A 57671-nucleotide genomic window follows, 5' to 3' on the forward strand; every position below is an offset into this window, starting at 1 on the left:
AGACCGCCGGCGGCGCCATGCGGTTGGTGAGCAGCCAGAAGAAGAGATGCTTATCGCCCAGGAATCGATAGCGCGAGAAGGCATAGGCGGCAGGCAAGGCGACCGCCACCGACAGGATGGTGTTGGCGACGACATAGGTGAGTGAATTGATATAGCCCGAATACCACGTCGAATCGGTGAAGATCTTCATGTAGTTGTCGAGCGTGAAGGCTTGCGGGAACAGCGAGAAGCCGCCCAGGATCTCGTTCGTGGTCTTGAACGACATCGTCACCAGCCAATAGATCGGCAGCATCAGGAAGAGGATGTAGACGATCGGAATGAGTGAGCGCTTGCGCATGTTACTGGGCCTCGTTCCGCATCATGAGGGTATAGAACAGCCAGCTCAAAAGCAGGATGATCAGGAAGTAGATGAGCGACATGGCGGCAGCCGGGCCGAGATCGAACTGGCCCAGCGCCATCTTGTCGAGATCGATCGAGAGGAAGGTAGTGGCGTTGCCGGGGCCACCGCCGGTCAGCACCTTCACTTCGGTATAGATCATGAAGCTGTCCATGAAGCGGAGCAGCACGGCGATGGTGAGAACGCGCTTCAGCTTCGGGAGCTGGATGTAGCGGAAGACCGCCCAGGCTGAGGCGCCGTCGATCTTGGCGGCACGGTAGTAATCGTCCGGGATCGAGACGAGGCCGGCATAACAGAGCAGCACCACCAGCGAGGTCCAGTGCCAGACATCCATCAGCACCGTGGTGAACCAGGCGGTTACCGGCTGGCGCGTGTAATTGTAATCGAAGCCGAGATTGTTGAGCCCCTTCCCAAGCAACCCGATTTCGGGGAGCGCGAAGATGTTCCACATGGCGCCCACGACGTTCCAGGGAATGAGCAGCGGCAGCGCCATCAAGACGAGGCAGACCGAAACCCAGAAGCCCTTCCGCGGCATCGCCAGGGCGATGATGAGGCCCAAGGGCACTTCAATGGCGAGGATGATGGCGCTGAAGAGCAATTGGCGCAGCAGTGCCTCGTGGAAGCGCGGCGAATTGAGGACCTGCTCGAACCACTGCACCCCGGCCCAGAAGAAGACGTTGTCGCCGAAGGTTTCCTGGACTGAGTAATTGACCACGGTCATCAGCGGGATGACCGCGTTGAAGGCGACCAGGATCACCACGGGGAGGACCAGGAACCAGGCCTTCTGATTGACTTGCTTGTACATGCCTTGGCTCCTTACGCTACCAGCCAGCCGTCGCGGTAGAGATGCGTGTGCTGCCGATCGAAGCGCAGATGCGCCCCGCCGGCGGGCACGGCCATGCCTTCGGGCACCAGCACGCGGATGAGATGGCCCTGATGGCGCGCTTCGACGATGCGGAAGCGGCCGGCATCGGTGACCTTGCCGATATCGACAGCGAGGCCGCCGTGACCCGCGAAGCTGACGAATTCGGGGCGGATGCCCACCTCGACGCGACCGCCGACGGCGGCTTCGGCGCGGTCCTGCTCGATCACCTCGATGCGCGAGCCCATGAAGCTGACGCCGCCATTCTCGAGGGCCGCCGGCAGCACGTTCATGCCAGGCGAGCCGATGAAATGGCCGACGAAGGTATGGGCCGGGCGCTCGAACAACTCGATCGGCGTCCCCACCTGCACCACTTCGCCATTGTTCATGACGACGACGCGGTCGGCAAAGGTGAGCGCCTCGGTCTGGTCATGGGTGACGTAGATCATGGTGCGCTTGACGCGGTGGTGGAGCTCCTTCAATTTCGAGCGCAGCACCCATTTGAGATGCGGGTCGATCACGGTGAGCGGCTCGTCGAACATGATCACGTTGACGTCGGAGCGCACCAGGCCGCGGCCCAGCGAAATCTTCTGCTTGCCGTCGGCGGTAAGGCCCGAGGCGCGGTTCATCAGCGAGGCTTCGAGATCCAGCATGCCCGCGATCTCGCGCACGCGGCGGTCGATCTCGTCCGGCGCCACCTTGCGGTTGCGCAAGGGGAAGGCGAGGTTGTCGTAGACCGTCATGGTGTCGTAGATGACCGGGAACTGGAACACCTGGGCGATATTGCGGTCTTCCGGCGACGCGTTGGAGACATCGCGGTCGTCGAAGAGGATGCGGCCCTCAGTCGGGTGCAGCAGGCCCGAGATGAGGTTGAGAAGCGTGGTCTTGCCGCAGCCTGAGGGGCCGAGCAGCGCATAGGCGCCGCCGTCTTCCCATTCCAGGCTCATTTCTTTGAGCGCCCAATCCTCGGGCTTCTGCGGGGCGGCGCCATACGCATGGCGCAGGCGGTCGATGGTGATGCGCGCCATTATTCGGATCCTCCCACAAGCTGGCCGTCGGCGCCGAACAGGAACGAGCGCGCGACATCGACATGGAGCTTCGCCTCGGCGCCGACATCGAAGGGATGCACGCCGTGGGATTGCGAGATCCAGGTGGCGCCGTCGAGATGGAAATGGATGACGCTGTCCGAGCCGGTAAGTTCGGCCAGCAACACGCGGCCATTGAGCTCGGCCAGGCCCGGCTGCACTTCCGGCGAAATGTGATGGGCGCGGATCGCCCAGGTATAGGGGCCGTCGGGCAGGCCCGCGGTCGGCCCCTCAAGTGCAAAGCCGATTCCGTTCGCGAGCTCGATGCGGTTGCCCTGCTTACGGACCTGCGCCACGTTGAGCGGCGGGTCGGAGAAGACCTGGGCGGAGAGAAGATCCTTGGGCTTCCGGTAGATGGCGCCGGTGGGGCCGAATTGAGTGACTCGCCCTTCATGCAGGGTCGCGGTATTGCCGCCGAAGAGCAAGGCCTCGGTGGGCTCGGTCGTGGCGTAGACGACGATGCAGCGACGACCGGCGAAAAGGCGCGGCAGCTCGTCGCGAAGTTCCTCGCGCAATTTGTAATCGAGATTGGCGAGCGGCTCGTCGAGGAGGACGAGGTCGCTGTCCTTCACCAGCGCGCGGGCGATGGCGGTCCGCTGCTGCTGGCCGCCGGAGAGTTCCGCCGGGCGGCGCTGCAGCATGGGTTTCAAACGCAGAAGCTCGGAGACCGCGCCGACGCGGCGTTCGATCTCTCCCCGGTCCATGCCGGCCACCTTCAGCGGCGAAGCGATGTTCTCGTAGACCGAGAGATGGGGATAGTTGATGAATTGCTGATAGACCATCGAGACGTTGCGCTTCTGCACCGCCATGCCGGTCACGTTCTGGCCGCGGAACCAGATCTCGCCACTCGACGGACGGTCGAGGCCCGCCATCAATTGGAGGAGCGTGGTCTTGCCGGAGAGCGTGGTGCCGAGGAGGACGTTGAAGCTCCCCTCTTCGAGGACGAGATTCGTCTCGAGGATATGGGTTTCGGCGCCGACCGCCTTGGTCACATGTCGAAGTTCGAGGGTCATTCAGCTCACGTTTCGTTTCAATGCGTCGACTGCCACCGGGGGTGGGACCCGCCCCCGGTGGCTCCGTCGTCCGTTAGGTCAAGCTTACTGGTTTTCGGTCCAGCGCTTGATCAGCTCGTCATAGGCGATGGTCTCGCCCTGCGGCTTCTCGTTATCGAGCTTGGCATGCGGGCCATTCTCCTTGCCGAGCCATTCCGAGGGATCCTTTTCCTCGTTCAAGCGCGGGCCGCAGCCGCCATAGGTGTTGTTGGCTTCATCGGCCTGCTGCATGCGGGCCATGACCTGGTCCATCTCGCCGGCGAGACGGTCCATGGCTTCCTGCGGCGTGAACGCACCCGAGTTCACGTCACCGATGTTCTGCCACCAGAGCTGAGCCAGCTTCGGATAGTCAGGCACGTTGACGCCGGTCGGCGTCCAGTTGACGCGGTCGGGCGAGCGGTAGAACTCGACCAGGCCGCCGAGCTTGCCAGCGCGTTCCGTGAAGCTCTCATGCCGCACGGTGCTGTCGCGGATGAAGGTGAGACCGACATGGCTCTTCTTCACATCGACCGTCTTCGAGGTGACGAACTGGGCATAGAGCCAGGCCGCCTTCTGGTTCTCGACCGGGGTCGATTTGAACAGCGTCCAGGAACCGGTGTCCTGATAGCCGAGCTTCTGGCCTTCCTTCCAGTACGGGCCATGCGGCGAGGGCGCCATCCGCCAGAGCGGTGTGCCTTCGTCATCGACGGTATTGTTGCCGTCGGCCTTCGGCGCCACCATCGAGGCGGTGAAGGCGGTGTACCAGAAGATCTGCTGCGCGACATTGCCCTGGGAGAGCGCCGGGAGCGACTGGTAGAAGTCGTAATCGGCGGCACCCGGAGGGGCGTATTTGCGCAGCCATTCATCCCATTTGGCGATCGCGTAGACCGAGGCCGGGCCGTTGGTCTCGCCACCGCGGCTGACCGATGCACCCGACGGGTTGCAGGAACCCTCTTCCATGCGGATGCCCCATTCGTCGATCGGGCGGCCGTTGGGAAGACCCTTGGAACCGGCGCCGGCCATCGAGAGCCAGGCATCGGTCATGCGCCAGCCGAGATCGGGCGCACGCTTGCCGTAATCCATGTGGCCGTAGATCTGGACGCCGTCGATTTCCTTCACGTCATTCGAGAAGAATTCGGCGATGTCCTCATAAGCCGACCAGTTGACCGGCACGCCGAGCTCGTAGCCGTATTTGGCCTTGAACTTTTCCTTGAGGTCTTCGCGGTCGAACCAATCCTTGCGGAACCAGTAGAGGTTGGCGAATTGCTGGTCAGGGAGCTGCCACAATTTGCCGTCCGGACCGGTGGTGAAGGACTTGCCCATGAAATCCTCGAGATCGAGGGTCGGGCTGGTCACGTCCTTGCCGTCGCCGGCCATGAAGTCGCTGAGATTGACCGCCGATTGCAGACGCGAATGCGTGCCGACGAGATCGGAATCGTTGACATAGGCGTCATAGAGCGAGCGGTTGGTCTGCATCTGGGTTTGCACCGCCTGGACGACTTCGCCTTCGCCGAGGAGCTGGTGGTTGACCTTGATGCCGGTGATTTCTTCGAACGCCTTGGTCAGGACCTTCGATTCATATTCATGCGTCGGAATGGTTTCCGAGAGCACGTTGACTTCCATGCCCTTGAACGGCTCGGCGGCCTTGATGAACCATTCCATTTCCGCGAGCTGCTCATCGGCCGACAGGGCCGAGGGCTGGAATTCCTCGTTGATCCACTTCTTGGCGGCTTCGGCATCTGCAAACGCGGGGACAGATCCCATTGCCAGCATCAGAGCGGCCAACGACACGGTACGACGGATCGCCATGATCGTTTCCTCCTCATGTGCGCTTTGACGATTTAGCGCCCGGCCAGTGCGCACGTTCTCCAGCCGGACGGTCCGAGATCGCGGAATGACGGATGGCGCGTCGAGAGACGGCCTAGCGGCCGCCGCTCACCAGCGCGCGCGTGCCGTTCAATTCCGCGATGTAATCCTGCAGGGCGACCTGATCGCCCTCACGCATATGGAGACCAAGTTTCGAGCGGCGCCAGATGATGTCATCGGCGCTCGTGGCCCATTCCTGATCCATCAAATAGTTGACTTCGGCGGCGGTCAAGCTGGGACCGAAACGCCGGCCGAGATCGGCGGCGGATTTCGCATTCCCCAAGACACGTTCCGCCCGTGTGCCATAGGCGCGCACCAGGCGCCGGGCTTCCTTGAGCTCCAGGAAGGTGTACTTCTTGGCGATGCTGCCGACCTGTGCCGCGAAAGCGTTCACCGGAAAATCGCCGCCCGGCAGCGTCGCCTTGTCGGTCCAGGGCTTGCCCATGGCGGGAAAGCTCGGCTGCAATTTTTCAAGGGCTGCCTCGGCGAGGCGCCGGTAGGTGGTGATCTTGCCGCCGAAGACCGAGAGCAAGGGCGCGCCATCCGCCGGCTGATCGAGGCGCAAAACGTAATCGCGGGTCGCATCCTGGGCCTTGCTGGCGCCGTCGTCATAAAGCGGCCGGATCCCGGCATAGGTCCAGCGGATATTGGCACGGGTTACCGAGGCCTGGAAATATTCGTTGGCGGCCGAGAGCAGGTAATCGGTCTCGGCCTCCGAAATGGCGACCTTGCCGGGTTCGCCCTGGTAATCGGCATCGGTGGTGCCGATGAGCGTGAAATCATGCTCGTAGGGGATGGCAAAACAGATGCGGCCATCGGCGTTCTGGAAGATATAGGCGCGGTCATGGTCGAACAATTTCTCGACCACGATATGGCTGCCCTTCACGGTGCGAATTTTATCGGGCGCGTTCATGCCAACGGCACCGCCGAGGAAGCTGGAAACCCAGGGGCCGGTCGCATTCACCAGCGCCCGCGCGGTGACATTGCGCTGCTGGCCACCCGGCCCTTCAAGGCGCAGATGCCAGAGTCCGGCCTCGCGGCGCGCCTCGACGCAGCGCGTGCGCACCAGGATCTCGGCGCCGCGATCGGCGGCATCGCGCGCATTCAGCGAGACGAGCCGCGCATCCTCGACCCAGCAATCCGAATATTCGAAGGCATGGGTGAAACCGGGCTTCAGCGGCAGACCGGCCGCGTCATGCCGCAGATCGAGGCTGCGCGTCGGGGGCAGCAACTTGCGGCCGCCGAGATGGTCGTAGAGAAAGAGGCCGAGCCGGACGAGCCAGCGCGGCCGGAGGCCCTTGTGATGGGGGAGGACGAACCGCAAGGGCCAGATGATATGGGGGGCGGCGCGCAGGAGCACTTCGCGCTCGATCAGCGCCTCGCGCACCAGGCGAAACTCCTTGTGCTCGAGATAGCGGAGACCGCCATGGATGAGCTTGGTCGAGGCCGAGGATGTGCCGCTGGCGAGATCGTTCTGCTCGGCAAGCAGCACTTTGAGGCCGCGCCCCACCGCGTCGCGGGCGATACCGCACCCGTTGACGCCGCCGCCGATGACGGCGATGTCGAAGATTTCCGCGACCAAAGACATTGAGACCTGACCCATTCCTCCGCGCCACCGATCCCGTCGACCCCGCCAGAGCACCGGATTTCGGGCACTCAAGCAGGCTTTGGCTTATTCGGCGGCATTTCCCGCCGGACAGCGTCGTTGCCGGAGATCGGCTTTCGTAATTTTCGTTATGGAAGGTGAAACGAAATTAAACGAAAGACAAGAGAAAACTTGCGCGCGATTGGCGTTCGAAATGGATATTAATCGACATTAAAACGCATAATTCGAATGTAGTCAGTTGCGCTTTTCGCACATGCGAAAGGGGACTAACGACTTAAACGGGTTCGGATTCTTCGCCGGTTTCGCCGCCCATCTCTCCCCCGGGTGCCACCGCGACCGTGGTGCCGCCATGGCGGCAGATCTCGGCGATGTTCTCAGGCAAAGCACGATCCGTGACGAAGACGTTCACTTCGGAAAGATGCCCAATGCGCACCGGCGCGGTGCGGGTGAACTTCATCGAATCGGCCACCAGGATGACGTTGCGTGCATTCTTGATGATGGCCTGGGCCACGCGCACCTCGCGGTAATCGAAATCGAGCAGCGAGCCGTCGTCGTCGATCGCCGAGACGCCGATCACCGCGTGATCGACCTTGAACTGCGACATGAAATCGACCGCCTGCTCGCCGACGATACCGCCATCCGAGCGGCGCAGCATGCCGCCCGCCACGATGACGTCGATCCGCGGCGACGGCAGCAGGATGCCGGCCACATGGATGTTGTTGGTGATGACCAGCAGGCCTTCATGGGAGCTCAACGCCCGGGCCACTTCCTCGGTTGTGGTGCCGATATTGATGAAGAGCGAGGAGCCGTTCGAGATGAGGGCTGCCGCATGTTCGCCGATGCGGCGCTTTTCATTGTCGGCCAGATGCCGCCGCGCCTCATAGGCCACGTTCTCGACGCCGGAAGCGAGGATCGCCCCGCCATGGGTGCGGGTGAGCAGACGCTGTCCGCAGAGATCATTGAGATCCTTGCGGATGGTCTGCGGCGTCACGTCGAACTTGGCGGCAAGATCGTCCACGTTCACGCGCCCGTTCAAACGGGCCATGGCGAGGATGTCGTTCTGGCGGGGCGTCGGCGTGAACATGCAGATGATCCAGGCTGGTGATGGGGCGGAGATTACGGTGCCCCTCGCCCGCTGCCAATCGCCAATTCTACCGGGTGCGGCGCAGCATGCGGAGATCGCCCAAGCTGGTCGCACGCAGCAACAATGCCAGAGCGGCGAAGGTAACGGCACCGGCACCGATGATGATCACGGTCGCGATGACGCGCTGCGTGGTGGCCGCCTCGCCGCCCGGCCAAAGCAAGTGACTGACCAGCCAGGTGACGAGGCCGAGGCCGATGCAGGCCAGAAACTGGCGGGGCAAGAAGCGGCGGAAGCGCTGATCGAAGATCAGGAAGCCGCGGCGCCACAAGGTCCAGGTGAGAAGGGCCGCATTGACCCAGGCCGCCACCATCATGCCCGTAGCAACGCCGATGAAACCGTAACTGGGCGTAAGCGCCGCGCTGATCGCAATGTTGACGGCGACCGAGATCACTGCGAAGCGGAAAGGCGTGCCGGTATCTTCACGGGCAAGGAAGCCCACGGTGAGCCCCTTCAAGCCGATATAGGCCGGGAGTCCCGCCGACATGATGACGAGCGCCAATGAGACAGCGGCTGAATCGGCCGCGGTGAAGGCGCCACGCTGATAGAGCGTGGTGACGATGGGGGCGCTGGCGACCATCAGCCCGACCATGGAGGGGAGCGAGAACAGCAGGCCCAGTTCGAGGGCACGGTTATGCATGCGCATTGCAACCGCAGGCTCTTCGCCGCGCAGCGCCTTGGTCAGCGAGGGCAGCAGCACGACGCCGATCGCCGTACCGATGAGAGCAAGCGGCAGCTGATAGAGACGGTCGGCATAATAGATGTAGGAGACGGCGCCGGGATGGAGTGAAGCCAGGATCGTCGAGACCACGAGATTGATCTGGGTGACACTGGCACCGAAGAGGCCAGGCAGCATCAGGCGGCCGAGGCGCTTTACCTCCGGCGTCAGGCGCGGCCAGGTGAGGCGCAGCACGATCCCCGCCTTGTGGCAGGCGCCGGTCAGAAAGAGGAATTGCGCGAGACCCGCGCCGGCGACCGCCCAGGACAGGGTCCGCGCCACAAAGAAATCGTCGCCCTCGACGAACCAGAGTGTCGCCACCAGAACCAGGTTGAGAATGATCGGCGCGGCCGCGGTAAGAGCGAATTTTTGCAGACCGTTGAGCATGCCGCCCTGCAGCGAACAGAGCGACATGAAGAGGATGTAAGGGAAGGTGATGCTGGTGAAGAGCACCGTGGCGTTGAACTTTTCCGGCGAGACGTCGAAGCCCGGCGCAAAGAGCTGAATGAGCCAGGGCATGGCGATTTCCGCCGCCAGCGTCAGGACCAGCAGCAACAGCAACATGATCGACAGCACCTGCTCGGCAAAATGCCGCGCCCCCCGCTCGCCTTCCTCGGTGAGGTGCCGCGTGAAGATCGGAATGAAGGCGGCACTGAAGGCGCCCTCGGCGAACATCTGGCGCAACAGATTGGGAAGCCGCATGGCGACGATGAAGGCCTCGGCCATCGGACCGGTGCCGAGAATGCCGGCAATGAGGATTTCACGGACGAAGCCGAGCAGGCGGCTGATCAGGGTCATGCCGCCGACAGTGGCGACCGCGCGGAGGGAGAACATCGTGGTCCGTGATCTCTTTCGACGGCCACGCGACGCGGCCGATGACAAGGGGTTTTGGTATTGCGAGGTGTCTAGCATGGAGATGGAGTCCGGTCCCAGCGCCGAGCGCAGCGACACAGTGGAGGCATAGCGGAAGATGACCATGGCAGGCCCCAGGCCAAATCACGGCAGCTTTGTGTATTTTAAGACTACTAGACCGATAGAGATTATCGTGTTTAAGATCGATTCACCGACCCACCTACCCGGCGGGGGTGGGTCGGCCGCCGGAGATACGACGTCGCAACGTTTTTCAGGAGGCTAACTTGTTGAAAGTGATTGGCTATCGGAATGCTCTCAGCGCGCTTTTCCTGCTCGCTTTGGGCCCCCTAGTAGCGACTCTGGGCGCGGCCCCAGCCAGCGCCCAGACCGAATTGCTGAACGTGTCCTATGATCCGACGCGGGAATTCTATCAGGCCTATAACGCCGCCTTTGCCAAACATTGGCAGGCGGAGACCGGCGAGGATGTTTCGGTCAACACCTCCCATGGCGGGTCCGGGAAACAGGCCCGCGCCGTGATCGAGGGATTGCCGGCCGATGTGGTGACCCTGGCGCTGGCTTACGACATCGACGAAATCCATGCCAAGGCGGATCTGCTGCCGGAAGATTGGCAAAAGCGCCTGCCCAACAATGCCTCGCCCTATACCTCGACCATCGTCTTCCTGGTGCGGAAGGGCAATCCGAAGGGCCTCAAGGATTGGGGCGATCTCGTTAAAGACGACGTCCAGGTAATCACGCCCAATCCGAAGACCTCGGGCGGGGCGCGCTGGAATTATCTGGCGGCCTGGGGCTGGGCGCTCAAGCAGCCGGGCGGCTCGCCGGAAACGGCCAAGGCCTTCCTCAAGGAAGTGTTCCAGCACGTGCCGGTGCTCGATACCGGCGCGCGCGGTGCCACCCTCACCTTCACCCAGCGCGGCATTGGCGACGTCCTGCTCGCCTGGGAGAACGAGGCGCTGCTGGCGCAGAAGGAGCTGGGCGCCGATCAGGTCGAGATCGTTGTGCCCAGCGTCTCGATCCTCGCCGAGCCGCCGGTTGCCGTGCTCGACCGCAATGTGGATGCACGCGGCACCCGCAAAATCGCGGAAGCCTATCTCCAATATCTCTATGCGCCGGAGAGCCAGGAACTGGCGGCGCAGCATTTCTATCGGCCGCGCGATCCGGCCATCGCCGAGAAATACGCGGCGAGCTTTCCCGAGGCGAGCCTCTTTACCATCGACGAATTGTTCGGCGGCTGGGCCAAGGCGCAAAGCGAACATTTCGCCAATGGCGGGACGTTCGACCAGATCTATCAGCCGGCAAACTGACGCAGGCTGACAGGATGACGGGCGGCGGCTCCCCGTGTCGCCGCCCGTCATACATCCATCCCGCCCGTTCAGGCGACCAGCACCTCCGTCATCATGCCGGTCGCCATGTGGAGAAGGTTATGGCAATGGAGCGGCCAGCGTCCTGGATTGTCGGCATCGAAGGCGATGCGGACACGCCCGTCGATCGGCACCAGCACGGTGTCGCGTAGGGCGCCGGCCAGGGCCTGTCCGTTGATGCCGATGACCTGGAAATGATGGCCGTGAAGATGCATGGGATGCGCCATGCCGGTCTGGTTGACGAAATCGATCTCGATGCGGTGGCCCAGTTCCGCCTGCAGGGGCGTATGCTGGCCGAAGACCTGGTCGTTGATCGACCAGACATAGGGCGACATCGATCCGGTGAGCGCAACTTCGAGACGTTGATCCGGGTCACGCGCCGGCAAGGGCTGGGCGGCACGGAATTGTGCCTCCCAGGCGAGATCGATCGGGCCTGCCATCTGGTCACCGGCTTCGGCAATCTTGGATATGGCCGCATCTGGGGTGGCGAGGATGATACCGGTGCGTGCCACATCTCCTTCCCGCTCGGCGAGGATCGGGAAGGCGCCGCCCGCCTCCGGCATGTCGACAAGGAGGTCGAGACGCTGGCCCATGCTGAGTGAAAAGCGGCTGCCGGTCACGGGCTGGATATCGTTGCCGTCGACGGCGACCGCCGTGCCGGTCAGGCGCCCGAGATTGATATGGAAGGCGGTGCTGGTGGCCCCATTGATGAGGCGGAGTCGCACGCGGCCTTTTCTTTCCGTGCGCACGACTAACGGGTCGGCCAGCGTGCGATCATTGGCGAGATAGGCGTCGTAGGTGACGTCGTTGAGATCCATGCCGCCTGCGCCGTGAGTCATGGAACCGTGATCCATGGTGCTGTGATCCATGCCGGCCATATCCATCGCCGGCGCGGGAGCACCACCGTGGCCGCTATGGTCAAGCTCGAGACCACCGGTGAGCTCGGCCAGGATTTCGACCGGATCGCGGAAGGTGAAATCGTGCAGCAGCACCACGACTTCCTGAACATCGGCACGAAGATCGGCGGCGGTGTGGACGATGAGCGGTGCCGCCATCAGGCGTTGCTCCTGAAGGCCGTGATGGGAATGCATCCAATGCGTACCCGGACGCGGGGAGAAATCATAAGCCGCACTGGCGCCCGGTTCGATCAGCGGCCTTTCCTTGTCTGCAACACCATCCTGCAGGAAGGGCGGCGTCTGGCCGTGCCAATGGATGATCGCGGGCTCGCCGCATTGATTGGCAAGTTCGACCCGGAAACGTTCGTCGGGCGAGAGGGTGAGGCCATGACTGCCATCCGGTTGCTGGATGCCGAACATGGTGGCGGCGCGGCCCGTCACCTCGATCTGGCGCGTGGTGATGGCGAGGGGGCGCGCGGTAGCGGCACGGCCGAGACGCGGCAGGATGGGGAGAGATGCAAGCGAAGATGCGCCGACCAGGAGCCGGCGGCGGCTGAGAAGAAACGGTGACATGAAGAATGTCCTTCCACGGAACGATGGGATGCCGGCAAAAGCCGGATGGATCGGTTCAGAGGAAGAAGGTTGCCGGTGGCCGCCAGGCGGGATCGGGTTCGCTGAGCGCGGCTTGTTCCGCACCGGCTGGGCGGTCGAAACGGGTGACGAAGATGCGGCGCTCCGGCAGCGGATCGGGCGGCAGGGCCTGGACCATCATGCCGCAGGCGAATGTGGCGCAGCAGGCGAAGGGATCGGCATCGGGCTTGGCTGGTTTGGGGGCTGACTGGTCCGCCATGTCATGGCAAGGCGCCGCCGCTTCCGACACGGGCGTTACCATCTCGGCCTTAACCAGCGGCACGCCCTGGAACGAAAGGACGAGCGCCACCAGGAATGCGAGGCAAAAGCGGGAAAGGATCGGGCGGTGCCGGGTCATGGGATTAGACTTAGGCACCGCCCGCATTTCGTCAATGGGCTTTTCGTCAACCCTCGATCACCGCCGGATGTTGCGCATGATGCGGATCGGCCTCGCCCGGTTTCGCCTTGGCATGGTTCGAGGCGATGAAAGTATAGAAGACCGGCAGCACGAAGAGAGTGAAGAGCGTGCCGATCGACATGCCGGCGACGATCACGATGGCGATCGACATGCGGCTGGCGGCACCGGCGCCGCTGGCAAACATCAGCGGAATGAGGCCGGCCACCATGGCGGCGGTGGTCATCAGCACGGGGCGAAGACGGAGGCCAGCGGCCATTTCGACCGCCTCCAGCTTGGAGAGGCCGTATTTCTCCTGCTGTTCCTTCGCCACTTCGCAGATGAGGATGCCGTGCTTGGTGATGAGACCCACCAGGGTCACCAGGCCCACCTGACTGTAGATGTTGATGGTGGAATAGCCGAGCGCCAGCGGGATGAAGGCGCCGCAGACCGAGAGCGGCACCGAGATCAGGATCACGAAGGGATCGCGTAGGCTTTCGAACTGTGCTGCCAGCACCAAATAGATGATGGCGACGGCGAAAGCGAGCGTCACCCAGAAGGCGGCACCTTCCTGGATGTATTGCCGCGACTGGCCGGCGTAATCGATGCTGAAGCCTTCCGGCAGAACCTCGTCGGCGATCTCGGCCATCTTTTCGAGGGCCGTGCCCAGAGGAGCCGCTATCACCGCCGAGATGATCACGGCGTTCTGCTGGTTGAACTGGTTGAGAGCGATCGGCTGCACTTCCTTGCGCAAGGTCACGAGGCTGCCCAGCGGTACCGAATCGCCACTCGCCGTCCGGACATAGAAATCGCCCAGCTTGTTGGGATCCAGGCGGTCGACACGCGCCACCTGCGGGATCACCTTGTAGCTCTTGTTGTAGAGGTTCATCAGGTTGACGTAATTTCCGCCGGTCATAGTGGCTAGCGTCGAGGCGATCTCCTCCATGGTGACGCCGTAAGCCGCCGCCTTGTCGCGGTCGATCTCGACGATGGTCTGCGGTTTCTCGAATTTCAGATCGACATCGTAATAGAAGATCTGGAAGCCGGCCTGGTAGAGGCGTTCCTTGAAGCGTTCGACCACGTCGTTGAGCGTCACGTAATCGGCGATGGTGCTGATCACGAACTGGATGGGGACGCCATCGGCGCCCGGCAGCGAGGGCACCGGAAAGACCGCGGCGTTGATGCCGGAGATGGCGCTGAGATGACCGGTCAGATCCTGCAGCACCGGCGCCTGGCCGCGCTCGCGCTCGGTCCAGGTTTTCAAGACGGCGACGCCGAAGCCGGAATTGGTGCCGTCGATGCCGTTGATGGTGAAGAAGCCGTTGATCTCCGGGATGCTCTGCACGCTCTGCTTCATGGCGTCGCCATAGCGATCCATGTAGTCGAGATTGGCATCGGTCGGGCCCTGATAGGCCATGAAGCCGGCGCCCTGATCTTCGACCGGCGCCAGTTCCTTGCTCATCATGACAACGAAGCCGAGAGCGCCCAGGGCTGCCAGCACGATGAAGCCGAAGACGACGGTCGCCGCGCGGTCGCGGAGCGAGGCGCCGAGCATGCGCAGATAGATGTTGCGCAGGCCGTCGAAGACCGCGTCGATGCGGTAGGCAAGCCCGCGCTTGTCGGGATTGTGCTTCAGCAGCTTGGAACACATCATCGGCGAGAGTGTGAGCGCGACGATGCCGGAGACGATGACCGCACCCGCCAGCGTGAGGGCGAATTCCTTGAAGAGCGCCCCCGTCAATCCGGTCATGAAGGCGATCGGGGCGTAGACGGCGGCCAAGGTAATCGTCATCGAGATGACCGGCCCGGCGATCTCGCGCGTCCCGACCAGGGCCGCCTGGAATGGAGAGAGCCCCTCTTCTATATGCCGGTGCACATTCTCGACCACCACGATGGCGTCGTCGACCACCAGACCGATCGCCAGCACCATGGCCAGCAGGGTCAGCAGATTGATCGAGAAACCGAGGATCATCAGGAACAGGCAGACGCCGATCAGCGACAGGGGCATGGTGACCAGCGGGATGACGACCGAGCGCATCGACCCCATGAACAGGAAGATCACCACCATGACGATGAGGGCCGCTTCGCCGATCGTCTTCAGCACCTCTTCGATCGAGGCGCGGATGAAGATGGTGGAATCGTAGGCGACCTGCATCTTCATGCCGGCAGGCAGATTGGATTCGATATCCGGCAGAATCTCGTAGACGTCGTCGATGACGGTGAGCGGATTGGCATCGGGTGTCGTCTGGATGCCGATGAAGACCGCCTTGTCGCCGTTCACGAAGACCGAGGAATCGGTGCTTTCCGGCCCCAGTTCGACATTGGCGATGTCGGACATGCGCACCAGCTGCGCGCCTTCATTTCGGATGACGAGGTCGCGGAATTCCTGCACGCTCCGGAGATCGGTGCGTGCCGTGGTACCGACCACGTCGAAATAGCCCTTGGCGCTGCCGGCGGCGGCGAGATAGTTGTTGGTTTCGATCGCCGCCTGCACTTCGGAGGCCGAGATATTGTATTGCGCCATCCGAATGGGATCGAGCCACAGGCGCATGGCGAATTTCTGGCCACCGATCAGTTCCGGATCGGCGACACCGGGAACGGTCGAGAGCTTCGGCTGGATGACGCGGCTCACATAATCGGTGATCTGGCCGGGATTCATCACCGCGCTGGAGAAAGCCAGATACATCGAGGCGAACTGATCGCCGGTCGATTTCACGATGGTGGGATCGTTGATGCCGCGCGGCAGCAGCGAGCGGGTCTGGTTGACCTTGGCCGTCACCGCCGTCATGGCGGCGTCGGGATCCTCGTTGAGGCGCACGTTGACGGTGACCACGCTGGTCCCGGCATAGGATTTCGACGTGAGGTAATCAATGCCGTCGGCCGTCGCCACCGCCTTCTGGATCGGATCGGTGATGAAGCCCTGCATCAAATCGGCGTCGGCGCCCGGAAAGGTCGTCGTCACCGTAATGGTGGTGTTGAAGAGTTCCGGATACTGGCGGACCTGCAGCGAAAAGATCGATTGCAGTCCGAGGAGCAGGATCAGGAGCGAGATGACGGTCGACAGAACCGGCCGCTTGATGAAGATATCAAACATGATCGATCCTTACTCCACCGGGACTTGCTCGGGCAGCGACAGCGTGTCGTCCTTGACCACGGCCACACGGGTGCCGTTATCAAGCTTCAACTGGCCGGAGGTGACGATCATGTCGCCCGCCGCGACGCCGCTTTCGATGATGATGCTGCCGGCGCGACGCTCGCCGGTTTCGATGATGCGCTTTTCGACGGTGTTGATATCCGCGCCCGCGTCATCCTTGCCGGATTTCACCACATAGACGAAATCGCCGTAGAGGCTGTAGCTGATGGCGGTCTGGGGAACCGTCACCACCTGCATGCGCGAGGGTAGCTGGATCGCGAGCTTGGCGAACATGCCGGGGCGCAGCAGGCCATCGGCATTGTCGAAACGACCCTGCACCTCGACCATGCCGGTCTGCTGGTTGATGAGCGGCTCGATGGCCGAAATCTCGCCCTCGAATTCCTGCACCGGATAGGCATCGGTCGTCATCTTGATCGTGTGCCCGACCTTGAGATCCGAGAGCTCCCTCTGCGAGACGCTGAAATTCACGAACATCACCGAGAGATCCTGGATGTTCACGATGGCGACACCCGCCTCGAGATACTGGCCGACATTGACCTTGCGGATGCCGAGCACACCGTCAAAGGGCGCGAAGATGGTCTTCTTCTCGATCTGGGCCGCGAGCGAGGCGACATCGGCCACGGCCACGTCATATTCCGACTGGCGCTGATCGAGGGTGGCCTTCGAGATGTTGTTGGTGGCGAGCAGGGATTCACCGCGGTCGAGATCGGCCCGGGCGAGTTTCAGCGAGGCCTGGGCCTTGGCGAGGTTGCTGCGCTCGACATCGGCGTCGAGTTGCACCAGCGCCTGGCCCGCGGTGACCTTGTCACCGGATTCGAACAGGATCTGCTGGATGAGGCCGGGCATGGAGGTGCTGACATCGACACCGCGGCGCGCTTCGAGGACGCCGATCGCCGGCACCTCGACACCCCAATCCTGGGTTTCGGCGGGTGCCGCGGTCACGTTGACCACCGGCACCGGCATGTTCGCCATCTGCTCCTGCATGGCGGCGAAGCCGGAGAATATCTTGAAGAACACGCCGCCGAAAATGACGGCGCTGCCGATCAGCATGAACAACATCTTCCAGCTGAAAATGCTGCGCAGAACATTGCGGGCAACCGAACCTGCGGACATGATCTTCTCCTCGTACCTTCTCGTCTTTTAGCGCGCGCGCAGTTTGGTTGCCGGCGCCGCCGCTTCATTCGCGGCAGGGGGCGTCAGCAGGGCCAGAGCGCGCTCGCGCACGGTGTTGCGTGTCTCGTCATCCAATACGGGCGATCCCACCAAACGGTGCAGCCACATGCCGTCCATGGCGAGGGCCACCAGCAAGGCCATGGCGGGATCGTCGGAATCCTCGGTGAGGCGGCGGAAGCCGGCGCTGATCGTCTCCTCCAGGGGTTCCAGCAGGCTGGGATTGGTGGCGATCGCAGCCAGGAGCGCACAGCCGGCGGGATCCGTGGTCGGCGCCTCGGGATCGAAGGAGGTCGCGACCAGCGCCCGCGCCCAGCGATTGGCCCCGACCGGCAGAGCATCATAATGCTCCTGCTGCAGCCGGTCGCATTTATCGGCCAGCCGCGCCACCATGCCCTGGATCAGCGCTTCCTTGGTCTTGAAATGGTAGAGCACCCCGCCCTTGCTGATGCCGGCGAGGCGCGCGGCCTCGTCGAGAGTCAGGCTGCCCACGCCCTGCGTGCGCACGACGCTCAACGCGGCATCGATGATGTGGTCCCGGGTGCTCATGAAGTTTGATATGAACCCAATAGGAGAATTGGTCTGCTGCAGCGCGGGAAACTATACCGTCCGGACGGTATAGTCTAGTCACATTCATTAGGAATATTTACTCAGCGACTGAACGTGTTTCGGCCGCCGCCTGATCGCCTGCCGACCGCGCCACAGGCACCCGGTCCGCGGGGATGATGAGTGTCGCGGTGGTGCCCACCTCGATCCGGCTCGCCAGTTCGAGGCGGAAGCGGAGGCGGTCGCAGAGCATTTTGGTGATGGGGAGGCCGAGGCCGACACCGCTATTGGCGGCGACATAGGGGTTGCGGACGGAGCGCGAGAAGGGAACGAAAGCGTTCCGGAGATCATCGCTGCTCATGCCGATGCCGCTATCCTCTATCGCGACATGCAGGCTGCCATCCTCGGCGCGGGTGGCGCGGAGCGAGACCCGCCCACCAGGCCGCGTGTATTTCACCGCATTGGTCAGCAGGTTGGTGAGTATCTGCTTCAAGGGCGTTTCGTCGGTCAGGATCTGGAGGTCGGGCGGAAGATCGCTGGTCCAGACAATTTGTTTTTCGGCGTATTGGCGTTCCAGCATGCGGCGGATGCCATCAACGATCTCGGCCAAAGGCTGGGGATCGCGCCCGCCGCTGTCGAGGCCGTGATCGAAGCGCGAGAATTCCAGCACCTGTTCGATCATCTGCTGCAAGTGCCGGCCGAGGCCGATGATGTCGGCCAGATAAGAGCGTTCCCGTTCGCCCAGCTTGTCGGCGCTGGTCATTTCGAGAAGTTCCGAGAAGCCGATGATGCCGTTCAAGGGCGTGCGCAATTCGTGGCTCATATGCGCGAGAAACTCGGACTTGATCTGGCCGGCGCGGATCGCCTCGTCGAGCGCCAGTTGCGTGGCCTGGATCTGCGAGGAGAGGTTATGGGCCATGTCGAGCATGGCTTCCTCGGTCTGGCGGATTTCCTTGAAGCCGCCTTTGGCCGGCACCAATTCGTCGAATTGATGGCTGCGCACCCGGAGCGCATTCTTTTCCAGGCGCCGCAGACCGGCAACGATTGGCTGCGAGAGGGCAATGGCCGCCAGCACCGTGACGAGCGCGATGCCCGCGACCAGCCAGAAGACGGAATCGCGTACCGAGGCGAACCATCCCAGAGGGCCCGCGCGCGGCACGGCGACCCCGACCAGCCAGGAGAGGCCATGGAAGTCGAACGGACTGAGTTCGGCGAGATAGGACGTGCCGTTCCAGTCGAGGGTACGATAGCCGATCGGCTGCAAGCTGCCCGGCGACATGCCGGCCGCCCAGACGGCGGCAAGGAGCGAGTCCTTGAGATCGGTTACGGCAGCGAGGTTCTGGCCGACACGGTGAGCAGCGCCCCGCGTGGTCAAGGGGGCCGACAATTCGGAGGCGGCGACGATACCGGCATCGCCGGTCACCAGAAAGGCGCGGCCACCGATTTCCGTCTCGAGCTGGCCGAAGAAATTCGAGAGATCACCCAGGGTAATATCGACGCCGATGACACAGGCCATGACGCCCGCCTCGCAATGCGCGGAGCGCGCCATGGTGACGCCGGGCCGCTGGTTGGTCCAGAACATGTAGGGTTCGGTCCAGCCGCTGTTGAGGCCTCGCGTCGCCGCCGCGTACCAGGGCCGCAGGCGCGGGTCGTAGCCATCGATCATGGATTCGTCCGGCACGATCTCCTCATAGAAGGCATTGCGCCAGGTGACGGTCACCTGGCGGGCGCGGCGGCCCTCGCGGATCGTCTTGAACATGAAGTGATCGCCGGCCACCGTCTGGACACGCATGACATAGGTGAAGCCGCCATCCTCGTAGCCGACATACATGCCGGCGAGATAGGGATTCGACATCAATTGCTGCCACAGATAACGCATCAGGCGCGGCCGGTCGGTGGCATCGAGCGAACGCTCGTCGATCATGCGCGCGGTGAGTTCGGCCATGCGTTCGGCCTGGGTCAAGAACGCCGTCGAGCGCGACATGATGTGGCTGCCGGCGCTGCGCATCAGGGATTGCGCGGCATGATCGGCGCCACGCTGGGCAATGATCAGGCCGCCGCCGATGATGGCAAGCGCCGAGAGGCCAACCAGCAACGGCAGAGCAACCAGCAATACCGTGCGAACCGACCAGGATGCCGCCATGCGTCGCAAGAATGCTCCTAAAAATTGGTAAAACCGGCGCCAGTGTGAGGTTTCAGACCTTACAATACCCGACCCATTGCGCAAGAAGTGTTAACATGACGCGACGCGACGGCGCCCAGAATCAGCCCATGCGGGGGTTTTTCGGCATCTTGATCGAGATCATCCGGGGCGGGTGCCAAGTCGAATGCGGGCAATTCAGTCGCTGGAGGGGGCAGAAGTGATCCGCCGCGACATCCCATCTGACAGCCTCGCCGATTTGCTCGGTTCGGAGCGTGGCCTGACCGATGCCGAAATCGTCCTGCGGCGGGACCGCTTTGGTTTCAATGACATCCTCGCCTCCGGTCCCTCGCCCTGGCGCCTGCTGCTCCAGGACACGGCACGCGACCCGATGATCTGGTTCCTAATTACGATGAGCGTGCTCTATGCCGTCATCGGCGCCTATCGGGACGCCGCCATCCTGATGGCGGCGCTGGTCCCGCTTCTCGGCATGGACGCCTATCTGCACCGACGCACGATGGCATCGACGCAAGGGCTGGCGAAGCGCCTTGCCGCCACCTGCACGGCGATTCGCGATGGAGCGCCGCGGATCATCGCGGCGCGCGATCTGGTGCCGGGCGATTTCGTGCATCTCAATCCGGGGGATCTCGTGCCCGCGGATGGGATCGTCTTTTCCGGCGCCGATATCCAGGTGGATGAATCGAGCCTCACAGGCGAATCCTATCCGGCGCGGAAGATGCCGCGCGGCGCGGCGGTGGAGGGCGATCATTGGGTCCTGGCCGGCACGCGCCTGCTGGCCGGCACGGCCAAGATCCGCATTGCCTATACCGGGGCTGCGACTCTCTATGGCGAGATTGCGCGCTCGGCTGAAATCGGCGGCCATGCACACACGCCCCTGCAGGCGGCGATCGGCAGATTGGTCGGCATCCTGCTGGTGATCGCCGTTGCGATCTGCCTCGCTTTGGCGGCGATCCGGTACTGGCAGGGTTATGGCCTGCTCGACGCGGTGATGAGCGCTCTCACTTTGGCGGTCGCCGCTTTGCCGGAAGAATTTCCGGTGGTCTTCACCTTCTATCTGGGCGTCGGGGTCTATCGCCTGGCACAGCGGCAGGCCCTGGTCCGCCGCGCCGTCGCCGTGGAAAATATCGGCCGCGTCACCTGTATCTGCTCGGACAAGACCGGAACGCTCACCGAAGGGCGCCTGGAGCTCGCCCATGCCGAGCCCATCGCCGGCCTTGCGCCCGAGAAACTGGTCGGCCTGGCCTTGAGTGTGGCCGATCCGGCGAGCACCGACCCGCTGGACGTCGCGCTGGCGAACTGGCAGCGGCGGGAGAATGCGGCCGCCATGTCAGCGCCACGCATCGCGAGCTATCCCTTCACCGAGGCACGGCGGCGCGAGACGACACTGCTGCGCGCGGCAGACGGCGCCTTGTCGGCGATCATGAAGGGGGCGCCGGAGAATGTGCTGGCCATGTGCAGCGACAGCGAGACAGTAAAGGTTGCCTGGGCAGAGAAAGTCACCGCTTACGCCACGGGCGGCCACAAGGTGATCGCCTGCGCCACGCAGCGCATCGCCGCCGAAAGCTGGGACGGGCAGGAACCGGAATCCGGTTTCGTCTTCGCCGGTCTCATGGCCTTCGAGGACCGCCTGCGTGACGGGGTCCGCGAGGCGGTCGATGCCTGCCGCGCCGGCGGCATCCGTGTCGTCATCATCACCGGCGACCATCCCGTGACGGCAGAGGCCATCGGCAGAGAGATCGGCCTCAGAGACGGCCGGCCCGTCGTGGCGCTGGCGGATGAGGTGATCGGTCCGGCGGCCGATCCCGCCTTGCTGCGCGAGGTCGACGTGATCGCCCGCGCGGCCCCCACGCAGAAGCTCGATCTGGTAAAGTCCTTGCGGCGTGGCGGGGAGATCGTGGCGGTAACCGGCGACGGCATCAACGATGTGCCTGCCCTGCAGGCCGCCGATATCGGCATCGCCATGGGCGAGCGAGGCACGCAGAGCGCCCGCGAAATCGCCGCCATCGTGCTGCTCGACGACAATTTCCGCACCATCGTGCGCGCGATCGCGGAAGGACGGCAGCTCTTTGCCAATCTCGCCGCGAGCTTTGCCTATCTCCTCATGGTGCACATCGCCTTCGTGGGGACGGCGGCGGCCATTCCATTCTTCGGCTATCCCCTGCTCTATCTGCCGCTCCATATCATCTGGCTGGAGCTGATCATCCATCCCACCGCGATGCTGGTTTTCCAGGATGCGGCCAGGTCGGACGGCCGCGTGCCGACACGATCCCAGCGCGGCGCGCACTTCTTCAGCACGCGGGATTGGTGGGTGATCGGCATCACGGGCAGCCTGCTCGCCCTCATCGTCGCCGGGTTGTTTATCGCCGCACTCGAGCTTCAGGCCGATATTGCCACGGCGCGCAGCCTCGCTCTGCTGGCCCTCGTCACCGCCAGCGCCACGATAACCGCCGCCCTCAGCTATCCCGGCAACAAAACGGGCTGGATGGTGATCGGCGGCAGCGTCGCCAGCGTCATCGCTTTCGTCGAGCTGCCGGCGCTCGCCGAATGGGCGCATCTCTCCCCGCTTCCCGCCGCGCAAGGCCTCGCGGCAATGCTTGCTGGCATGGGTGGCGGCAGCCTCGCCTGGCTGCTGCGGCGGCGCGCGCTCAGCCGGTGATGTTGACCACAGTCGGACCGATCACCTCGGCGCGCGGCGTCACGCCGAGGCCGGGCGCGGTGCTGGCTGCCATGCGACCGTGATTCCGCGTGGGGCCGCCCTCGGCGATCGAGCGTGTCACATAGGAGTTGAAATCGGTCGCCGAGAAGAGGAGTTCCGGCGGCGTCGAATGAGCGAGATGGGCGATGGCGGAAGTCGCGATGTCGCCACCCCAGGTATCCTCGATGGTCATGGCGATTCCCAATGCCTGGCAGAGATCGCGGATCTGCTTGGCCTTGGTGAGGCCGCCCACCTTGCTGATCTTCAAGTTGATCACGTCCATGGCGAGATCGGCCTGACCCTTCAGGACGGCCGCGAGTGAATCGATCACTTCGTCGAGGATGAAGGGCCGCGCGGTGCGGCGGCGGATGGCGAGGCATTCCTCATAGGACATGCAGGGCTGTTCGATATAGACGTCGATGTCGCGGACCGCGTCGACCACGCGCGCCGCTTCGTGCATCAGCCAGCCGGTATTGGCATCGGCGATCAGCACGTCGCCCCGTTGCAATTCGGCGGCGCAGGCCTTGATGCGGTCGATGTCGGTATCGGGATCGCTGCCGACCTTGAGCTGAAACTTGGTATAGCCTTCGGCACGGTATTGATGCACGCGCTTGGCCATCTCGGCCGGGCTTTCTTGGCTGATGGCGCGGTAGAGCTTGAAATCAGCGCCGAAGCGGCCGCCGAGCAGGGTGACGACCGGAAGCCCCGTGGCCTTGCCCAGGATGTCCCAGCAGGCGACGTCGATGCCCGATTTCACGTAAGGATGCCCGCGCATCGCCTGGTCCATGCGCTGGTTGAGCACGGCGAGATCGCGCGGATCGAGACCGAGGAGCTTGGGGCCGATCTCCTTCAAGCCCGTGCGCACACCCTCGGCATAAGAGGGAAGATAGGCCGAGCCCAGCGGGCAGACCTCGCCATAGCCGGTGATCCCGGCATCGGTCTCGACCGCGATCACGGTCGAATCGAAGATGGTGACGGCATTGCCGCCGGACCACTTGTAGGTGCCCTCATGCAGCGGCAATTCGACACGATGGGCGCGGATGGCGGTGATTTTCATGGATGGTCACTCGTTCTGTCGCCTCCTCCCCCCTTCAGGGGGGAGGTCGGGAGGGGGGCACGGGTTGGCACCTTATCGCGCAAGAGTCTTCGCTGTCATGCCCCCACCCTGCCCTCCCCCTGAAGGGGGAGGGGAAAACAAAGGATCTCGCCGCTACTCCTCCACCTCAACCTCGATCTCGCTTTGCAGCACCCGTTTGGTGAGGGCGAAAGAAAAGCCGGCGCGGGCCATGGCGGCGAGGTCACGTTTTTCCTGGGCGAGGCGCTGTTCGCCGGCGATGTGGCGCGCGCGATAGGGACCGAGGCGCCGGCGCTTGGCATAGGTGATGGCAGCGGCGAGCTCGGTGTCGCCGAATTCCTCGGTGAGGGCGGCCATTGCCTCGCCGCGGGTGGCGGCATCGACACCGAACCCGGCCAGCTTGGCACTGACCTGGCGGCGCGAGGTGCCGCGGCGGGTGAGGCTGGCCGCCTTCATCCCGGCAAAGGCGCCGTCATCGAGAAGCTTCTTCGCCACCAGGGACTGGATCACAGCCGGCACCTTTTCCAGCAGGCTTTCCGGATCGTCGCCATGGAAATGCGCGGCGCGGCGGATGCGACGGATCAGCATCTCCGCGACACGCTTTTCGGTCGTGGCGAAGCGAGCCAGGTAATCCATGGCGATCGTTTCAAGATCGCCCGGCCCGATGCGGCGTGGCTTCTTTTCGCGCTTGTTCTGCATGGTTTGCGTTTCCTCGCAGCCAGCATTGCAGATTCTGTTGGGCCATGCACTGGAAAGAAGACCCCGGATTGTCTATCAATGCGGGCCGCATCGTGGGGGGATGATCGATGACCGAGTCCGTGTTCGCCGCCGCTTACAAGAATGAGAGCTTCTGGTGGGAAGACGCGCCGCGCCCAGAGCGCCGCGCCACCACCCTGCCCAGCCGCGTCGATGTGCTGGTGATCGGGTCTGGCTATACCGGTCTGATGGCGGCGCGGGAAACCGCCAAGGCCGGCCGCTCGACCCTGGTGCTGGATGCCGAGGCCGCCGGTTTCGGCTGCTCCAGCCGCAATGGCGGACAGGTTTCGACCAGCATCAAGCCGAGTGTGGGCGAGATGTCCGGCCGCATGGGCGAGGAAGTCGCCCGCGGTGTGCGCCAGGAAGGCATCAACGCGCTTTCCTATATCAGCGATTTCGTGCGCTCGGAGAACCTCGCCTGCGATTGGGCGCAGGTTGGGCGCTATCACGCCGCCCATAACACCAAGCAATACGATGCCCTCGCCAAGGCCGCGGCGGCACAGCCGCAGGGCCTCGCCGTGCCCTATGAGATGGTGAGCAAGACCGATCAGGCGAAAGAGATCGATACCGCCTTCTATCATGGCGGCGTCGTCTATCCGCAGCATGCCTCGCTGCATCCGGGGAAGTTCCACAACGAGATGCTGCGCGTCACCGAAGCGGCCGGCGCCCAGGTGGTGGCTTATTGCCCGGTGACGGCGATCGAAAAGGACGGCGCCGGCTTCATCGTCACGACGCCTCTCGGCAAGGTCTCGGCGCGCGACGTGGTGGTGGCGACCAACGGCTATACCGGGCCGCTCAATCCGTGGCAGCGGCGGCGCGTGATTCCGATCGGGTCCTATATCATCGCCACCGAGGAATTGCCGCTCGACCTCACCAGCCGGTTGCTGCCCACCAACCGCGTCATCTCGGACACCCGGAAGCTGGTTTTCTATTACCGCCTGTCGCCGGACAAGAAGCGCGTGATCTTCGGCGGCCGCGTCGCCTTCATGGAGAACGACCCCAAAGTGAGCGCGCCCCGGCTCCATTACTGGATGTCGCTGGTGTTTCCGGAATTGAAATCCACCAAGGTCACCCATAGCTGGATGGGCTATGTTGCCTATACCTTCGACACGCTGCCGCATCTCGGAAAGCAGGACGGGCTTTATTACGCCATGGGCTATTGCGGCTCGGGGATTTCGCTCGCCACCTATTTCGGCGCGAAGATCGGCCAGCAGGTGCTGGGCAAGAAGGACGGCGACAGCCCGCTCACCAACGTGCCCTTCCAGACCCGCCCGCTCTATTCCGGCGCGCCCTGGTTCCTGGCGCCCTCGATCCTCTATTATCGCATCCGGGATTCGCTGCCGATTTGATCGCTCACCTGCGCGCCCTAAAGAAGCAGCGCAGCAACTCGGCGCTGCGGGATTCGGCATCGGCGGGACCGGCGATCACTTCCGGGCGGTGGTGGCAGGTGGGAAGGGTGTAGAATTTGGGGCCATGGGCGATGCCGCCGCCCTTGGGATCAGGGGCGGCGTAATGGACCTTGCGCAGGCGCGCGAAGGAGATGGCGGCCGCGCACATGGCGCAGGGTTCGAGCGTCACATAGAGATCGGCATAGGGCAGCCGCTTCTGCTGGCGGCCGGTCGCCACGGCGCGGATCACCAGCATCTCGGCATGGGCCGTGGGGTCGTGCCATTCCTCGACCCGGTTATGATCGGCGGCCAGCACCTCGCCGGTCGCGGGATCGACGAGGACGGCGCCGATCGGCACTTCGCCGCGGGCATAGGCGGCCTCGGCCTGGCGGAAGGCGAGATCCATGAAATCGACGGGGGGATGGGCGGCAAGCTCGGTCATGGACGCCAATTTCGGCCGGGATCGGCGCCCGGTCAAGCCTCGGCCCTTGTACCCAACCCGCTGATATGAAATAGCTTCGGGCAGAGAGCCACCCTGCCCCACCCGGAGCCAAGCTGCCATGACCACCCCCCTCATCGGCCTCACCTTGGATGTCGATGCCCCGCGCGGCATTCAGAAGGCGCCGCATTATTCCCTGCGCGCCACCTATACCGGCGCCGTCGCGGCGGCCGGCGGATTGCCGCTCTGCCTGCCCCATGAACCCAATATGGTCGAGGCCTATGCCGACACGATCGCCGGCCTGGTCGTGACCGGGGGCGGCTTCGACATCGACCCGGCGCATTTCGGCGACAACACCAAGCATGCGACCGTGCGCACCAAGGACGGCCGCACCCATTTCGAACTCGGCATCGTCAAGGCAATGCTGAAGCGCAACAAGCCGGTCCTGGGCATCTGCGGCGGCGAGCAATTGATCAACGTCATTCTCGGCGGGACGCTGATCCAGCATATCGAGGACGAGGTGAAGGATTCGGTGCTGCACGAACAGCCGAATCCGCGGACCGAGCCCGGCCACAAGGTGAAGCTCACCGAAGGCTCGCTGCTGCAGCGGATCGTGGGCGGCAGCGAGTTGCCGGTGAATTCCGCACATCACCAGGCGGTGAAAGCGGTGGGTGACGGTGTCGTCGTCAACGCGACGGCACCCGACGGCGTCATCGAGGGGATCGAGGACCCGCGCTATCGCTTCTGCCTTGGGGTGCAATGGCATCCGGAACTCAATGTCAGTGCCGGCGACGGCAAAATCTTCACCGCCTTCATTGAGGCCGCGAAAGCAGCATGAACAGCAAGACAAAAACGACGCATCCCGGCGAGCGTATCGCCAAGGTGATGGCGCGCGCCGGCCTCTGCTCGCGGCGCGATGCGGAAGGCTGGATCACGGCCGGGCGCGTCAGCGTCAACGGCCAGAAGCTGAGCTCGGCCGCCGTCAACGTTCAGGCCAATGACATCGTGCTGGTCGACGGCAAGCCGCTTCCCGACAAGGAAGGGGCGCGGGTCTGGCTCTATTACAAGCCCAAGGGCTTGATGACGACGGCGCGCGATCCGGAAGGGCGCCCGACCGTGTTCGAGCGCCTGCCGCCCGAGATGCCGCGCGTCATCTCGATCGGACGCCTCGATCTCAACTCCGAAGGCCTGCTGCTGCTCACCAATGACGGCGAGTTGGCGCGGCGACTGGAACTTCCCTCGACCGCCTGGGTGCGGCGCTACCGGGTGCGCGTCAATGGCCGCATCGATCCGACCATTCTGGATCAGGTGAGGGGCGGCATCACCATCGAGGGCGTGCGCTATGGCCCGATCGAGGCGGCGGTCGACCGCCAGCAGGGCGCCAATGCCTGGATCACGATGGGCCTCACCGAGGGCAAGAACCGCGAGATCCGCCGCATCTGCCAGCATTTCGGCTGGCCGGTGAGCCGCCTCATCCGCATTTCCTACGGCCCCTTCCAACTGGGCGAGATGGAGCCGGGCCAGGTCACGGAAGTGAAAGGCAAGCTGCTGAAGGACCAGTTGAAGTTCGGCAATGAGTGGAAGCCGGAACTTTCGAAGGCCGTCTCGCAGGTGCCGGCACAGATGGTACGGGAAGAGAAAAAGGCGCAGGACGAGCGGAAATACCCGGAAGCACGCAAGCGCTGGAGCGACAAGCCGGCGGCCAAGGCGCGTGAAGCGGAGTCGCGCGAAAGCAGCCCGGCGAAGACCGGCCGGCAAAAGGCGCCGGATAGCAAACCTCGTCGCTTCGAGAAACCCAGCAAGCCGTCAACAAAATCGGACAAGGCAGGCAAGTTCGACGCGGAAGCGCGCAAGCTTGCCGCCAGGATCGACGGCACGCTGAAGCTCGGCCGCATCATCGACAAGAAGCCGGAAAATGCGGAAGACGCGACCTCTTCCGCTAAAGCGAAGCGGCGCGGGCCGCGCAATGCCGGCCAGCAGAAGCCGAAGCAAAAGTCGAAACGCGATGCGAATCGATTCCGGTAGCCATCGCGGCACGCGCCTCGTCGTGCCGGAGGGAAAGGATATCCGCCCCACCTCCGACCGCGCACGGCAGGCGATCTTCAATATTCTGGTTCACGGCCATGACGCTGTGGCGGATTCAAAAGTGCTCGATGTCTTCGCTGGCTCGGGGGCACTCGGCCTCGAGGCTTTGTCGCGCGGAGCCGCGTCCCTCGTCGCCATGGAGCGCGAGCGTATCGCCGCCGATTGTATCAAGCAGAATGCCGCTGCCTGCCATGAAACAGAGCGCACGACGATCCTGCTGGGCGACGCGACGCAGCCGCCGGCCGCGCATCGCTACGGCAAATTCGCCCCCTGCGATCTCGTTTTCCTAGACCCGCCCTATAATCAGGATCTCGTCACGCCCACCCTCGCCGCTTTGGCGCGACAGGGCTGGATCGCCGGCAAGGCGCTCATCGTCGCGGAGATGGGTGGGCGCGATGCGTTTGCGCCGCCCGAAGGTTTCACGCCGGTCGATGAGCGCCGCTACGGCAAGGCGCGGGTCGTGCTGCTGCGGTATGAAGTGGCTTAGTTCACTTGTCATCCTCCGCGAAGGCGGAGGATCCACGAGTTGCTTTCTTCAGCTGCAAACGAACTCGTGGATGGTCCGCCTTCGCGGACCATGACAATTGAGTAAGCGTTTTCGTAGTTACCTTCGCCCGAACAGGCGTTCGATGTCGCTGAGCTTCAGTTCCACATAGGTGGGGCGGCCGTGATTGCATTGGCCGGAATGGGGTGTCGCTTCCATCTGGCGGAGAAGCGCGTCCATTTCGGGACCGGTCAATTGGCGCCCGGCGCGCACCGAACCGTGGCAGGCCATGGTGCCGCAGATGTCTTCGAGCCGTTCCTTCAATTTGAAGGCGGCACCCAATTCCAGAATCTCCTCGGCGAGGTCGCGCGCCAGACTCTTCACATCGCTCTGGCCGAGGAGCGCCGGCACTTCGCGGACCGCGACGGCGTCGTTGCCGAAGGCTTCGATGACGAGACCAAGTTCCTCGAGCTCCGCCGCGCGCGACAGAAGTGCGTTGGTGAGTTTGGAGGGCATCTCGACGATTTCGGGAATGAGCAGCGCCTGGCGCCGGACCCCCTGCCCTGCCAGAGCCGCCTTCATCCGTTCCAGCACCAGGCGTTCATGGGCCGCGTGCTGATCGACGATGACGATACCGTCTTTGGTTTGCGCCACGACATAGGTGCCGAAAAGCTGGGCGCGGGCGGTGCCCAGCGGATAATCGTTGGGTGCTGCTTCCGGCGCCGGGGCGACCGGCATGGAAGGCCGTGCCATCTCGGAGGAGAGCGGCGCACAGGCCGACATCGCTGCTTGCGCGGCCCCGGCGCTGAAACCGCCGCCGCTGCGCGGCATCGCGGCATAAGAGGCGGGCGGCGCGGAGACACCCGACATGGGTGCCAAAGCCGCGAGGGTCTGGCCCGCCACCGTGGTCGAGGCGCGGTGGCCGGCGGCATCGAGGGCGCGGCGGATGCCGCCGACCAACAGGCCACGCACCAACGCCGCGTCCTGGAAGCGCACCTCGGCCTTGGCGGGATGTACGTTGACGTCGACCAGTTCCGGCGGGCAATCGATGAAGAGCGCCACCAGCGGATGCCGGTCCCGCGCCAGGAAATCCTGATAGGCGCCGCGGATCGCCCCTTGCAGCAGCCGGTCGCGCACCGGGCGGCCGTTGACGAAGAGATATTGCATCGAGGACGTGGCGCGGTTGAGCGTCGGCAATCCGGCAAAGCCGGAGAGGCGGAAGCCTTCGCGTTCGACATCGAGCGCCACCGCGTTGTCCGAGAAATCGCGCCCCATGACATCGCCAAGACGCTTCAGTTGCGCAGCACCCGGCTGGTCGACGAGATCGGCTTTGGCGGCATCGAGGCGCAAGACATTGCGGCCATCATCGGTGAGGGCGAAGGCGACATCGGGATGCGCCATGGCGAGGCGTTCCAGGATCTCGACCACCGCATTCTGTTCCGAGCGCGCGGTTTTCAGGAATTTGAGGCGCGCTGGCACGGCGTAGAAGAGATCGCGGAGTTCCACCCGCGTGCCGGCGGAAAGAGCGGTCGGCTCAGGGCCGGTCTTCATGCCACCTTCGACACGGATGATCCAGGCCTCCTCCGCCCCGCGCGCGCGGCTGGCGATGGAGAGGCGCCCGACCGCGCCGATCGAAGGCAGAGCCTCGCCGCGAAAGCCGAAGAAACCGATATGGACCAGATCGTCATCAGGGAGTTTCGAGGTGGCGTGGCGTTCGATGGCGAGTTCCAATTCCGGCGGGCGCATGCCATGGCCGTCATCGGTGACGCTGATGAAGCTCTTGCCGCCCTCGCGCAATTCGACGACGACGCGGGACGCCCCGGCATCGATGCTGTTTTCGACCAGTTCCTTCACCACCGAAGCGGGTCGTTCGATGACCTCGCCGGCGGCGATCTGGTTGACGAGATTGGCGGGCAGGAGACGAATCGGCATGGGCTGAAGTCTAGACCGGTTTCAAGCGCAGTTGTACCGCCACAAGGTCATGCTTGCCCTCCCATCCGCGGGATGGCTGAATGGCGCCCGCGCAAGCCAGGGGGAGCCAGCGGAACATGAGCAGCGACACGGGTGAATTTCCGAGCGGTGAGGATTATGGCCGTTCCCTCAAGGGGTTCGGCATCAATCTGCTGGTCCGCGACGTGGCGAAGACCGTGGCTTTTTCCCGCGACATCCTGCAGGCGGAAATCGCCATTGCGGATAGGGACTTTGCCGTGCTGCGGCACCGGGTGGCCGGCCGGGTGCTGGCCGAATGGATGCTGCATGCGGATGCGACCTATCACAGCAATCCACTCCTCGGCCTCGTTCCCGCCGACGGGCCACGTGGGACCGGGGCGGAACTCCGGCTCTATCACCTCGACCCGGATCAGGCGGTCGCGCGAGCGAAGGCCGGCGATTATGTCGTCCTCGCGGAACCCGCCGACAAGCCACATGGCATGCGCGAGGCCTATATCCTCGATCCCGACGGCTATTGCTGGGTGGTGAGCCTGCCGCTGGCGAAGAAGCCCGACTAGTTCCGCTTCGCGTAATCCCGGTACCAGGCGACGAAATTGCGGATGGCGAGATCGAGCGGTGTTTGGGGTTCGTAGCCGAGATCCTGGCGGCTCAGGGTAAGATCGGCCCAGGTCGCCGGCACGTCGCCCGCCGCCGGCGGATGGACGTTGCGCTCGGCCTTGGCGCCGCAGGCGTCTTCGATGAGGCCGATCAAATGGTTGAGCGTCACCGGCCGGTCGCTGCCGAGATTATAGAGGCGGTGCGGCTGGGATTCGTCACGCGCCGGCGGGCGGTCGAGGGCGGCGATCACGCCGGCGACGATGTCGTCGATATAGGTGAAGTCGCGCGAGACGCTGCCATCACCGAAGACCTCGATCTTGCGGCCTTCGAGGATCGCCTGGGTGAAGCGGAAATAGGCCATGTCGGGGCGGCCCCAGGGACCGATCACAGTGAAGAAGCGCAAGCCCGTCAGCGGCAGGCGGTAGAGCTGGGCATAGGAGATGCTCATCAGCTCGTCGGCGCGTTTGGTGGCGGCATAGAGCGAGGCCGGCTGGTCCACCGGATCGTCGATGGCGAAGGGCACCCGCTTGCTGTTGCCATAGACCGAGCTGGAACTCGCATAGACGGTATGGGCGACGTTGGGGAGATGCCGCGCCAGTTCGAGGATGTTGAGATGGCCCGAGATATTGGGGCCGACATATTCGGTCGGGTGATCGATAGAATGGCGCACGCCGGCCTGGGCCGCCAGATGCACGATGCCGGTGATCTGATCGCGGTGATGATGGATCGCGGCACCCAAAGCCGGGGCGCGGCCGATATCGGCAAAGACGTAGCGGAAATTGGGGTGGCGCTCCAGGCGATGCAAGCGCGCCTGTTTGATATGCGTGTCGTAATAGGCGTTCATGTTGTCAACGCCGAGCACGCGCTGGCCACGAGCGAGCAGCGCCTCGGCGACATGGAAGCCGATGAAACCGGCGACACCGGTTACGAGGATGGTCATGGGATGGATCAGGCCTTGATGACGTTGCGGCCGCGCCAGCCGGCGCGGGCCATGCGGTTGCGGGTGTCGAGGATCAATCGGGCGCCCTGGCCGATGGCGCGATAATCGATGCTGTCGTGATCGGTGACGATGAGCACGGCGTCGGCGCGTTTGAGATTGGCGGGGCTGAGCGCCACCGAGCGGCGGCCGGCGAGATGCGGATGCTCGCGCGAGGGTTTCACCGAAGTGATGATGGGATCGTGGTAATCGACCTTGGCGCCCAGCTCTTCCAGCAGATCGATCAGGGTCAGCGCCGGGCTTTCGCGCATGTCGTCGACATTCTTCTTGTAGGCAAGGCCGACGATGAGGATGCGGGCACCTTTCACCGCCTTGCCGGCGCGATCGCTCAGAGCCTCGGTCAACCGGCCGATGACATAGCGTGGCATCGCCGTATTGATCTCGCCCGCCAATTCGATGAAGCGGGTGGCGATGCCGAATTCCCGCGCCTTCCAGGTAAGGTAGAAGGGATCGATCGGGATGCAATGGCCGCCGAGGCCGGGGCCGGGATAAAAGGGCATGAAGCCGAAGGGCTTGGTCTTGGCGGCGTCGATCACCTCCCAGACGTCGATGCCCATGGCATCGAAGATCACCTTCAACTCGTTGACCAGGGCGATGTTGACGGAGCGGAAGATGTTTTCGGTGAGTTTCACCGCCTCGGCGGTGGCGGGGCTGGAGGCCGGGACCGTCTTCACCACGGCGGCGTTGTAGAGCGCCAAGGCAAGTTCCAGGGCGTCAGCGCCATCGCCGCCGACCACCTTGGGAATGGCCGCCGTGCCGTATTGCTCGTTGCCGGGATCTTCGCGTTCCGGCGAATAGGCGAGGAAGAAATCGCGCCCCGATTTGAGGCCGCGCGCTTCCAACTCGGGCTTCACCACCTCGTCGGTGGTACCGGGATAGGTGCTGGATTCGAGGACGATGAGCTGGCCCTTCTGCAGATGCCGTCCGATCTCGCGCGCGGTATTGGCGACGTAAGAGAGATCGGGATCGCGCTGGCGCGAGAGTGGGGTGGGTACGCAGATGATGATTGCATCCATCCGCTTGAGCTGCGCGAAATCGCTGCTGGCCGAGAGCGTGCCCGCCTTCACCAGGGGAGCGATGCGCTTGCCAGGGATGTGGCGGATATAGGAGCGGCCCTGGGCCAGTTTCCCGGTCTTCGCGGTATCGATGTCGAAACCGGTCACCGGGAAGCCCTTTTCGGCAAACAGGCAGGCAAGCGGCAATCCGACATAACCGAGGCCGATGATGCCGATGCGGGCCCGCCCGGCGGCAATGCGCGCCGCCAGTTTCCGGGCTGGTGAGGTTGCGGATTTTCGCTTTGTTGCCATGACTTAAGCCAACTCCTGGGATGGGGCGCACCCTAGCAAGGAACGCCTCCAAACGCCACACCTTGACCTTCCCATCATTGGAAGGACCATATGGAGAGGGCGATCGTTCAAAACGCCCCAAGGAAAGCGATTATGACTACCAGCGAATTGCGCCTCGACATTACCGGCATGACCTGTGCCGCCTGCGCCACCAGGATCGAGAAGGTCCTGAAGCGCCTGCCCGGCGTGGAATCGGCGGCGGTCAACCTCGCCAGCGAGCAGGCGGTGGTGAAATCGAGCGCACCCTTGAGCCGCGACACCGTGAGGAAAGCGGTGGAAGGCGCCGGTTACGGCGTGCGCGACGAGAAGGGCGAAGAAAAACCGGACCATGAAGCCTGGTGGCTGCTACTGGGTGCCGCACTGACGCTGCCTTTGGTGGCGCCGATGCTCCTCGAATTCGCCACCGGCCAAATCTGGGCCCTGCCGCCCTGGGTGCAATTGCTGTTGGCGATCCCCGTGCAATTCGGCCTGGGCCTGCCCTTCTATCTGGGCGCCTGGCGGGCCTTGCGGGGATTCAGCGGCAATATGGACCTGCTGGTTGCGATCGGCACCAGCGCCGCCTTCGGCCTCAGTCTCTATCTGATGGCCACCCATCCGCATCATCTCTATTTCGAATCGGCGGCGGTCATCATCGTGCTGGTGCGGCTCGGGAAATGGCTGGAGAAGCGGGCGAAGAAGCGCACCCTCTCGGCGCTCTCGGCGCTCAACGCCTTGTGGCCGGCCAGCGCCATCGTGCGGCGAGACGGGCGCGAGAGCGAGATCCCGCTGCAGGAGCTCGCGACCGGCGATATCGCCATCATCCGCGCCGGTGCCCGCATCCCGGCCGATGGCCGCATCCTCAAGGGCGAGAGCGAGCTGGACGAGGCGCTGATCACCGGCGAGAGCCGACCGCGCGCGGTGGCGCCCGGCGACCGCGTCATCGGCGGCGCCGTCAATGGCATGGGTGCGCTCGAGGTGGAGATCGCCGCCGTGGGGGCCGAGACCATGCTGGCCCGCATCATCCGCATGGTGACTGAAGCGCAGGGTGCCAAGGCGCCGATCCAGCGCTTGGCCGATAGGGTCTCGGCGGTGTTCGTGCCGATCGTGCTGGTGATCGCCGCCCTCACTTTCATCGGCTGGGTGATGGCGGGGGGCGGCGTGGAAGCCGGCCTCATCAACGCGGTCGCCGTGCTGGTGATCGCCTGCCCTTGCGCGCTTGGCCTCGCGACACCGACGGCGATCATGGTAGGGGTCGGCGTCGGCGCGAAGAATGGCATCCTTATCCGCGATGCGGCGGCCTTGGAAACGGCCGGTCAGATCGATCTGGTCGCCTTCGATAAGACGGGGACACTCACCGAAGGCAAGCCCTATCTCAAGAAGGTCGAAGCCGTTGCCGGCGGCGATTCCGATCGGGCGCTGGTGATCGCCACGGCCTTGCAGGCCGGCAGCACGCATGCTTTGGCCGACGCCTTGCGCGGCGCTGCTGGAGACCGCGCGCTGCCGGCGGCGGAAGGCGCCGAGGTCATCGCCGGGCGCGGTGTGACAGCAAGGATCGAGGGGCGGCACTACATGCTGGGAACGGCACGGATGATGGCGGAAGCGGGTCTTGATGTCAGTGGGTTCAAGGAACTGGCCGCGCATCTGGCGCAGGATGGGGCGAGCATCTCGTATCTTGCCGAGACGGCGCCCGGGAAATCGCTCATCGCCCTCTTCGCCTTTGCCGACAGGCTGAAGGCGAGCGCGCCGGCGGCGATCGCGGCCCTTCACAAGCTGAATGTCCGCGCGCTGATGCTGACCGGCGACAACAAGGGGGCAGCCGCGAAGATCGCACAGGAACTGGGCCTTGACGATGTGCGCGCGGAATTGCTGCCGGCGGACAAGACCCAGGCCATCAACGAGTTGAAGAGGGATGGCGCCAAGGTCGCCATGGTCGGTGACGGCGTCAACGACGCACCGGCTTTGGCCAGCGCCGATCTGGGCCTCGCCATGGCGACCGGGACCGATGTCGCCATCGAGACGGCAGGCATTGCACTGATGCGCGGTGATCCCGCTTTGGTGCCACAGGCAATCTCGCTCGCGCGTGCCACCAGCCGCAAGATCAAGGAAAACCTCGCCTGGGCCTTCGTCTTCAACGTGTTGGGACTGCCGCTGGCGGCCTTCGGGTACCTCACGCCGATCCTGGCGGGAGCGGCCATGGCCCTCTCCTCGGTCGCGGTGGTCAGCAACGCGCTCATGCTCAATCGTTGGAGGCCGTGATGCAACAAACGCTCAATATCGGCGAGGCGGCGAAAGCGAGCGGTGTCTCGGCGAAGATGATCCGGCACTATGAATCGATCGGCCTGCTGCCGCGCGCGCAAAGGAGCAACGGCAATTACCGGCTCTATGGACCGCAGGAGGTGCACAATCTCCGCTTCATCCACCGCGCGCGGTCATTGGGCTTTCCGCTGGAGACGATCCGCGAACTGCTGGCCCTGTGGCGCAACCGGCAGCGCTCGAGTGCCAGTGTAAAGAAACTCGCCATGGCGCATGTGGCAACCCTGGAAGCCAAGATCGCGGAGATGCAGGCGATGGCGGCAACGTTGAAGCACCTCGCCCATCATTGCCATGGCGATAGCCGCCCGGATTGCCCGATTCTGGAGAACCTGGCGGATTAGAACCTGATGACGCGCTTCAAGATCGGAAGGGGGGCGTCGGTCGCTTCGCGGCCGATGCGGAAGGTGAGCGAACGGCCGCCGCCTTCGAGGCGATAGACACCACCCTTATCGAGCGGATTGGCCTCGTCGGTCAGGGCGGCGATGCCGTCGACGATCTTGATCCGCCGCAGATGGCCGGGATTGTGCCGGTCCTCGATGGTTATCTCCTGCAGGTCCGGCGCAATGACAATGGGATGGCGCGTCGCCAGGGCGAATTTGGCCTCGGCCGCGACGGCGTCGCCGGAAGCGGGTTGGTCCGGCTGACGGAAGGCCAAGGCGGCGCTTTGATTGGCCTGTTCCGGCGTGAGGGCCAAAGCCAGCGGATCGCAGGCCACCGCCTGGCGCGAGACGCTGCCGCCGGTCACCGTGGATTGCGTGCCGCCGATGACGATGGTCCCGCCGCGGATGTTCTCGCGCTGGCAGGAATCGAGATAGGAGATGATGGCGCCCTGATCTGGGTCGAGAGTGAGGCTGTCGCCGTCGCGCAATAGATCGAGCGGCGCCACGGCAGCAACACCGGGTGTCACATCCTCGACGATGGCGACGGGCTTGGCCGGTTGCGCCTGAGCGACGCCGATACCGGCAAACCAGAACAACGCCACCGCCACTGTCGGCAAATTTGCAGAGTGAAGCATGGAGCGCATCCGTAAATGGCGGGCACATCTTTGGCGCGCGCCCCGGAACGTGTCAATTCGGGCGAGTTGACCGAATGGAAAATCCCCGGTCATTCAACAAGTCACCGGATCGTGCATCAAGGCCGGTTGCCCTCGGCCAAGTTGAGTGGCAAGATTAGCTGTACACAGGAATAATAAGCGACGCTCGAACGTCGCGGAACCACGATCCCCGGCCCTGACCGGGGACAGGCAAACAGGAAGGTGTCGGGAGATGAACAAGCGAGATCTATTGAGCGCCATGAAGGCCGGGCGCCTGTCGCGGCGCGATATGATGAAGATCATGTCGGCGGCGGGCGTCGGCATGGCGGTACTGCCGGTGCGTCGCGCCAATGCCGCCGACGAGGCCATCAATTTCACCTGGGAAGGCTATAACGAGCCCGGCTTCCATCCGGCTTATACCGCTAAACACGGTGCCGAGCCGGAAGGCCCCTACTTTGCCGATATCGGCGAAGCGCTCGCCAAGGTCCGGAGCGGTTTTGTGGTCGACGTGGTGCATCCCTGCAGCGTCGATCTCGGTACCTGGAAGCAAGCCGGCGTCACCCAGGCGATCGATACCAGCCGCCTCACCCATTTCGGCGATTTGTTCGAGACCCTGACCAAGATCGATTTCGCTCAAGGCGATAACGGCGAACAGCTCTTCATCCCGGTCGATTGGGGCAATACCTCGGTGCTCTACCGCCCCGACCTTTTCGAGGTGAAGGAAGAATCCTGGTCGATGATGTGGGACGAGCGCTATGCGGGCCAGCTCTCCATGTCGGCCGACGCCACGGAAGCCGTCGCCATCGCCGGCATTCTCCTGGGCGTCAAGGATCCCTTCAACCTGACCGACGAGGAACTGGCCAAGGCCAAGGAATTGCTGGTCAAGCAGAAGCCTCTGATGCGCTTCTACTGGGACAGCAACTCGACAGTCGAACAGGCACTCGCCTCGGGCGAGTTGATCGCGGCCACAGGCTGGAACAGTTCGGTCCAGACGCTGAAAGGCCAGGGCGTGCCGATCGCCTATGCCAATCCGAAGGAAGGCATCATGAGCTATTGCTGCGGCCTCGTGCTGATGAAGGACGCGCCGCATCTCGACAAGGCTTATGACCTGATTGATGCCATGATCGCGCCGGAAGCTGGCAAGTGGCTGATCGAATCCTATGGTTATGGCCACTCGAACAAGAAGACGTTCGAGACGATCGACGAAGCGATCCTGACCGACCGCAACCTGCCGAAGGACCCCAATACGTTCTTCGCCAAGGGCATCTTCCAGAAGCCGACCCATGATCCCGACCGCCTTCACAAGATGTTCGAAGAAGTGAAAGCCGGCGCCTGAGTCTGATCGGGCTTTATCGATCGGACCATGAATCGGGACCGGGGGTGGGGACGCCCCGGTCCCGATTTATTGCAGCAGCGGCAGGAGCATCATGACAGCAATGGTATCGGGCGCGTCGCCCATTCAAGATGACGCAGCCATAAAGCGACGCCCGGAATGGCTGGACGGGATATGGCTGCTGGCGCCGACCCTTCTCATCGTCGTCGGCATGATGCTGGTGCCGTTGCTTGCCATCATCATCGTCAGCTTCTGGACCCAGACCGGGTTCGAGTTGGAAGCCACCTGGACGCTGCAGAACTACGCGCTGCTGTTCCAGCCGGAAGGCAATCTCTACCGCATTCTCATCGTGAAATCGCTGTGGGTTTCGTTCGTCGCCACCGCCGCCGTGGTGCTGCTGGCCTATCCCATGGCCTATTTCATGGCGTTCCGGATCGAGCGGGGCAAGCTGATCTGGATCATCTTGCTCACCGTTCCCTTCTGGACCAGCTATCTTTTGCGCGTCTTTGCCTGGAAGGTGATCCTGGGCTTCAACGGCGTCATCAATTCCGGCTTGAAGGCGCTCCACATCATCGACAAGCCACTGGAGTTCCTGCTCTACAACCCGGCCTCGGTCACCATCACGCTGGCGCATGCCTGGGCGGCCTATGCGGTGCTGCCCATCTATGTGAGCCTCGAAAAGATCGACCGCTCGTATCTGGAAGCGGCGACCGATCTCGGTGATTCCAAATGGAAGCGCTTCTGGCGCATCACCTTCCCGCTCTCGCTGCCCGGCACCATCGCCGCCATCCTGCTGGTCTTCATCCCGACGGTCGGCGATTACATCACGCCGACCCTGGTCGGCGGACCGTCGGGCATCATGATCGGCAATTCGATCGCGACACAATTCATCAAGTCGAACAATGCGCCGCTGGGTGCCGCCCTTTCCTGCGTCATGATGCTGGCGATCACTCTCGCGGTCTGCCTGTTCCTGGCCATCATCGGCAAGAAGCGGTTAAAGGGGGCGGATCTCTGATGATGGATTTCCTCCGCCGCCACACCAATTTCCTGTCGCTCTTCGCGGTTTGCTATCTGCTGTTCCTCTATGTGCCGGTGCTGTTGCTGCCGCTGTTCTCGTTCAACGACAACATCTATGTGACCCTGCCGCTCAAAGGTTTCACTCTGAAATGGTATGAGGCGCTGATCCACAACAAGGCGCTGCTGTCAGCGGTGTGGGCGAGCGTCAAGGTCGGCATCGGTGTTTCGCTGTTCAGCACTTTGTTCGGCCTGATGGCGGCGCGGGCGATGACGCGCTATCGCTTTCCCGGACGGCGCAGCCTGTATGCCCTCATCATGCTGCCGCTGGTCATCCCCTATATGGTGATCGGTGTCTCGACCCTGGTGATCCTGCGGCGCCTGCTCGATGTCGAACTGGATCTGTGGACCGTCGGCGCCTCGCATGTGCTCATCACCGTGCCACTTTCCATGCTGGTGCTGATGGCGCGCATGGAGGGCTTCGACCGCAGCCTGGAGGAAGCCTCGCGCGATCTCGGCGATTCCGCCTGGAAGAGCTTCCGCCGGGTGACCTTGCCGCTGGTGATGCCGGGCATCGTCTCTAGTTTCCTGCTGTGCTTCATCACCTCGTTCGACGAATATCTGCTGGCCTTCTTCCTGGCGGGGAGCGACGCCACGCTGCCCATCTTCATTTTCAGCAGCCTCAGATTCCCCAACAAGCTTCCCGATGTCTTGGCGTTGGGCTCACTCATTCTCATGGTTTCGATCGTGCTGGTCGTGTTTGCCGAATGGCTGCGCCGGCGCGGTGTTTCCGGCAGCGATTCTTCGGTCATTTGAGGACACCATGGCGCCATCCAACGACAATTCGATGATCTCGCTGCGCAACGTCACGAAGCGCTTCGGAAATTTTGCCGCGGTCGATGCCGCCACTTTCGACATCGCAGCGGGCGAGTTCTTTTCCCTGCTGGGCCCGTCCGGCTGCGGCAAGACCACGCTTTTACGCATGATCGGCGGTTTCGAGCAACAGACATCAGGCGAGATCCTGATCGATGGCGAGCCGATGGGCACGAGGCCGCCCAACCAGCGCCCGACCAACATGGTGTTCCAATCCTACGCCATCTTTCCACACCTGGATGTCGCCGAGAACATCGCCTATGGCCTCGCCAATCGGCCGGTCGACAAGGCGACGATCGCGAAGAAGGTCGACATGGCGCTGGAGATGATGCGCCTGTCCGGCCTCGGCAAGCGCCGCACCAATCAGCTTTCCGGCGGCCAGCGGCAGCGCGTGGCCCTCGCCCGCGCCATCGTCTGCGAACCCAAGGTGCTGCTGCTCGATGAACCCCTGGGCGCCCTCGACAAGAAGCTGCGCGAGGAAATGCAGATCGAACTCCGCCAACTGCAAAAATCGCTCGGCATCACCTTCATCTTCGTGACACACGACCAGGAAGAGGCACTCTCGCTCTCGGACCGCATCGCAGTGATGGCGCGCGGCAAGGTGCTGCAGATCGACAGCGCCACGGCGCTCTATGAGCGGCCTAACTGCCGTGAAGTGGCAGGCTTCATCGGCAACATGAATTTTTTCGACGGCCGCATTGCCGCGATCGAGAACGGTCAGGCGGTGATCGAGATCGGGCCCGACCAGCGGGTGAAGGTGCCAGTCAACGGCCATGCCGCCGCTGCGGGCCAAAGCGCCATCCTGGCCATCCGCCCGGAAAAGATCGATGCCACCATGACCGCCCCCGCGCCGGGCCAGAACGCGATTCGGGCCCGGGCGCGGGCCAGTTCCTATCTGGGCGACCGCAGCCTGATCCTGGCGGATTGGCGGGTGGATGCGGCACCTATTTCCGTTTCGTTGCAAAACCGCCACAGCCTTGCAGGATCAGGGAATTTTCCAGCGCAGGACCAGGATCTATGGTTAACTTGGCCTGTTGAGGCCGGAGTCCTGCTGAGCGAGTGACATCCGCTACGGGGCCCTACTTGAGTCGGCCTTGATTGATTCCGCGGTGCAGCGTAAAGAATTAATATGCTTTATCATGCCATTGAGGCGCAGTACCTGGCGCTGACGCCTTTCCGGATCGCCGCCGACGCTTGGCGCGATCTGCTCGCTCATCCTCATAATCCGCTGGCCGAGACGACACTGCACCGGGCGGGGGCCGCTGCCTGGGAGATCATGGCACGGGCCGCGAGACGCCATGGCCGGCCTGAATTCGGCATCACGGAAGTCGAGGTCGCCGGCAAGAAGGTGGCTGTGACCGAGCGCCTGGTTCAGGGCGAGCCGTTCTGCCACCTCATTCATTTCGAACGCGCGCTGGAAAAGCCGCGCAAGGATCCGAAGATCCTGCTGGTGGCCCCGCTTTCCGGCCATTTCGCGACTCTGGTGCGCGACACGATCGAGAGCCTGCTGGCCGAGCATGAGGTCTATGTCACCGATTGGCAGGACGCGCGCGAAGTGCCCTTGAGCGAAGGCGTGTTCGGTTTCGAGGATTACGTCGACACGCTGATCCGCAGCCTGCGCAAGCTGGGCAGCGGCGTCTCGGTGCTGGCGATCTGCCAGCCGGCGCCTGCCGCCATCGTTGCCGCCAGCATGATGGCCGAGGCTAAGGATCCGGCGACACCGCGCAATCTCATCCTGATGGGCGGCCCGATCGACACGCAGCGCGGGCCGACCGAGGTTACCAAGCTAGCCAAGCAGCACACGATGGCGACCTTCGAGGCGGCGGCGGTGCATCACGTGCCGCCGATGCATCCGGGTGCCGGGCGCCGGGTCTATCCGGGCCTGCTGCAGCTCTCGGGCTTCATGTCGCTCAATCCCGACCGGCATTTGAAGGCGCATATCGATTTCCTCTGGGCCCATGCCAAAGGCGACAATCAATTCGCCACCGCGCATCGCCGCTTCTATGAGGAATATCTGGCGGTGATGGATCTCGATGCGAAATTCTATCTCGATACCGTGCGCATCGTCTTCCAGGAGCATGCCCTGGTGAACGGGACGCTGAAGCATCGCGGGCAATTGGTCAATCCGGGCGCCTTGAAGCAGATCGGCCTGATGACCATCGAAGGTGGGCGCGACGACATCACCGGCGCCGGGCAATGCCATGCCGCGCATATCGTCTGCCGCAAGGTGCAGGACAAGCTGCGCCTGGAAGTGACCGAGACGAAGGTCGGCCATTACGGCCTGTTCAGCGGCCGCAACTGGCGCGAACGCATCTGCCCGGCCATCCGCGATTTCATCCGGACGGAGAGCAGATGAAGAAGGCCGCAGACACGCGGCCTTTCTGGCAGACGACGCCCCTTTCCAAGATGACGCCGTCGCAATGGGAGAGTCTGTGCGACGGCTGCGGAAAATGCTGTCTCGTCAAGCTGCGCGACGCCGACACCAACGAAGTGCTGTTCACCAACATCGCCTGCAAGCAGTTGGATCTCCGTTCCTGCCGCTGCAAGGATTATGAAAACCGGAAAGAGATCGTACCGGATTGCGTGCAGCTATCCCCGCGCAATCTCGGCCGCATCGACTGGCTGCCCGAGACCTGCGCCTACAAGCTGGTACACAGAGGCGAGGATCTCCCCTGGTGGCATCCGCTGATTTCGGGAACACAGAAGACCGTGCATCAGGCCGGTATTTCCGTGAAGCGCCGCGCCATCTCCGAGACCCGCGCCGGCGAGCCGGAAGATCACCTCGTCGACTGGGCGAGTTGAGGGTTGGCGCTAAGTCGTCATGCCCGGACTTGATCCGGGCATCCGTCAAAAAGCGAACAATCTCACCAAGCCGCCCCTGATCCCCGGGTCAAGCCCGGGGATGACGTGCAGGAAAGATTCCGCATCGTCCCCTATGCGTCTTCGGTGGGCAGCCAGGGGATGCGGGCGATGTCGATGCCTTCGTCGGTGAGTTCCTGGTGCTGCTCTTCGCTCGCTTCACCATAGATGCCGCGGGCTTCGGTTTCGCCGTAGTGAATCTTGCGCGCCTCGTCGGCGAAGCGGTCGCCGACATAATCGCAATTCTCTTCCACCTTGCGGCGGACCTCGGCCAATTGCTCGCGCATGTTCTTGGCCATCACCGCCATGTTGGCGCTGGTCATGGCGGAATCCGACTTCTTGCCGATTCTGGGTGCCATCAATGCCTTGCCGACCTTGCGGTCACCGCATTCCGGGCATTCCACCAGCTTGCGGGACAATTGGCGGTCAGCCGTATTGCCATCCTTGAACCAGATTTCAAAGCTGTGGCCCTGGCCGCAATTGAGTTCGAATAGGATCATTTTCTAGAATACCTGCTGCATCGCCCGGATCAGGGGCCGAAACCATCCTGAGCCGGAATCTTTAAGAAATATAAGCCTGGATGACAAAAATGCTACCGTGCCGGCAACAGGAACGGTGCCTCTTTGACAAAAGTGTGTGATGTGAGCGACGGCCCCACAAAGACCCCACCCTCACCCTGGGTTCGGCGCTTCCTCCCCGCCCTGCCGCCCGGCGGTCAGGTGTTGGACCTCGCCGCCGGGGGCGGGCGCCATACCCGGTATCTGCTGGATAAGGGGTTCCGCGTGGTTGCACTGGACCGGGAGATAGGTGCCCTGCCGCCGCCGGGAGCATTCCTGGAAGTGATCGCGGCCGATCTGGAGGACGGGGCGCCCTGGCCCCTGGGCAAGCGGCAATTCAATGGGATCGTTGTCACCAATTACCTGCACCGGCCGCTTTTCCCGGCGCTGCTGGCGGCCTTGGCGCCAGACGGTGTGCTGATCTATGAGACCTTCCAGCGGGGGAACGAGCGTTACGGCAAGCCCAGCAATCCCGATTTTCTGCTGGAGCCGGGCGAGTTACTGCGCCTGGCGGAAGGGGCCGGATTGACGGTCTTGGGCTATTTCAGCGGCTATGCCGCCGCACCCAAGCCGGCGCTGGTACAGTGCGTCGCTGCCCGGAAAAAGGCCTAGCTGCTTTTGGGATGCTCGCCCCTGGCGAGCTTTTCGATGCGGTAGCGGCACATGGCATCGTCGACATTCGACCAGGAGAGCCGCGACCATTCGGTCTTGGCGTCCTCATAAGTGTCGAAGGGGCCGGACCATTGCTCGCCGCCGCCGGGGGCAGGCTCGGAGAAGGTCGTATCGCAATAGGGGCCGCCCACGACCCAGAAGCAGATCTCGCCGCCTTCTTCCTCGATGCGGTAGCGGGCATTGGCCTGATCGACCGTCTCCCAGGCGCGTTTCTGCCACGCGGCCTTGGCGTCGTCGTAACGGGAGAAAGGGCCAATACGCTCTTCCTTGCCGCCACCTGATATACGGTCGAAGTTTGTGTCGGCGTATATGCCGCCGATTACCCAGAATCGGGCCATGATCTTTCTTCGGTTCCCTCGCTCGGTGCCGGGCCCGCAGACATCCCTGCGACCCGCCGAAAACCGTCTCATCCGGCGCATTCTTAACTGGATTTCGAGTCGTCGGCAAAGCATAAATCGCAGTTGCAGGCAGCAGCGACTCGCATTTCGAGTCAATTGCCACCCAAATGGCAGCGAGGAACGCGATGACCGGAGACATGCGACCGGAGGATTTCAAGACGGTCTATGACCGTTTTCAGGCCAGCGTTTCACGGTTCGATTGCGGCCGCTTCTGCTCGCCGCTGAATGGCGGGCAGCCGGTCTGCTGCGACACCGCCCATGCCATTCCGATCGTGGACAAGCCGGAATTCGAGCTGCTCAAGGGGCGCACCGATCTCTGGCACAAATACAAGCCGACCGATGCCAATGCCCGCAAGATCGTCGCCGAACTGCACAAGGGCTGCATGGCGATCGAGTGCAAGGGCGCCCGTTTCTGCGAGCGCGACAACCGCACCCTCGCCTGCCGCGCCTTTCCCTTCTATCCCTATTTCACCAAGCAAGGCGAGCTCATCGGCCTCGGCACCTATTGGACCTTCGCCGATCGCTGCTGGCTGATGTCGAACATGCAGGTGGTCGAGCGGCAGTTCATCAAGGAATTCATCGCGGCCTATGAGTATGTGTTCGAGCGCGATCCCGAAGAGCTGACCGCGATGAAGAAGCATTCCGCCAATCACCGGCGCCAGTCGACGCGGCTCAACAAACCAATCCTGCTGATTGGTCGCAAAGGCGGGTTCCTGAAGGTGATGCCGAAGACGGCCGAGGTGCGCCCGGCGGCCGAAAAGGATCTGGTGAAATACGGCCCCTACAAATCGCCCCGCGCGTACGCGAAGGCGGTGAAGGAATATGGCGGCGAAATGCCGAAGCAATCGCCCTTCGTCGACTAGCTTGACTCGCATGGCCTTGACTCGTGGGGCTGGGGACTTCCAATCTGGCGGCAGCCAGCTTTGGGGGCAGCCAGCACGATGTCACAGGCCTTTGCGCATCTCTTCCAGCCGCTCGATCTCAGGCACAAAACGCTCAAGAACCGCATCGTCTTCGGCGCCCATACCGCCAATATGAGCGAAGGCGGGCTGCCGGGGGACCGGCATCTCGGCTATTACCGCGAGCGGGCGCGGGGTGGGGCCGCCATGATCGTGGTGGAGCCGGTGCCGGTGAACCAGCATGCCGTGCTGACACGCGGCAATTTCCGGCATGGCGACGACGCGGTCATTCCGCATTTCCGGCGCATCACCGATGCCTGCCATGAGCACGGCACGGTCATGATCCAGCAGCTCTATCACGTCGGCGCCCATGGCGATTGGGACAATTCCTTTGCCGCCAATCATTCGCCCTCGGGCGCGCCATCCATGCATGACAGCGACGGCAGCCACAGGATGAGCGCCACCGAGATCGAGCAGACGATCGCCGATTTCGCCGCCGCCGCGGGCCGCGCCCAGGCAGCCGGCTATGACGGCGTAGAGTTGATGGCGGCCTACAACGCGATCATCGAACAATTCTGGTCGCCGCTGGCCAACAAGCGCGATGACAAATATGGCGGCAGCTTCGAGAAGCGCATGCAATTCTCGCACGATCTTTTGGCCGCGATCCGGCGCAAGGTGGGCGAGGATTTCATCATCGGCATGGCGATCAGCCTTGATCCCGGCAGCCCGGCGGCGCTGACCATTGAGCAGCAGATTGAGATCGCGCTCTGGCACGAGAAACTGAGCCTCTACGATTACACGACGCTCGGCACCGGTTCCTATTTCGATTTCACCAAGATCATCCCGCCCTTCGTCTATGAGGACAAGATGGGCGCCCCATTTGCCGAGGCGATGAAGGCGGCGATGAGCACGATGCGCGTGCAGGCGGAGAGCCATATCCGCACGCCGGAGAATGCCGATTACGTGATCGCCTCCGGCCAGGCTGATACGGTGAGCATCGTGCGCGGGCAGATCGCCGACCCGCATCTTGCCAACAAGGCCAAGGCCGGCCGGCCGGAGGATGTGCGCGGCTGCATTTCCTGCAATCAGATGTGCTGGGGCAGGCGGTCGCGGGATTACTGGATCTCCTGCCTCATCAACCCCTCGGCCGGGCGCGAATTCGAGTGGGGCGGCGATACGTTCACCCCCGCGCAACAGCCGAAATCGGTGCTGGTGGTGGGCGGCGGGCCGGCGGGCCTGGAAGCCGCGCGCGTCGCTGCCGAGCGCGGCCACCGGGTGATCCTGGCCGAGGCGACCGATCATCTGGGCGGGCAGTTCCGCCTGGCGGGATTACAGCCGCGGCGTGGGCAGATCACCGATCTCATCGCCTGGTATGAAGGGCAGCTTGCAAAACTGCAGGTGGAAGTGCGGCTCAACACCTATCTCGAGAAGGGCGAGATTGCGGCCCTCAAGGCCGATGCCGTGGTACTGGCGACGGGATCGCAGCCCGGCATGACCGGCTGGCAACGCGGCCTGCCGCATCAGGAGACATTGCCGGGTGTCGACGGCCCCCATGTCTGGTCGGTCGAGGATGTGATGCGGCGCGAGGCAAGGCTCGGGAAGCGCGTCCTGATCCTCGACGATGCCGGCAATTGGCGCGGGCCCGGCACCGCCTGGCATCTCGCAGAGAAGGAGCATGAGGTGACGCTGCTCACCGCCGATGCCTATGTGGGCCGCGACCTCGCCCGCACGGCGGCGGATTTTCCGATGCGCTCGCGCCTGAAGAAGCTGGGTGTCACCTTCGTCACCGATGCCGTGATCCTCGCCTGGCATGGCGACGGGGCGACCATCCGCGATCTCTCGACCGGGGAGGAGCGGCGCCCGCCTTTCGATTCCCTGGTGCTGGCCACAACCAATGTCGCCGAGACCGGCTTGCAGGAAGAACTGGCGGCAGCCGCCATTGATTTCCGGGCCGTGGGCGATTGCCTGGCCCCGCGCCAGGCGGCGGCGGCCATCTATGAGGGTCGCAAACTAGGGCTGGCACTCTGATGCTGCATCTGGACGCCGGGCGGATACATGCGCTTGGGGATTATCAGGGCCTCGTCGCCGCCTTGAAGCAGATGAACCGGGAGGGCGTCGATGCTCTCGACCGGATGTTGCTAAGCGAAGCGCAGAAGAAGGGCGTGCAGAACGATTGGCTGATGCTGCCGGCCTGGAGCTATGGCCGCGCCTTCGGCATCAAGCTGGTGAGTGTGTTTCCCGAAAACCCGCCGCGCAATCTTCCCGCCGTACAGGGGCTTTATGTGCTGTTCGACGGCAAGAATGGTGCCGCCATTGCCACCATGGACGGCGCTGCACTTACCCTGGTCAAGACCGCCGCCAATTCGGCGATGGCGGCCGATCTCCTGGCGCGGTCGGATGCGAAGATACTGCTGATGCTGGGCGGGGGCGCGCTGGCGCCGCATCTCATCGCCGCCCATGCAACGAAGCGCCAGTTCGACCGCGTGCTGTGGTGGAACCGGCGGCCGGAGGCGCTGGCAGCACCGGCGGCGATGTTGCGGGAACGGGGCATCGGTGTCGAGATCGTGAGCGACCTTGCTGGCGCCATGCGCGAGGCCGACATCGTCTCGGCCGCCACGCGCGCCACGACGCCGCTCATCGAGGGCGCGTGGCTGAAACCGGGCTGCCATCTCGACCTTGTCGGCGGCTATCTCCCCGAGATGCGGGAAGCAGATGACGCGGCCTTTGGCGCCGCGCCGCGCCACTATATCGACGCGCGCTTCACCACGATCGATGTCGCGGGCGATGTTGTCCAGCCGATCCGGGATGGGCTTGCGCGACCCGAGGATTTCATCGACATGTTCGAGCTCAATCGCGGCGAGAAGCCGGGACGGCAGAGCGCCGACGAGATCACCTGGTTCAAATCCGGCGGCGGCGGCCATGAGGATTTGGCCGTGGCACAGTACCTTTTTGACCGCGCCAATGGCGCAGATTGAGCATTTGCGCCGCGCTGGGGGCATTCTCATGTGGAATGGCGGTTATGCTGCCATTCGATATTGGTGGCTGGCAAGGCCGCTCAATTGTGCTTTAGTGACGCAAATAAACGCACCTCACCGCCGGCAATGACCGGGCTGTTTCAGAGAGTGAGGGCAACAGGGATGGCAGAGGAGACATGCTGGCTTTTCTCTCAAAGCGAATCGCTTTGCTTGCCTTCACCATGCTGGTCGTGTCGTTGCTGGTCTTCATGGCCTTCGAATTCACGCCCGGCCAGGTTGCGCGAAAAGTTCTGGGGCCGTTCGCGACCCAGGACCAGGTCGATCGGCTGACCGAGGAACTCGGTCTCAACCGGCCGGTCATCGAGCGCTACTGGGAATGGCTGACCAACACGTTGCAGGGCGATCTCGGTTATTCGACGCTGTACAAATTGCCGGTCAATGACATCATCTGGGATCGCCTTGCCAATACCCTGCTGCTGGCCGGTGTCGCTTTTGCCGTGATCGTGCCGCTGTCGATCGTCCTCGGCATCACCGCCGGCATGAAGGAAGGCTCGATCCTCGACCGCAGCATTTCGGTTTCCAGCATTGTCACCACATCGGTGCCCGAATTCGCCTCGGGCGTGTTCCTGGCCTCGATCTTCGTCATCTGGCTGGGCATCCTGCCCGGCACGGCGCCCTTGGATTCCGGCGCCGGCTGGCCGATCTGGCAGCAGCTCATTCTCCCCGTCACGGTGATGGTGCTCTACGATCTCGGTTATGTCGTGCGCATGGTGCGTGCTTCCATGGTCGAGGTGATGACAAGACCCTATATCCGCACCGCCATCCTGAAGGGCTTGAGCTTTCGCGCGGTCATCATGAAACACGCGCTCAGGAATGCCATGATCGCGCCCTTCACCGTCATTCTGCTGCAGATCAACTACCTCATCACCGGTGTCGTGGTGGTGGAGGCGGTCTTCGCCTATCCCGGTTTCGGCCGCATGCTGCTGGACGCCGCTCTGTCGCAGGATGTGGCCACGGTCGAAGCCGCGGCCCTCTTCGCCGTTTTCGTCTCTGTGGCAACGCAGATTGCCGGCGACCTCGGCTACATGATGCTCAACCCACGCATTCGTTTCAGCTAAGGCGGGCTTTATGGCAAAAGACGGCGTTTTGGCGATCACCTGGAATCGTATCCGGCTCCTCAAGGAATCGCCGGTCGGCATGGTCGGCGCTTTCCTGGTTGTGTTCTGGGTGCTGGTGGCAATCTTCGCGCCCTGGATCGCGCCCTTCGATCCCAATGCCAACAACATGGATGCGATCCTCGATCCGACACCCAGTGCCGTCAACTGGCTGGGTGCCGACAATTCCGGGCGTGACATTCTTTCGCGCATCATCTGGGGTTCGCGCACGGTGCTGACCGTGGCGCCCATTGCCGTCCTCTGCGCGTATGCGATCGGCGCCATGCTGGGCTTGATGGCCGGCTATTATCGCGGCTGGGTCGACCTCATCTGCAACCGTATCGCCGATATCCTGCTCTCCTTCCCGGCGATCGTGCTCTACATCATCTTCATCATGAAACTGGGCCCCTCGGCCGGCAACATCATCCTGGCCGTCATCTTCGTGGCAACGCCACAGATCATGCGCATCGTGCGCGGCATGACGCTGGAACTCCGCGAGCGCGATTACGTGGCCGCCGCCAAGATGCGCGGCGAGAACGCGCTCTACATCATGCTGGTCGAGATCCTGCCCAATGCGCGCGGGCCGCTGATCGTCGATGCGTGTTTGCGGCTCGGCTATACCGCGATCGCCATCGGCGTGCTCGGATTCCTGGGCCTCGGCCTGCCGCCGCCCAACCCCGATTGGGGCGGCATGGTCAAGGAAACCTATGCCATGATGACCATCTATCCGCATATGTCGCTGTTCCCGGCGCTGGCCATCTCCTCGCTGGTGGTGGGTTTCAGCCTGCTGGCGGACGGCATGCGCGAGATCAGCTTGCGCGACTGACGTAAAGAGGATGTGACCGGATGAGCAGCACCGCCACCATGGAACGCCCCGCCGCCGTGACGGAGACGCGCAAGCCGATCCTGGAACTGCGCAACGTCTCGATCTCCTATTTCGTGCGCGCGGGCGAACTGAAGGTGGTGCCGGATATCAGCCTCACTCTGCATGAAGGCGAGGCATTGGGTCTGGTGGGAGAATCCGGCTGCGGCAAGTCGACGGTCGCTTTCGCCATCATGAAATATCTGGGTGGTGCCGGGCGGCTCACCGGCGGGCAGATCCTGTTCGAAGGCCGCGACATGACCAAGATGTCGGAGGCGGAGCTCAGGAAGATCCGCGGCGGGCGCATGGCGATGGTCTATCAGGACCCGATGAGCAGCCTCAATCCGGTCATCCCCATCGGCAAACAATTGATGGAAGTGCCCCTGATCCATTCCGGGGTCAGCACCGCCGAGGCCGAGAAGCGCGCCATCCAGATGCTGCGCGAGGTGAATCTACCCGATCCCGAAACCCTGATGACGCGTTATCCGCACCAGCTTTCGGGCGGGCAGCAGCAGCGCGTGGTGATCGCCATGGCGCTGATGGCGGAACCCTCGCTCCTGGTCATGGACGAGCCCACGACGGGTCTCGACGTGACCGTGGAAGCCGCCGTCCTCGATCTCGTGGCGCAGCTCAGGAAGAAGCATAACAGCGCCATCGTCTTCATCAGCCACAATCTCGGCACCGTGGTCCGCATCTGCGACCGCATCGGCGTCATGTATGCCGGCGAACTGGTCGAGGAAGGTCCCATCGGCGAGGTCTTCCGCGATCCACGTCATCCCTATACGCGCGGCCTGTTGAACTGCATCCCGACGCTCAATGCCGACAAGCGCAGCCGGCCGCTTTCCGCCATTCCGGGTCAGGTGCCGCCGATACTCAACCGGCCCAAGGGCTGCATCTTTGCGCCGCGCTGCCCGGATGTGGCCGGCGAGCGTTGCACGGCCGCCTCCATCCCGACCGCGACCTATGGCGAAACCGGCCATCACCGCGTCAAATGCGTGCGTGTCACGGAATTGCCGAAACATGCGCGACCCGCCAGCAATGCCTTCATCGGCGAGGATGATGCGGTGAGGAACGACACCGTGCTGGAGCTGAGCGGCCTCAAGAAGACCTATCGGCAGAGCATCGGCATGTTCGGCGGCGCCGGCTATGACGTGCATGCGGTTGACGATATCGATCTTTCCGCCGCGGCTGCCGAGACGCTCGCCATCGTCGGCGAATCCGGCTGCGGCAAGTCGACTCTCGCCAAGGTGCTGACCGGCATCGAACAGGCGAGCGGCGGCAAGGTGATCCTGGCCGGCAAGGATATCGGCGCCATCCCGATCGAAAAGCGCGACAGCACCACCAAGCGCGCCATCCAGATGGTGTTCCAGAATCCGGATTCGACCCTCAATCCCAGCCACACGATCGGCTATGTGATGGAACGCTCGCTCGCCAAATTGAAAGGCCTGGGCGGGCGCAAGGCGAAAGACGAGGTCAACAATCTGCTGAAGACCGTCAATCTGCCGGTCGAATTCGCTGGACGCATGCCACGGCAATTGTCCGGCGGGCAGAAGCAGCGCGTCGCCATCGCCCGCGCGCTCGCCGGCGAGCCGGATCTGATCCTGGCCGACGAGCCGGTCTCGGCCCTCGACGTCTCGGTCCAGGCGGCGATCATCAACCTGCTGGTCGATATCCAGAAGAAGCGCGGTTCGACCCTGCTCTTCATCAGCCACGATTTGTCGGTCGTGCGCTATCTCGCCGACAACGTCGCCGTCATGTATCTCGGCCAGGTGATGGAATACGGTTCGGTCAACGATGTCTTCGCCCCGCCCTATCATCCTTACACGGAAGCCTTGATGTCGGCGGTGCCGATCGCCGATCCGGACGTGCATCAGACGCGCATCATCCTGGAAGGCAATATCCCCAGCCCGCAGAACCGCCCCAAGGGCTGCCCCTTCGCCACACGCTGCCCGCGCAAGGTGGGCGCCATCTGCGACGACACCCCGCCGCCGGTGCAGGTCAGCGACAAGGGCCACCGCATCGCCTGCCACATTCCCGTGGCGGAACTCGCGAGCGCGACGCAGGTAGTGTTTTAGGAGTCAACGCGTCGCACAGTGGATGCCCGGGTCAAGCCCGGGCATGACGCGTTTAAATTATATCGTCATTGCCGGGCTCGACCCGGCAATCCACTCTAACCTTCTCACGCCCCCTCTTCCGCCAAACTGAGCAGGCTGGCATTGCCGCCGGCCGCCGTCGTGTCGATGGTGAGGGTGCGTTCGGTGGCGAAGCGGTGGAGGTAGCGCGGGCCGCCGGCCTTGGGGCCGGTGCCGGAGAGGCCTTCGCCGCCAAATGGCTGCACGCCGACCACGGCGCCGATCATGTTCCGGTTCACATAGGCATTGCCGACACGGAGACGGTCCGCGATATAGCCGACCTTGCCGTCGATGCGGGAGTGGATGCCGAGGGTGAGGCCATAGCCGGTGCCGTTGATGGCACCCAGCACGTCATCGAGGCGGTCGGCGGCGTAATGCACGATGTGCAGGACCGGGCCGAACACTTCCTTCTGGAGACGGCTGAGGCCGTCGATGCGATAGGCGACGGGCGCGAAGAAATGGCCCTTGGAGGCGTCGCGACCGAGCTTGCTGCGATAGACCAGCTTGCCCTCGCGGTCCATGCGCTGGGCATGGGCTTCCAGCATCGCCTTGGCCTCGGCATCGATCACGGGGCCGATATCGGTTGCGAGATCGGCGGGATCGCCGATGCTGAGTTCCGCCATGGCGCCCGCCAGCATCTTTTCGAGCTTTTCGCCGATGTCCTGCTGCACGAAGAGGACGCGGAGCGCCGAGCAGCGCTGACCAGCACTCTGGAAAGACGAGATCAGCACATCGCGCACGACCTGCTCGGGAAGTGCGGTTGAATCGACGATCATTGCGTTCTGACCGCCGGTCTCGGCGATGAGCGGCACGATCGGGCCATCCTTGGCAGCGAGCGTGCGGTTGATGAGGCGCGCTGTCTCCGTGGAGCCGGTGAAGGCAATGCCGGCCACACGCGGATCGCGCGTCAGGGGCGCACCCACATTGGGCCCGTCGCCAGGGAGAAGATGGAGAACGTCGCCTGGCACGCCGGCGAGATGCAGCAGCTTCACCGCCAAAGCGGCGATAAGCGGCGTCTGTTCGGCGGGCTTGGCGATGACGCAATTGCCGGCGACGAGGGCGGCACTCACCTGGCCCATGAAGATCGCCAGCGGGAAGTTCCAGGGCGAGATGCAGACGAAGGTGCCGCGGCCATGAAGATAGAGATGGTTGCGCTCGCCGGTCGGCCCGGGCAGCGCCTGGGGCTGCGCGAAATCGGCGCGGGCGCGGGCGGCATAATAGCGGCAAAAATCCACCGCCTCGCGCAGTTCCGCAATGGCATCGCCGATGGTCTTGCCGGCCTCGCGGATGCAAAGTGCCAGGATCTCGGCGCGGCGCTGTTCCATGAGGTCGGCGGTGCGGTCGAGGCAGGCAGCTCGGGCCTCGGCATGCATGCCGGACCAGTCGCCGAAAGCGCGGCCGGCGCGGGCCAAAGCATCCTCGACATCGGCCTGGGTTGAGAGCACGACGCGACCCACGGTCTCGTGAATGTCGGCGGGGTTCTTCACCTCGACGGCGTTCCCGGTGCGCTCATGTCCGCCGATCATCGGGCCGGCACTGGCCGAGGCCGCGGCGGCTTGCGTCACCTCGATCGCCAGGACCTGCATCGCCTCGGGATCGGTGAGATCGACGCCGGCGGAATTGCGGCGCTCGTTCCCGAACATGTGGCTGGGGAGCGGAATGCCCGGATGCGGTTTCGATTTCAGCGCGCGGACCTGCGCCACCGGATCGGCGACGATGGCATCCAGAGGCGCTTTCTCATCGACGATGCGGTTGACGAAAGAGGTGTTGGCGCCGTTCTCGAGCAGGCGCCGCACGAGATAGGCCAGAAGATCCTCATGGCTGCCGACCGGCGCGTAGATGCGGCAGGGGATGCCCATGGCTTCCGCCGGTGTCACCTGGTTGTAGAGCGGCTCGCCCATGCCGTGGAGGCGCTGGAATTCCAGCTTGTCGCGGGCCGCTGCCTCGCCGCCCGCCATCTCGATGACGGCCGCCAAAGTGTGCGCGTTATGGGTGGCGAACATCGGATAGAAGGCCTGCGGGTCTGAGAGCATCCGTCTGGCGCACGCAAGATAGGAAACGTCGGTCGAGGCCTTGCGGGTGAAGACCGGGTAATTGGCGAGGCCGCGTTCCTGGCTCCATTTCACCTCGCTGTCCCAATAGGCGCCCTTCACCAGGCGCACCATCAGGCGGCGGCGGTTGCGGCGTGCGCAATCGGCCAGCCAGTCGATCAAGGGCAGGCAGCGCTTCTGATAGGCCTGGATGGCAAGACCGAGACCATCCCAATCCTTGAGGCTGGCATCGCTCGCCACCGCTTCGATGATGTCGAGGGAAAGATCGAGGCGGTCGGCTTCCTCGGCATCGATGGTGCAGCCGATGCCGGCCTGTTTCGCCGCCTGGGCAAGCGCCACCACCTGCGGCACCAACTCCTTCATCACACGATCAGCTTGCGCGAATTCGTAGCGCGGATGGAGCGCCGAGAGCTTGATCGAGATGCCGGGACCGACGATGGCGCCCTTGCCGCGCGCGGCCTTGCCGATCGATTTGATCGCCTCGACATAGGCTTTGAAATAGCGCTGGGCATCTTCCATCGTCCGCGCGGCTTCGCCGAGCATGTCGTAGGAATAGCGATAGCCCTTCTTCTCCAGGGTCTCGGCGCGCTCCAAAGCCTCGCCGATGTCGCGGCCCATGACGAATTGCCGCCCCAGGATCTTCATCGCCTGAGTGACGGCCTGGCGGATGACCGGCTCGCCGCTGCGGGTCACCAGGCGCTTCAAGACGCCTTTCAAGTCGTTGGTGGTCTGATCGAGCTGCATGATGCGGCCGGTCAGCATCAAGGCCCAGGTGGAGGCATTGACGAACATGGAATCCGATTCACCGAGATGGGCGGCAAAATCGGCATCGCGCAGTTTGTCGCGGATGAGCTGGTTCGCGGTCTCGCTGTCGGGAATGCGCAGCAGGGCCTCGGCGAGGCACATCAGCACGACGCCCTCCTTCGAGGACAATTCATAGGCATGCATGAAGGCATCGATGCCGCCCTGGCCGACGCGGTTCTTGCGCACCTCCTCGACCAGGGCGCGGGCGCGGGCGGCGATGCGGTCCTGCATGTCGGCGGAAAGCTCGGCCTGGCCCAGCAGCATCTCGACGATGGCGGTTTCGTCGGCGCGGTAATGGGCGCGCAGGCGGCGGCGCAAGGCGTTGGGTTCGGCGGCGGGCGCGCGGAGGATCATGGTCATGGCGTGTAATCGGAATCCGGGATGGGGGTCAGAATCGGGCGCAGTCTAGTCCCAACCGAGGCCCGACCCAAGGCTCTCGAACGCCGCACGCCTGCCGGCGGGAACTGCCTCAGCAGCCCTTTTTGTCGGCGAGATCCATCAGCCGGTCATTGCGGGCGCGCAGCACGTGGATTTCCTTGTTCGGCTGATCGCGGAAATCCAGGGTGGTCATGGCCGGCGGGAACATGATGCCGTCCACCACGGTAAAATGCACATTGCGGCGATGCACCTGGTCATCTCGATCGACCAGGCGGGCGATGGCGAGGTCGTTCTGGCTGGTCTCCTGGAGGAGGTCCATGCAGTTCATATCCGGATCGGTCGGGCGAATGACCTGGACGAGTTGCGGGTTTTCGCCGCCGCAGGCCGCGAGCGCCAGGAAACCGGCAAGGCAAAGACCACGCATCATGACCGCACCCACAGATCTTTGCCCGGCCAGCAATCGCCGCCCTGCTTCTGGGCCATGGCGATGAGATGGCGGTTCCGCGTGGCGAGCGCGCTGTGCTCGATCTGCTGCGGGCTGTCGGGATAGTCTTCCTCGACACCCATGTCGAGCCCGAACCAGCCCGGCGGGAATGCCAGCGACAGGCCCATAATCATGTCGTTCTTTTCTTCCTGCCAGACCTGCTCGCGCACCAGTTCGGATTGCGCCTCGTAATTCCGCGCAACTTCGGCGCGGATCTGCTCGCAGGTCATGTAGCGATCATAGATCGTCGCCTCCTGGGCCGGATTGGGCGAACGCCCGGCGCAGCCCGTGGCCAGTAAAGCGGCCAGCATGACGCTCAACGATAATCCCACCCGCATGGCAAACCCCCATGTTCACGATCCCCCGGGATCATGCTCGGCCTCATTTTACGCCACAAACTGGTTAAGACAACCTTTCCAGAAGCGGCGCGGGCACAGAAAAAACCTGTCCTGACAACGAATTGCCGGGGGCATTTATTTCAATTTGGGATGAATGCGCCCTAACCGGCGGCGATCAGGCGTATTGCGCCACGATGGCGGCCGTGACGGTGGTGACGCTGACGGAGACCTGAGTGACGTCGATGACACCCGCGCTGCCCGTTTCGGCGGGCTGGTAGAGCGCGCCGATGGCCTCGCGCTGGCCGGCTTCGACCTCGGCCAGAGCCTCGTCGGCCACTTCCTGCAGGCGGCGGAAATAGCCTTCGTCGTCATCGTCTTCCGAGCGCTTGCGGCGGGAGCGCGCCATCTGCGCCGCGAGGGCAATAAGGCCCTTGGCCTCGGCAATGGCGCTGCGGGCGTCGTCGCCGATGGCATGGAGAGATTGGAGGGCGGTATCGCGGGTGGCAGAGGCCGCAACCATATCCTTGACCGCCACGGGTGCATTGTCGCCGGATGTTGCGGCGGTGCTGCCATAGGTCGTCGTGCCGGCAGCGACACCCTGGGCAAGATGACGGGCGGCGGCACCCACTTCACGGGCGAGTTGCGCCGCTTCGGCGGCAAGACGCTTGATCTGGCGGGGATTGTTGCTGATCGCGGCCAGTTGGATCTGCTGGCGGAGCGCCGACAGCCGCGCCTTGGCCTGGCGCAGTTTCTCGGCGGAGATTTCCTTGTTATCGCCCTCGGCGAGCTTTTCCAGGCGCTTCACGAGATCCACGGAGGGCGCGTTTTTGGCAGCAGCCTCGGGCGCCAGGCGCCAATAGGCT

General features: G+C 63.6%; 48 protein-coding genes and 1 pseudogene (1 of these 49 running past the window's edge). 22 read left to right on the plus strand and 27 right to left on the minus strand.

The genetic code is table 11. The features are described 5' to 3' along the window. From ACE3PR_RS18270 to murJ, 8 genes and pseudogenes are all read right to left on the minus strand, one after another. Positions 1-337 (minus strand): annotated as a pseudogene (locus tag ACE3PR_RS18270) (carbohydrate ABC transporter permease); the annotation flags it as partial. A gap of 1 nt (position 338) precedes the next feature. Further along, positions 339-1202, minus strand: a complete 864-nt coding sequence (locus ACE3PR_RS18275) for a carbohydrate ABC transporter permease (RefSeq protein WP_374374932.1) — start codon at positions 1200-1202, stop codon at positions 339-341. Between the two features lie 11 nt (positions 1203-1213). Beyond that, a complete protein-coding gene (locus ACE3PR_RS18280) occupies positions 1214-2287 on the minus strand; it encodes an ABC transporter ATP-binding protein (RefSeq protein ID WP_374374935.1) in 1074 nt (357 codons plus the stop codon). Further along, positions 2287-3357 (minus strand): ABC transporter ATP-binding protein, encoded by a 1071-nt coding sequence (locus ACE3PR_RS18285; protein ID WP_374374937.1) that lies wholly within the window; start codon positions 3355-3357, stop codon positions 2287-2289. Before ACE3PR_RS18285 ends, ACE3PR_RS18280 begins: the two co-directional genes overlap by 1 nt. Positions 3358-3441: 84 nt before the next feature. Next, entirely contained in the window at positions 3442-5184 is a 1743-nt protein-coding gene (locus tag ACE3PR_RS18290; protein ID WP_374374940.1) for an ABC transporter substrate-binding protein, read from the minus strand. A gap of 112 nt (positions 5185-5296) precedes the next feature. Beyond that, entirely contained in the window at positions 5297-6829 is a 1533-nt protein-coding gene (gene glpD / locus ACE3PR_RS18295) for a glycerol-3-phosphate dehydrogenase (RefSeq protein ID WP_374374942.1), read from the minus strand. A gap of 292 nt (positions 6830-7121) precedes the next feature. Then, complete coding sequence (locus tag ACE3PR_RS18300; protein ID WP_374374944.1) at positions 7122-7931, minus strand: DeoR/GlpR family DNA-binding transcription regulator; 810 nt, start codon at positions 7929-7931, stop codon at positions 7122-7124. A 67-nt stretch (positions 7932-7998) separates the two neighbouring features. Then, positions 7999-9540 carry a murein biosynthesis integral membrane protein MurJ gene (murJ, locus tag ACE3PR_RS18305; RefSeq protein WP_374374946.1) on the minus strand — a complete coding sequence of 514 codons (1542 nt, stop codon included), beginning with the start codon at positions 9538-9540 and terminating at the stop codon, positions 7999-8001. A 311-nt stretch (positions 9541-9851) separates the two neighbouring features. Here murJ and ACE3PR_RS18310 point away from each other — a divergent pair, with 311 nt between their 5' ends. Then, positions 9852-10880, plus strand: coding sequence for a sulfate ABC transporter substrate-binding protein (locus tag ACE3PR_RS18310; RefSeq protein WP_374375113.1), 1029 nt, complete (start codon positions 9852-9854; stop codon positions 10878-10880). 68 nt (positions 10881-10948) lie between these two features. Here the strand turns inward: ACE3PR_RS18310 and ACE3PR_RS18315 are convergent, their stop codons facing one another. From ACE3PR_RS18315 to ACE3PR_RS18340, 6 genes are all read right to left on the minus strand, one after another. Continuing rightward, complete coding sequence (locus ACE3PR_RS18315) at positions 10949-12406, minus strand: multicopper oxidase family protein (RefSeq protein WP_374374948.1); 1458 nt, start codon at positions 12404-12406, stop codon at positions 10949-10951. A 55-nt stretch (positions 12407-12461) separates the two neighbouring features. Continuing rightward, entirely contained in the window at positions 12462-12821 is a 360-nt protein-coding gene (locus tag ACE3PR_RS18320; RefSeq protein ID WP_374374950.1) for a hypothetical protein, read from the minus strand. Between the two features lie 46 nt (positions 12822-12867). Then, positions 12868-15951, minus strand: coding sequence for an efflux RND transporter permease subunit (locus ACE3PR_RS18325; RefSeq protein ID WP_374374953.1), 3084 nt, complete (start codon positions 15949-15951; stop codon positions 12868-12870). A gap of 9 nt (positions 15952-15960) precedes the next feature. Then, positions 15961-17124 carry an efflux RND transporter periplasmic adaptor subunit gene (locus ACE3PR_RS18330; protein WP_374374955.1) on the minus strand — a complete coding sequence of 388 codons (1164 nt, stop codon included), beginning with the start codon at positions 17122-17124 and terminating at the stop codon, positions 15961-15963. A gap of 27 nt (positions 17125-17151) precedes the next feature. Further along, a complete protein-coding gene (locus ACE3PR_RS18335; protein ID WP_374374958.1) occupies positions 17152-17730 on the minus strand; it encodes a TetR/AcrR family transcriptional regulator in 579 nt (192 codons plus the stop codon). 97 nt (positions 17731-17827) lie between these two features. Further along, positions 17828-19870 (minus strand): ATP-binding protein, encoded by a 2043-nt coding sequence (locus ACE3PR_RS18340; protein ID WP_374374960.1) that lies wholly within the window; start codon positions 19868-19870, stop codon positions 17828-17830. Positions 19871-20054: 184 nt separating this feature from the next. Between ACE3PR_RS18340 and ACE3PR_RS18345 the strand changes: the two genes are divergently transcribed. Further along, positions 20055-22544, plus strand: a complete 2490-nt coding sequence (locus tag ACE3PR_RS18345) for a cation-translocating P-type ATPase (RefSeq protein ID WP_374374962.1) — start codon at positions 20055-20057, stop codon at positions 22542-22544. Here the strand turns inward: ACE3PR_RS18345 and ACE3PR_RS18350 are convergent. Then, on the minus strand, positions 22534-23640 hold the full coding sequence (locus ACE3PR_RS18350) for a cis-3-hydroxy-L-proline dehydratase (protein ID WP_374374965.1): 1107 nt from the start codon (positions 23638-23640) through the stop codon (positions 22534-22536). The genes ACE3PR_RS18345 and ACE3PR_RS18350 overlap by 11 nt on opposite strands. 153 nt (positions 23641-23793) lie before the next feature. Beyond that, a complete protein-coding gene (locus tag ACE3PR_RS18355) occupies positions 23794-24357 on the minus strand; it encodes a regulatory protein RecX (RefSeq protein WP_374374967.1) in 564 nt (187 codons plus the stop codon). Between the two features lie 107 nt (positions 24358-24464). Here ACE3PR_RS18355 and ACE3PR_RS18360 point away from each other — a divergent pair, with 107 nt between their 5' ends. Next, positions 24465-25763: an NAD(P)/FAD-dependent oxidoreductase gene (locus tag ACE3PR_RS18360; protein ID WP_374374970.1), complete on the plus strand. Its 1299-nt coding sequence runs from the start codon at positions 24465-24467 to the stop codon at positions 25761-25763. 4 nt (positions 25764-25767) lie between these two features. Here ACE3PR_RS18360 and ACE3PR_RS18365 read toward each other — a convergent pair whose 3' ends face one another. After that, positions 25768-26244: a nucleoside deaminase gene (locus ACE3PR_RS18365; protein ID WP_374374972.1), complete on the minus strand. Its 477-nt coding sequence runs from the start codon at positions 26242-26244 to the stop codon at positions 25768-25770. 118 nt (positions 26245-26362) lie between these two features. On the opposite strand from ACE3PR_RS18365, the gene ACE3PR_RS18370 reads away from it, so the two are divergent. The 3 genes from ACE3PR_RS18370 to rsmD are packed head-to-tail and all read left to right on the plus strand — an operon-like array spanning position 26363 to position 28813. After that, positions 26363-27079, plus strand: coding sequence for a gamma-glutamyl-gamma-aminobutyrate hydrolase family protein (locus tag ACE3PR_RS18370; RefSeq protein WP_374374976.1), 717 nt, complete (start codon positions 26363-26365; stop codon positions 27077-27079). Next, positions 27076-28266 carry a pseudouridine synthase gene (locus ACE3PR_RS18375; RefSeq protein ID WP_374374979.1) on the plus strand — a complete coding sequence of 397 codons (1191 nt, stop codon included), beginning with the start codon at positions 27076-27078 and terminating at the stop codon, positions 28264-28266. The genes ACE3PR_RS18370 and ACE3PR_RS18375 overlap by 4 nt, the downstream gene beginning before the upstream one ends. After that, positions 28247-28813, plus strand: coding sequence for a 16S rRNA (guanine(966)-N(2))-methyltransferase RsmD (gene rsmD / locus ACE3PR_RS18380; RefSeq protein ID WP_374374981.1), 567 nt, complete (start codon positions 28247-28249; stop codon positions 28811-28813). The genes ACE3PR_RS18375 and rsmD overlap by 20 nt, the downstream gene beginning before the upstream one ends. 117 nt (positions 28814-28930) lie before the next feature. Here the strand turns inward: rsmD and mutL are convergent, their stop codons facing one another. Beyond that, positions 28931-30742 (minus strand): DNA mismatch repair endonuclease MutL, encoded by a 1812-nt coding sequence (gene mutL / locus ACE3PR_RS18385; protein WP_374374985.1) that lies wholly within the window; start codon positions 30740-30742, stop codon positions 28931-28933. Positions 30743-30858: 116 nt separating this feature from the next. Here mutL and ACE3PR_RS18390 point away from each other — a divergent pair, with 116 nt between their 5' ends. Beyond that, complete coding sequence (locus ACE3PR_RS18390) at positions 30859-31317, plus strand: VOC family protein (protein ID WP_374374987.1); 459 nt, start codon at positions 30859-30861, stop codon at positions 31315-31317. Here the strand turns inward: ACE3PR_RS18390 and ACE3PR_RS18395 are convergent. Further along, positions 31314-32297: an NAD-dependent epimerase/dehydratase family protein gene (locus tag ACE3PR_RS18395; RefSeq protein WP_374374989.1), complete on the minus strand. Its 984-nt coding sequence runs from the start codon at positions 32295-32297 to the stop codon at positions 31314-31316. The two genes, ACE3PR_RS18390 and ACE3PR_RS18395, sit on opposite strands and share 4 nt — an antisense overlap. A gap of 8 nt (positions 32298-32305) precedes the next feature. Next, positions 32306-33661, minus strand: coding sequence for a nucleotide sugar dehydrogenase (locus ACE3PR_RS18400; protein WP_374374993.1), 1356 nt, complete (start codon positions 33659-33661; stop codon positions 32306-32308). Positions 33662-33793: 132 nt separating this feature from the next. Here ACE3PR_RS18400 and ACE3PR_RS18405 point away from each other — a divergent pair, with 132 nt between their 5' ends. Beyond that, a complete protein-coding gene (locus ACE3PR_RS18405) occupies positions 33794-35935 on the plus strand; it encodes a heavy metal translocating P-type ATPase (protein ID WP_374374995.1) in 2142 nt (713 codons plus the stop codon). After that, the gene (gene cueR / locus ACE3PR_RS18410; RefSeq protein WP_374374997.1) at positions 35935-36333 is read left to right on the plus strand and encodes a Cu(I)-responsive transcriptional regulator; all 399 of its coding nucleotides are present in this window, start codon (positions 35935-35937) and stop codon (positions 36331-36333) included. The genes ACE3PR_RS18405 and cueR overlap by 1 nt, the downstream gene beginning before the upstream one ends. Here the strand turns inward: cueR and ACE3PR_RS18415 are convergent. Continuing rightward, positions 36330-37007 carry a hypothetical protein gene (locus ACE3PR_RS18415; RefSeq protein ID WP_374374999.1) on the minus strand — a complete coding sequence of 226 codons (678 nt, stop codon included), beginning with the start codon at positions 37005-37007 and terminating at the stop codon, positions 36330-36332. The two genes, cueR and ACE3PR_RS18415, sit on opposite strands and share 4 nt — an antisense overlap. 250 nt (positions 37008-37257) lie before the next feature. Here ACE3PR_RS18415 and ACE3PR_RS18420 point away from each other — a divergent pair, with 250 nt between their 5' ends. From ACE3PR_RS18420 to ACE3PR_RS18445, 6 genes are all read left to right on the plus strand, one after another. Beyond that, positions 37258-38361, plus strand: coding sequence for a PotD/PotF family extracellular solute-binding protein (locus ACE3PR_RS18420; RefSeq protein WP_374375001.1), 1104 nt, complete (start codon positions 37258-37260; stop codon positions 38359-38361). 91 nt (positions 38362-38452) lie between these two features. Then, positions 38453-39373 carry an ABC transporter permease gene (locus ACE3PR_RS18425; protein WP_374375004.1) on the plus strand — a complete coding sequence of 307 codons (921 nt, stop codon included), beginning with the start codon at positions 38453-38455 and terminating at the stop codon, positions 39371-39373. Beyond that, the gene (locus tag ACE3PR_RS18430; RefSeq protein ID WP_374375007.1) at positions 39373-40188 is read left to right on the plus strand and encodes an ABC transporter permease; all 816 of its coding nucleotides are present in this window, start codon (positions 39373-39375) and stop codon (positions 40186-40188) included. Before ACE3PR_RS18425 ends, ACE3PR_RS18430 begins: the two co-directional genes overlap by 1 nt. Before the next feature lie 7 nt (positions 40189-40195). Continuing rightward, positions 40196-41308 carry an ABC transporter ATP-binding protein gene (locus tag ACE3PR_RS18435; protein WP_374375009.1) on the plus strand — a complete coding sequence of 371 codons (1113 nt, stop codon included), beginning with the start codon at positions 40196-40198 and terminating at the stop codon, positions 41306-41308. Positions 41309-41374: 66 nt separating this feature from the next. Next, entirely contained in the window at positions 41375-42601 is a 1227-nt protein-coding gene (phaZ, locus tag ACE3PR_RS18440; RefSeq protein WP_374375011.1) for a polyhydroxyalkanoate depolymerase, read from the plus strand. Next, a complete protein-coding gene (locus ACE3PR_RS18445; RefSeq protein WP_374375013.1) occupies positions 42598-43047 on the plus strand; it encodes a YcgN family cysteine cluster protein in 450 nt (149 codons plus the stop codon). Before phaZ ends, ACE3PR_RS18445 begins: the two co-directional genes overlap by 4 nt. A gap of 131 nt (positions 43048-43178) precedes the next feature. On the opposite strand, the gene ACE3PR_RS18450 is transcribed toward ACE3PR_RS18445, so the two are convergent. Continuing rightward, a complete protein-coding gene (locus tag ACE3PR_RS18450; protein WP_374375015.1) occupies positions 43179-43604 on the minus strand; it encodes a DUF1178 family protein in 426 nt (141 codons plus the stop codon). Between the two features lie 141 nt (positions 43605-43745). On the opposite strand from ACE3PR_RS18450, the gene ACE3PR_RS18455 reads away from it, so the two are divergent. Then, positions 43746-44273, plus strand: a complete 528-nt coding sequence (locus ACE3PR_RS18455; protein WP_374375017.1) for a class I SAM-dependent methyltransferase — start codon at positions 43746-43748, stop codon at positions 44271-44273. Here the strand turns inward: ACE3PR_RS18455 and ACE3PR_RS18460 are convergent. Further along, positions 44270-44671 carry a DUF4170 domain-containing protein gene (locus tag ACE3PR_RS18460; RefSeq protein WP_374375020.1) on the minus strand — a complete coding sequence of 134 codons (402 nt, stop codon included), beginning with the start codon at positions 44669-44671 and terminating at the stop codon, positions 44270-44272. The two genes, ACE3PR_RS18455 and ACE3PR_RS18460, sit on opposite strands and share 4 nt — an antisense overlap. 185 nt (positions 44672-44856) lie before the next feature. On the opposite strand from ACE3PR_RS18460, the gene ACE3PR_RS18465 reads away from it, so the two are divergent. From ACE3PR_RS18465 to ACE3PR_RS18490, 6 genes are all read left to right on the plus strand, one after another. Then, positions 44857-45594 (plus strand): hypothetical protein, encoded by a 738-nt coding sequence (locus ACE3PR_RS18465; protein ID WP_374375023.1) that lies wholly within the window; start codon positions 44857-44859, stop codon positions 45592-45594. Positions 45595-45672: 78 nt separating this feature from the next. Next, complete coding sequence (locus ACE3PR_RS18470; protein WP_374375025.1) at positions 45673-47658, plus strand: FAD-dependent oxidoreductase; 1986 nt, start codon at positions 45673-45675, stop codon at positions 47656-47658. Next, positions 47658-48605: an ornithine cyclodeaminase family protein gene (locus tag ACE3PR_RS18475; protein ID WP_374375028.1), complete on the plus strand. Its 948-nt coding sequence runs from the start codon at positions 47658-47660 to the stop codon at positions 48603-48605. The genes ACE3PR_RS18470 and ACE3PR_RS18475 overlap by 1 nt, the downstream gene beginning before the upstream one ends. 176 nt (positions 48606-48781) lie before the next feature. Next, on the plus strand, positions 48782-49723 hold the full coding sequence (locus ACE3PR_RS18480) for an ABC transporter permease (protein ID WP_374375031.1): 942 nt from the start codon (positions 48782-48784) through the stop codon (positions 49721-49723). A gap of 10 nt (positions 49724-49733) precedes the next feature. Beyond that, a complete protein-coding gene (locus ACE3PR_RS18485; RefSeq protein ID WP_374375034.1) occupies positions 49734-50585 on the plus strand; it encodes an ABC transporter permease in 852 nt (283 codons plus the stop codon). A gap of 20 nt (positions 50586-50605) precedes the next feature. Continuing rightward, positions 50606-52696: a dipeptide ABC transporter ATP-binding protein gene (locus ACE3PR_RS18490; RefSeq protein WP_374375036.1), complete on the plus strand. Its 2091-nt coding sequence runs from the start codon at positions 50606-50608 to the stop codon at positions 52694-52696. A 104-nt stretch (positions 52697-52800) separates the two neighbouring features. Here ACE3PR_RS18490 and putA read toward each other — a convergent pair whose 3' ends face one another. The 4 genes from putA to ACE3PR_RS18510 all read right to left on the minus strand — a co-directional run. Next, the gene (gene putA, locus ACE3PR_RS18495) at positions 52801-55968 is read right to left on the minus strand and encodes a bifunctional proline dehydrogenase/L-glutamate gamma-semialdehyde dehydrogenase PutA (RefSeq protein WP_374375039.1); all 3168 of its coding nucleotides are present in this window, start codon (positions 55966-55968) and stop codon (positions 52801-52803) included. Between the two features lie 109 nt (positions 55969-56077). Continuing rightward, positions 56078-56413, minus strand: coding sequence for a hypothetical protein (locus ACE3PR_RS18500; RefSeq protein ID WP_374375042.1), 336 nt, complete (start codon positions 56411-56413; stop codon positions 56078-56080). Next, a complete protein-coding gene (locus ACE3PR_RS18505) occupies positions 56410-56790 on the minus strand; it encodes a hypothetical protein (RefSeq protein WP_374375043.1) in 381 nt (126 codons plus the stop codon). The genes ACE3PR_RS18500 and ACE3PR_RS18505 overlap by 4 nt, the downstream gene beginning before the upstream one ends. 193 nt (positions 56791-56983) lie before the next feature. Then, positions 56984-57671: the 3' portion of a hypothetical protein gene (locus ACE3PR_RS18510; protein ID WP_374375046.1), read on the minus strand. It continues 143 nt past the right edge of the window; the window shows 688 of its 831 coding nt (coding positions 144-831); the start codon falls outside the window, past its right edge — the gene reads right to left on this strand; its stop codon occupies positions 56984-56986.

This window comes from Dongia sp., from assembly GCF_041909655.1.
Taxonomy (GTDB): Bacteria; Pseudomonadota; Alphaproteobacteria; order Dongiales; family Dongiaceae; genus Dongia.

Excerpts from the sequence above, each read along its gene's own strand:
- ACE3PR_RS18300 (WP_374374944.1), bottom strand. The coding sequence starts at position 7,931 with ATGTTCACGCCGACGCCCCGCCAGAACGACATCCTCGCCATGGCCCGT.
- ACE3PR_RS18330 (WP_374374955.1), bottom strand. The coding sequence starts at position 17,124 with ATGTCCGCAGGTTCGGTTGCCCGCAATGTTCTGCGCAGCATTTTCAGC.
- ACE3PR_RS18325 (WP_374374953.1), bottom strand. The coding sequence starts at position 15,951 with ATGTTTGATATCTTCATCAAGCGGCCGGTTCTGTCGACCGTCATCTCG.
- murJ (WP_374374946.1), bottom strand. The coding sequence starts at position 9,540 with ATGTTCTCCCTCCGCGCGGTCGCCACTGTCGGCGGCATGACCCTGATC.
- ACE3PR_RS18285 (WP_374374937.1), bottom strand. The coding sequence starts at position 3,357 with ATGACCCTCGAACTTCGACATGTGACCAAGGCGGTCGGCGCCGAAACC.
- ACE3PR_RS18395 (WP_374374989.1), bottom strand. The coding sequence starts at position 32,297 with ATGACCATCCTCGTAACCGGTGTCGCCGGTTTCATCGGCTTCCATGTC.
- cueR (WP_374374997.1), top strand. The coding sequence starts at position 35,935 with ATGCAACAAACGCTCAATATCGGCGAGGCGGCGAAAGCGAGCGGTGTC.
- ACE3PR_RS18475 (WP_374375028.1), top strand. The coding sequence starts at position 47,658 with ATGCTGCATCTGGACGCCGGGCGGATACATGCGCTTGGGGATTATCAG.
- phaZ (WP_374375011.1), top strand. The coding sequence starts at position 41,375 with ATGCTTTATCATGCCATTGAGGCGCAGTACCTGGCGCTGACGCCTTTC.
- ACE3PR_RS18425 (WP_374375004.1), top strand. The coding sequence starts at position 38,453 with ATGACAGCAATGGTATCGGGCGCGTCGCCCATTCAAGATGACGCAGCC.
- ACE3PR_RS18350 (WP_374374965.1), bottom strand. The coding sequence starts at position 23,640 with ATGAAAATCACCGCCATCCGCGCCCATCGTGTCGAATTGCCGCTGCAT.
- mutL (WP_374374985.1), bottom strand. The coding sequence starts at position 30,742 with ATGCCGATTCGTCTCCTGCCCGCCAATCTCGTCAACCAGATCGCCGCC.
- ACE3PR_RS18290 (WP_374374940.1), bottom strand. The coding sequence starts at position 5,184 with ATGGCGATCCGTCGTACCGTGTCGTTGGCCGCTCTGATGCTGGCAATG.
- ACE3PR_RS18500 (WP_374375042.1), bottom strand. The coding sequence starts at position 56,413 with ATGATGCGTGGTCTTTGCCTTGCCGGTTTCCTGGCGCTCGCGGCCTGC.
- ACE3PR_RS18435 (WP_374375009.1), top strand. The coding sequence starts at position 40,196 with ATGGCGCCATCCAACGACAATTCGATGATCTCGCTGCGCAACGTCACG.
- ACE3PR_RS18320 (WP_374374950.1), bottom strand. The coding sequence starts at position 12,821 with ATGACCCGGCACCGCCCGATCCTTTCCCGCTTTTGCCTCGCATTCCTG.
- ACE3PR_RS18345 (WP_374374962.1), top strand. The coding sequence starts at position 20,055 with ATGCGGGCAATTCAGTCGCTGGAGGGGGCAGAAGTGATCCGCCGCGAC.
- ACE3PR_RS18485 (WP_374375034.1), top strand. The coding sequence starts at position 49,734 with ATGGCAAAAGACGGCGTTTTGGCGATCACCTGGAATCGTATCCGGCTC.
- ACE3PR_RS18450 (WP_374375015.1), bottom strand. The coding sequence starts at position 43,604 with ATGATCCTATTCGAACTCAATTGCGGCCAGGGCCACAGCTTTGAAATC.
- ACE3PR_RS18460 (WP_374375020.1), bottom strand. The coding sequence starts at position 44,671 with ATGGCCCGATTCTGGGTAATCGGCGGCATATACGCCGACACAAACTTC.
- ACE3PR_RS18335 (WP_374374958.1), bottom strand. The coding sequence starts at position 17,730 with ATGAGCACCCGGGACCACATCATCGATGCCGCGTTGAGCGTCGTGCGC.
- ACE3PR_RS18370 (WP_374374976.1), top strand. The coding sequence starts at position 26,363 with ATGACCACCCCCCTCATCGGCCTCACCTTGGATGTCGATGCCCCGCGC.
- ACE3PR_RS18360 (WP_374374970.1), top strand. The coding sequence starts at position 24,465 with ATGACCGAGTCCGTGTTCGCCGCCGCTTACAAGAATGAGAGCTTCTGG.
- putA (WP_374375039.1), bottom strand. The coding sequence starts at position 55,968 with ATGACCATGATCCTCCGCGCGCCCGCCGCCGAACCCAACGCCTTGCGC.
- ACE3PR_RS18355 (WP_374374967.1), bottom strand. The coding sequence starts at position 24,357 with ATGCAGAACAAGCGCGAAAAGAAGCCACGCCGCATCGGGCCGGGCGAT.
- ACE3PR_RS18445 (WP_374375013.1), top strand. The coding sequence starts at position 42,598 with ATGAAGAAGGCCGCAGACACGCGGCCTTTCTGGCAGACGACGCCCCTT.
- ACE3PR_RS18390 (WP_374374987.1), top strand. The coding sequence starts at position 30,859 with ATGAGCAGCGACACGGGTGAATTTCCGAGCGGTGAGGATTATGGCCGT.
- ACE3PR_RS18420 (WP_374375001.1), top strand. The coding sequence starts at position 37,258 with ATGAACAAGCGAGATCTATTGAGCGCCATGAAGGCCGGGCGCCTGTCG.
- ACE3PR_RS18275 (WP_374374932.1), bottom strand. The coding sequence starts at position 1,202 with ATGTACAAGCAAGTCAATCAGAAGGCCTGGTTCCTGGTCCTCCCCGTG.
- ACE3PR_RS18375 (WP_374374979.1), top strand. The coding sequence starts at position 27,076 with ATGAACAGCAAGACAAAAACGACGCATCCCGGCGAGCGTATCGCCAAG.
- ACE3PR_RS18400 (WP_374374993.1), bottom strand. The coding sequence starts at position 33,661 with ATGGCAACAAAGCGAAAATCCGCAACCTCACCAGCCCGGAAACTGGCG.
- ACE3PR_RS18365 (WP_374374972.1), bottom strand. The coding sequence starts at position 26,244 with ATGACCGAGCTTGCCGCCCATCCCCCCGTCGATTTCATGGATCTCGCC.
- ACE3PR_RS18430 (WP_374375007.1), top strand. The coding sequence starts at position 39,373 with ATGATGGATTTCCTCCGCCGCCACACCAATTTCCTGTCGCTCTTCGCG.
- ACE3PR_RS18405 (WP_374374995.1), top strand. The coding sequence starts at position 33,794 with ATGACTACCAGCGAATTGCGCCTCGACATTACCGGCATGACCTGTGCC.
- ACE3PR_RS18415 (WP_374374999.1), bottom strand. The coding sequence starts at position 37,007 with ATGCTTCACTCTGCAAATTTGCCGACAGTGGCGGTGGCGTTGTTCTGG.
- glpD (WP_374374942.1), bottom strand. The coding sequence starts at position 6,829 with ATGTCTTTGGTCGCGGAAATCTTCGACATCGCCGTCATCGGCGGCGGC.
- ACE3PR_RS18465 (WP_374375023.1), top strand. The coding sequence starts at position 44,857 with ATGACCGGAGACATGCGACCGGAGGATTTCAAGACGGTCTATGACCGT.
- ACE3PR_RS18480 (WP_374375031.1), top strand. The coding sequence starts at position 48,782 with ATGCTGGCTTTTCTCTCAAAGCGAATCGCTTTGCTTGCCTTCACCATG.
- ACE3PR_RS18340 (WP_374374960.1), bottom strand. The coding sequence starts at position 19,870 with ATGGCGGCATCCTGGTCGGTTCGCACGGTATTGCTGGTTGCTCTGCCG.
- ACE3PR_RS18280 (WP_374374935.1), bottom strand. The coding sequence starts at position 2,287 with ATGGCGCGCATCACCATCGACCGCCTGCGCCATGCGTATGGCGCCGCC.
- ACE3PR_RS18315 (WP_374374948.1), bottom strand. The coding sequence starts at position 12,406 with ATGTCACCGTTTCTTCTCAGCCGCCGCCGGCTCCTGGTCGGCGCATCT.
- rsmD (WP_374374981.1), top strand. The coding sequence starts at position 28,247 with ATGCGAATCGATTCCGGTAGCCATCGCGGCACGCGCCTCGTCGTGCCG.
- ACE3PR_RS18490 (WP_374375036.1), top strand. The coding sequence starts at position 50,606 with ATGAGCAGCACCGCCACCATGGAACGCCCCGCCGCCGTGACGGAGACG.
- ACE3PR_RS18470 (WP_374375025.1), top strand. The coding sequence starts at position 45,673 with ATGTCACAGGCCTTTGCGCATCTCTTCCAGCCGCTCGATCTCAGGCAC.